Raw genomic sequence first — 57,671 nt, 5'->3', positions numbered from 1 at the left:
TTCCGAATGATGCCGGGGCCGCCATCGGCACAGCGTGTTGCGAGATGTGGGGCACCGGGCTGACAGCGCTCGACTGGTCCGTCTTCAGCGGTCCGCCCATTCGCACCGGAACGGTTCCGGAATCATGGACGGTCACGCCCTGCGATGAAGCCGGGGTAGCCAGAATTCTGCACGAATACGACGAGCCGGTCGTCGTCCTTTCCGGCCGCGCCGAACTCGGTCCACGGGCACTGGGTAATCGCAGCATTCTGGCACCCGCTCGGGACACAGCAATGAAGCAGCGACTCAACCTGATCAAGGACCGAGCCGACTATCGACCGGTTGCGCCCATATGCCTCGCCGACCGGGCCACCGAAATCTTCACGCCGGGGGGTAGCGATCCCTACATGCTGTTCGAGCACGAAATTCGCCCCGATTGGGTCGATCGCATCCCGGCGGTCATCCATCTCGACGGCACCGCACGGCTGCAGACCGTCCAACGAACCGACGATATCGCCGCGGCCCGGATCCTGATCGCCTACGAGGCACTCACAGGCGTCCCCGTGCTCTGCAACACCAGCGCGAACCTCAACGGCAGTGGCTTCTTCCCGGATGTCGCGTCGGCCCTTCGGTGGGGTGGCACACGGTACGTGTGGTCCGACGGACTGCTCTACACCAACCCGGATCCGACCCGTTCTATTGCCTAAAACTGAAACACGTTCTATCTTGCTGATATGGCTTTGAACGTCGCTGATCTGCTCGAACATGCTGTGGACGCGGTGCCCGATCGCACCGCAATCATTTGTGGAGACCGGCAGGTCACCTACCGTGAGCTCGACGAGCGCGCCAACCGGTTGGCGCACCATCTCGCCTCGCGCGGCGTCGGCAAGGGTGACCATGTCGGCGTGTACTCGCGCAACTCGATCGAGGCGCTCGAGACGATGATCGCGACGTACAAGCTGCGCGCGATCTCGGTCAGCATCAACTACCGCTATACCGCCGAGGAGGTCCGCTACATCGTCGACAACGCGGACCTGGTGGCGCTGGTGCACGAACGTCGCTACGCCGACATCGTCGCCGAGGTGCTGCCGCAGACGCCGAAGCTCACCGACGTGGTGGTGGTAGACGACGCCTCGGACGCAGATTTCAGTCGCTACAACGGTGTCGAATACAACGAAGCCATCGCCGCGCAATCGCCCGAACGGGATTTCGACGAGCGCAGTTCTGACGACACCTACATCCTGTACACCGGTGGCACTACGGGTTTCCCCAAGGGCGTGATGTGGCGGCACGAAGATGTGTGGCGTGCGCTCGGTGGCGGTATCAACCATGTCACCGGTGAATACGTGAAGGACGAATGGGAACTGGCGAACAACGCCAAGCAGTCCCCGGTCGGTATCGTGATGGCGCCGCTGTCGCCGCTGATTCACGGTGCGGCGCAATGGGCGGCGTTCATCGCCCTGAACTCCGGTGGCACCGTCGTTTTCATTCCGCAGTTCGATGCCGATGTGGTGTGGCAGACGGTGGAAAAGCATCGCGTCAATGTGCTCACCGTTGTCGGCGACGCCATGGCCAAGCCGCTGCTCGACGCCTACAAGGCCGGTAGTTATGATTCGTCGTCGCTGTGGGCGTTCACGAGCCATGCCGCGCTGTTCTCGCAGTCACTGAAACAGGAATACCTCGAACTGTTCCCGAATGTGTTCATCACCGATGTCATCGGTTCGTCCGAGAGCGGCGGAACGGGCCTCGGTGTGGTGAGCAAGGATTCCGACCATTCGCAGGGTCCCCGGGTGAAGTTCAGTGCGCAGGCCGCGCTGATCGATGACGACGGCAACCTGGTCGAGCCGAAACCCGGTGCCACCGGCCGGATGGCGCGCACCGGTCACGTGCCGATCGGCTACTACAAGGACCCGGAGAAGACCAAGACGATCTTCGTCGAGACCGGTGGCAAGCGCTACGTCGTGCCGGGCGACTACGCCCGCTACGAGGAAGACGGCACCGTCACCCTGCTCGGTCGCGGTTCGGAATGCATCAACACCGGCGGCGAGAAGGTGTTCCCCGAGGAGGTCGAGGGCGCACTCAAGTCGCACCCGGACGTTTTCGACGCGCTGGTCATCGGACTGAAGGACGACCGGTACGGCCAGACCGTCGCCGCGATCATCCAGCCCCGCTCCGGCGCCACCATCGACCTGACCGAGCTGGATGCCCACGCCCGCACCAAGATCGCCGGTTACAAGGCGCCCCGTTCGTACTGGACCGTCGACGAGATGATGCGTCAGCCCAGTGGCAAGGCCAACTACCCGGCGGCCAAGAAGTACGCCGCCGAGCATGCCGACGAGGCCGCGTCGCCGCGCTGACCGAGAGCGATCAAAGGGCCCCTGACCATTAGGTCAGGGGCCCTTTGACGTGCAAGCGGGTCAGCCGTGCCGACCTCGGTCCGCCCGAAGCCGCTCGATGGCCCGATCGATCGCCGTCGCCCGATCGGCCGACGGATCCGCCCGCAGTTCGAAGCCGATGAGCCGGTTGGCGACCGCCGTATTGCCGAGGACCATGCCGAGCAGGGTGTTCATCTCGTCGGCGGGCTTGCTCGGGGTCTGCGGGACCGGCACCGCGCGCGGCACGGCACCGCCGCTCGACGTGCCCTGCCGCGACACTGCGAAAGCGGCGATACCGATCAACAAGATCACCGCCCCGATCGGCACCATGTCCCGCGCCGATTCGAGATTCTGGCGTTGTCTCTCGGCCAGCTCCTCGTAGCTGGTCACCCCGTGCGAGTCCCCGTACGTCCAGCACTCCGTACCGGGCGTCATGGCCTTCCCGTCACAGATCGGTGCGGCGTCGGGATCATTGACGTAGCCGAAGATTCCGACGCCGAGAAGAACCAACCCGATCGGTATCGCGATGAACGCGACCAGCTTCGCCAAGCCGTTGTGCGCACCGCGCTGTTCGCCGGTCATCGTCCACCCATCCGCGCGATCCTGTTCCCGCACAATGCCTTCGCCATCCTGTTGTATCAGATGGCGGCCCGCTCGGGCGGCGGACGATGCGGCCACTATCGGTTGGGGAAGGAACCGACGAGGCCGCCGCTCCTTCAATAGCGGCAGGGCCTTCTGCACGGTGAAGAACACGCCCTTGAAGTTCACGTCGAAGGATCGGTCCACGTCGGCTTCGGTCAATTCGGTGATCGTGGTGAAGATGGCGGTGCCCGCGTTGGTGAAGATCGCGTCGAGGTGGCCGCGCCAGGTGCTGATCGAACGCATCAGGGCGTCCAGGTCGTCGAGGTTCGCGGCGTCGGCCCGGACCGCGAGGACACGTGGTCCGGCGTCGAGTTCGGTTGCGGCGCAGTGCAATCGGTCTTCAACGCGGCCGGTGATGACAACGTAGGCGCCCTCGTCGAGCAGGCGCCGGGCCGTGGCCAGACCATGCCCGAGGTGCCGCCGGTGATGAGGACTGTTCTGTTCCCGCGGCCGGGCTGTGCACTATTAGGCGGTGGCCGGGCAGGTCGGGCAGTTACACAACACAGCAAACACCAGCGGTCCGGCGACTCGACAGACCGCTAGCGGCGTCACCACCGTGACAACCCCCCATATTCCGCAGGACATGCCCGGGGCCGCCACTGGTGCGTGCACCGGGCGGGTTCGATATCGCTTGACGCAACTGTCGTCCGTGTTCGTCGCCATCCGGCCGCGGGAACCGTTCCACGATCAAGAGATTCCTCGCGGCGCTACCTGGGATTGGCAGGCAGACGCTGCGGATCCTGGTCGCTGAGGGAGGCAGCGCTACACCCGCGCGCATCAAGGACCTCACCGGCGCGAAGAGCCCTTCGGGCGTGAAATCCGCACAGCGGCACGCGTTCCGGTCGATGCCGCTGCGGCCGTGGCAGCCTGGATGGCTCATCGAGAGGAAGCACCTCGACAACCGCCAAGAGGCCGCGATCGAGCGGTACTTTGTCCGTGTGAACCTGCTGTCCTCGGTTCGCGAGGTACTTGACCAGATCGACAGAGAGCACCGGTGACAGTTCGGCTCCGACACCGAGCCGACTTCACGGAATACCCAGGGGGAGAACAGAACAATGACGGCTGACCCGACACCTTTCGGAAGCGGCAGTGGCGGCGGGCCTACCGGCCCCGACTGGCCGAAGATCAGCGGGATAGCCGCGGTCGTCGCAATTCCGATCGCGATCCTCGCGATCGTCGTGCAGTGCGCCACCAACTCGACTCCCACCACTGCTGATACCAGCAGTGGTGGGACACCGGTCACCAACTCGCACCCCGCACCCCCGGTCTCGTCGACCACACCCCCTGGACAGGAGCTGTGTGACGGTCCGAATGATCTGCGGATCTGCGTGATGAAGGACCACTCCGGCAGTCTCAGTTATTGGGCCACCACGAATGTCTCGGACGACTGCACCATCACGATTGGTCTGTACGACGACGACAGCGACTACCTCGGGCCGGTCTTCGAGCCGACTAAGGAACCGTGTGAGCGGGCCCAGGCGTATCGCCCACCGGACCTGGGCGACCCGACCGCGGGCCGCAGGTACCACTCCGAGCTGGCGGTGGAATGGAGCGACGGCAGAGTCGAGGTCTACAAGAGTCCAACTCTCGTGTGGTGATCCGACCGGCGGTGACATCCCGGCACGCGACGGCGTGCGCTGCTTCCACCCGAACAGCGACGCGCCGCCGCCCAGCCATTCCTAACCGCTCGAAGCCGCACGGCCCGACCGACTCCAATCACCAGAGCAAACGGCTTCAATCACCAGTTCATAAGAGCAGATCCCAGGCTCGCCTGCGTTCCCATCGTCGACGTGCCACGCCGTGGGCCCAACGGAGACGGCAACGCGATAGGTTCGGAACCGGCGAATCGGGATCGCTAGATCGTGTAGGAATCCGCGATGACCAGGCGGTTGCCCCATTTTGTGTGTGTGTCCTGCCGCAATCGAACCTGCGATCTTCCAGTGGGCCACTGTGAACTGGCGAGACCGCTGCTCGGCATCCAGACGGGCTGTTGATCACTCGGTCGACTGAGCGAAGCGCACGTCGCAGGTTCTTGATCGCTGGAATCGAACCTGCGACACCTCACCTGGAGCTTGCGTCCGGCAGCGGCCTCGCGCGCGAGAATGCTGACCAGAAATCCTGCTGAGAGTAGCTGTCACAGGTTCGTGCGTTCCCGGGCAGATCCAAGAGGGGACGCGGGCGACGGGGAAACGAATTCGCGTGGCGAACTCCTCACGTCGGCGATCACAGCACGATTTCGGCCCACCAGATGCCGCAATTCGGTGGTTCCCGGCGTGGCGTTCGGGAATGATCGCGGCATGGTCTCTCGAGTGCAGCACGTGGCGATCGATTGTGCGGATGCCTATGCGCTGTCTCTGTTCTGGAGCGCTGTCACCGGCAGCCCGACGCATCCGGAGGACGGACCGGGTGCCGAGGAGACTCAAGTGTTGCTCGCCGAGGGCCCGGTACTCCATTTCAACCAGGTACCCGAGTCCAAGACGATCAAGAACCGGATCCACCTGTGTCTGCGCCCCGAGAACTCACGCGATGAGGAGGTGGACCGGCTGCGCGGCATCGGTGCTACTTTTGTCGCCGATCACCGGAACCCTGATGGCTCGGGCTGGGTGATCCTCGCTGATCCCGAAGGCAACGAGTTCTGCGTGCTGCGCAACAATTCCGGCTGTGAGTCGTAAACCGGGCCGACCAGCTGCGGCACAAGCGGTTTGCGCCCTCCTGCAATCGGTTGGGGGCACACCAGGAAGCCGCAGGCACAGCATCTAGCACCGACCCACATCCAGCGCGTAGCTACCTGACATCGCTACCAGCATCCGCTCCAGACCCCAGTCGGGATCGAGGATCGGGACGTACAGGGCACCAACGCAACTCGCCGACAGCTCGCACGGCTCGTCACAGTTTGCTGGTAAGCCGACGTGTCACTACATGTCGAATTTGCGAGGCTCAAGCCCTAGTTCGGCCAGACATCGGCATGTGCGGATGTCTGGAGCCGCATCGGATCTCAGCGGCCCACCGAGTGCTCAGCGGCAGAAGCGGACGTTGTCTGCCGCAGCGCGTCCGAGCCGCTCACATCCCTTCGGCGAAGACCAGCCGCACGGAAACGCCGGACTTCCGGATTTCACGAGCGGCGCGGTATTCCGGTGAGTCGTACCATGCCCTGACCTGATCGAGATCGGGAAACTCGAGCACAACCACACGCCCCGGCCAGTCGCCCTCCAGAACCTCGGGCACGGCGGCCACTAGATATCGGCCGCCGTACTGGCGAATCGAGGGCTCAGCCAGCTTCCAGTACGCCAAGCCAACCTGCTCGTCGTGTACCTCGGCCTCGACTACGACGTAGGCTGCCATCCGTAACTCCTGTCGCCGCGCAGACGGCTTCGATGTATCGATCTTGTTCTCGCCGAAGGTACTTCACGCGAGCAGACCCGGCCGCGCAGGTGACCCCTGTGCATCGGCAACACGGTCCAGCTGGCCTGTGACAACAGCGGCACCCTGAACCAGGGGCAGTCCAGCACTCGCCAGATCGCCCCGGGCTACGAGCCACAGTCCTCACCGATCTGCTCGCGAACCTCTCCGCGATCGGCTTGCCCGACGAGCAGGAGAGCGACGTCCGCGACATCATCGACTCGGTGATGGCCGAGGTCGTTCGTGAAGAACCCGACCCCGGGATGATCCGCCGCGGCAAGGCAGCGATCAAGGGGTACCTGAGCGAGTTCGCTTCCAGCATCGCTCAGGCCGCCACTACCGAAGGGGCAGCCTTCATCCGCGCTGACTACATCGCGTAAGTACACACCGACGAGAACTCCCCCACGACACCTTCCACCTCCTCGCAACCACGACCCTGACACCTGGTACATGGGATGGGCGAGGTCTCGCCGAAGGTGGCAATGCAGGTGTTCGGAAAACGAGACGCCTACCGGACAACTCGTTACAAGCGGCCGTTGGACGAAGCAACCCGGCGCACGCGCTTGTAGGCTCCACGCATAACCGATTCGATGTGGGGGTAGGCATTGGCAGGCAACGGATTACGCCGCGTCGCAGCAGCCCTGGCGATGGCACTGGTTGCAACGGGTAGCGGCGCGGGACTGGGCGTTGCGGCCCCGCAGGCGCCGACCGTGGTGAGCGTGGAGCTGCCCACCCCGACCGGCCTGTCCTCGGTCGGGGTCACCGAATGGCATCTGATCGACAGGAACCGCACCGATCCGTGGACCGGCGGGCCACGAGAAGTGCTGGCCCAGATCTGGTACCCCGCCGAGCACACCGCGGCCCAGGCCGCACCGTGGATGCCGTCGGGTGCTTCGACCGCGCAGGAGGAATTCCTCAGCGAGCTCGACGTTCCCGCCGGCACCTGGACCCTCGCCTCGAGCCACAGCCGCCGCGACGCACCGGTCCGCAAGCGCGATAGTGGGTTCCCGGTCCTGTTGAACTCTCCCGGAATGGGCGACGCCACCGGCTGGAGCACCGCCCAAGCCGAGGATCTCGCCAGCCACGGTTACGTGGTCGTCGCCCTCAATCACACCCACGAATCGTTCGCCGTCGAGTTCCCCGACGGTCGCACCGCTCTGACACAGGTACCGCTGGATTCCCCTCAGGAAGTTCTGCGTGACCTGTTGCTGCCCACCCGGGTGGCCGACACCCGCTTCGTCCTCGACGAACTGACCGCCGCCCACACCGACGAGCCGAGCGCGAAGGCGCTACCGGTCGGACTCATCGAGAACCTGGACTCGAGCCGGGTGGCGATGTTCGGGCACTCGCTCGGGGGGTCGACCACTATGCAAGCCCTACACGAGGACTCCCGGATCCGGGCGGGGGTGAACTTGGACGGTCCGGTGCTCGGATCCGTCGCCGAGAGCGGTCTCGACCAACCGCTGCTGATGTTGGCCGGTGAGTTCTCGCCGTGGTTCGGTGAGCCGGGCTGGGAGCCGTATTGGCAGAACAACACCGGACTGAAGGTCCCGCTGCGGGTACGGGGAACTCAGCACATGTCGTTCTGCGACCAGCAACTGATCCTTGCCCGTCTCGCCGACACCGGGCTCCTTCCCGGTGAGGTGCGACAGAAGGCGGTCGGTGTCATCGACCCGGCCCGCTCGATCGACCTGCAACGCACCTACCTGCGCACCTGGTTCGACAGCGTCTTCGGCCGCGCCGACCTCACCGCAACGGTCACCGGCCTGGCGCAGCCGGAAGTCATGCCTTACCCGTAGATCGACGTGATCGACGTGTTCTAGAAAGAATTCTTTTCGAATGGTCCAGTCGATCTTCGTGAGTCGCCTCTGTTATCGGCGGGGCAACAGCGTCTGTATTGCGCGCAGCTCAGGGATCCCGATGACGTAGGCGGCGATGGCGAAGGCGAGTATCGCTGCGGTGGCCCCGACGACGCGGGTGACCGTGGTGGCGACGGTGGAGAAGCCGAGCAGGCCGTGGCGGCGACGTAGCAGGATGTGACCGGCGATCGCGCCGACGACGTAGGCCAACGAGCTCGCGACGCTGAGCATGACGATCACGGTGCGGTCGGCCAGCAGGGTGGCGACCGCGACGAGAATACTGACCTTGGTGGTGACCATGATCAGGTTGAGCAGGGCGGGGGTGCGGGTGTCGTTGTAGGCGTAGAACACTCGCATCGGCAGCATGACGCGCCAGACCGATGGCGGAGCAGGCGACGGCGGTGCCGATCAGCGCGGCAGTCGGAGTCGACGCGGCCGGTGAACACCAGTGCCGTGACCTGGACCGAGTAGACCGGACCGCCCCGACGAGCCAGGCTCGAAGAGACCGCGACAAACCTCGAAGCCCGCATCATCGAGGCAAAACGCGAAGGCTGGCTAGACGAAGTCGAGGGCCTGCAGGTCAGCTGCAGCGGCGTCGACGACAAGCTCGCCCAGGTCGACGCCACGTCCAGCGAACCAGGCAGCGACCGAATTCGGCATCCTTGGATTCGATGACCCCAGGGACGCAATACCTTCGGGGAAGCAGCAGGGTCTCAGCGCTGAACGGCCTCCAGAACGAAGAACAGGAAGCTCAGGAACGCCCCAGAGGTGGACTTCGCCAGCGCGTCTGGAAAGAGTTCGCGGGCGCCTGGCGCCGGAGGCGGTTCGCTGATGACAGTGGTGCGGAAGCCCGCCATGGCGAAAGCGTCGGTCATCGCATGCAACGGCCGATGCCAGTAGGTGAGCACGGCCTTCTGACCGTTGAAAGTGTATTCGTCGGAGTGCTTGACGGTCGCAAAGTAGTCGGCGTCGCGATAGAGCAATTTGAAGACGAGTGGGTGATTGACGGACATGATCAGCCGGCCGCCGGGCTTCAGAACGCGCCGCAACTCGGCCAGCGGCGCAGTCCAGTCCTCCAGGTAGTGCAGCACCAGCGACGCGATGACATCGTCGAACGCACCGTCGGGAAACGGCAATGGGCTGCCGATATCGGCGACCTGCAGGGCCGCTTCGGCGCCGAGTCGCTGACGAGCCAGCTCCACCATCTTGGCGCTGGCGTCGAAGCCGGTCACAATGGCACCGCGGTCACGCAGAGCCGCGAAGATGGGACCGGAGCCGCAGCCGGCGTCGAGTATCTTCCTGCCGGTCACGTCTCCGGCAAGGTCCACGATCGCGGGCCGCGCGTAATAGCCGTTGATGAGGTTGGTTTCGGTTTCGGCCGCATACCCCTCAGCGAAGCTGTCGTAGTCGTTTTCCACAGCCACATCGGCTGCCCCGGCGGAACTCTCGGAAATGGCAGGCATGTTGACCATCCTGCCGATCAACCAAACATGACGCCAGGAGATCATCCCGACCGCCAATCGCCCACTCGGGCAATAGATTCCGCCAGGGCAGGTCAAATGCTCAGCAAAGAACCCTTGCTGCAACTCTCCATCACCCCGTCCGGGCGTGCCGCACTGCACGAATTCATCGCCTCGGCGGCCAAGCCGACCGCGATCCGCGACGAGGTGGTGGTCAAGGTCCAGGGCATGGACGTCGAGGACACCGCGGCGGCGCGGGCGGCGCTCGCCGAGCGGATGGAATGGGCGCGAGCGAAATTAGCTCGGTACGAACGCCTTCGGAACAGACTGCTCGACGGCCGCAGCGAACAGGCCTACCTCGCCGAGGCCGAGCGCATCGGACCTTATCTCACCCTGCTGCGCGGAATCTCCTTCGAACAGGAGAACATTCGCTGGGCCGAGTACGCCTTGGCGGCGATCGATCGACGCGTCACCTCGAACATCTAGCGTCGCGCACGCGCCCGGGGTCAGCGCACGGCTTCCCGTTGGCTCAAACCCGCGCAAGATTCCTCGCCGTGGCGTACGCCGGTATGGCGGGATAGCGGCAGCCGCCGCAAGAGCGATGCGTGTTCATGGACCGCGAGCAGGTCGAGGAATTGGACGGTCGGTGAGCGGGTGTGGTGGTGCTGGCACTACCGCCGCAGGACAGCAGGCGGGAACCCGTATTCGGGTGCGCGTGGCATGGGCGGGCGGGTTGTCGATTCCTAGGCTCGAAATCGTCGGGAACGCACCGATGATTTCCGGCTCGAACAGGAGAAAAGACACTGCTCATGAACCGATTTCGGTGGAACTCCGGTAAAGCGGGCCTTTCAGTTGTTGTGGTGGGTGCGGTGCTCGCGGTGGCCGCGTGCGGGAGTGGGGCGTCGGTGGGGGCATCGGACGAGGTGGTGACGATGCCGCCACCTGCGGTGGCTGCCGCGATGGACGCGGTGGTTCGCCAGGGGTTCCCGGGTGTGCAGGTGGTGGTCGACGGGCCCGGCGGACATCGGACGTTCAGTGCGGGCGTCGGTGACCTGGGTACCGGCGCACCGTTCCCGGCGGACGCGCGCGTCCGGATCGGGAGCAACACCAAGACCTACGTGACCACGGTGATCATGCAACTGGTCGCCGAGGGGAAGGTCGACCTGGACGCGTCGATCGAGCGCTACCTGCCCGGGGTGGTGCGCGGCAGCGGCAACGACGGCAACCGGATCACCGTGCGGCAGGTGTTGCAGCACACCAGTGGGGTGCCCGACTACCTCGGTCGTGGCTCCGGCGACGGCATCACAGCCCAGAACTCCGAACAGCTCGACCCGGACGAGGAGGCGCTGCGGTGGCAGCACTTCGAGATGACCGAGTTGGTTCGGCGGGCGATGACAACACCACCACAGTTCGAACCGGGCGCGAAATCGGTGTACACGAACACCAACTACCTGCTGGCCGGTCTGCTGATCGAACGGGTGACGGGCAATCCGGCCGCCGACGAGATCGGGCGCCGGATCCTCGAGCCGCTCGGTCTGCGCGACACCTATGTGCCCGCTTCCCGCGAAACCGGCATCCGTGGCCCGCATGCCCGTGGCTACCATCGGGTCGACGGTGAGCCGGTCGATTTCACCGACTTCGACCCGTCCTGGGCTGCCACCGCCGGTGACATGGTCGCCACCGCGACCGATCTGAACCGCTTCTTCATCGCGTTGCTGTCCGGAAAGCTTTTGCCGCCTGCGCAATTGGCGGAGATGCAGCGCACCGTGCCGTTCGACCGGATGCCGGGCGCGGACTACGGGCTCGCTCTGATCCATCGGACCGCGTCGTGCGGTGCGCAGGTGTGGGGGCACGGCGGCAGCATTCCTGGTTTCGAGACGCGCAACGGCGTCACGGCCGATGGCACTGCGGTGACCGTCACGGTCAACCAGTTGCCGACGACCGAGGAAGAGGCGGATGCGGTCAACGGCGTGTTGGACGCCGCCCTGTGCGCGTCGTGATCGCCTGCCCGACCGCTCCCCTATGCGGCCGAACAACTTTCGAGGAGAAACAGTGAAACGCGCCAAAGGGCTGCCTCTCGCCCTGACCGGCCTGATGGCCTGTGCCGCCCTGATCGGCTGTGCCGGTCCCGATGCCGAGGCGGAGTCCCACACCGCGGTGCCTGCCCGGTTCACCGGTCAGCATCTGGAGTGGAAAGACTGCGGGGTTCCGAAACTGGACGAGGCGGGGGCACAGTGCGCCGACGTCACCGTGCCGGTGGATTACGCCGACCCGCAGGGGCCGACTCTTACGGTGGCGATCTCCCGGATCGCCGGTACCGACCCGCAGCGCGGCGTCATGCTGTCGAATTCGGGCGGTCCCGGTGGTGAAGGTCTGGACTTCATGGTCGATGTCGGCAAGGCGATGACGCCCGAGGTGCGGGCTCGCTACGACCTCATCGGGATGGACCCTCGTGGTGTCGGTCGCTCGTCGGCCGTCGACTGCAAGTGGCCGGTCGGCTTCGGGTTGCATTCGGCGGGCCTCGACGCGGCCGGCTTCGCGGAATCCGTTGCGATGCAAGGTGATCTGGCCGCCCGTTGTGCCGCTACCGAAGGGGCGCGGCTGCCCCACATCACCACCCGCAACACCGCACGGGACATGGACGTCATCCGCGGCCTTCTCGGCGCGGAGAAGATCAGCTACTTCGGCACCTCGTACGGCACCTACCTCGGTGCGGTGTACATGCAGATGTTCCCCGACCGCAGCGACCGGATGGTGCTCGACAGCGCGGCCGACCCGGACGAGTACGGGCCGGTCGGCATGATGCAGGCCATGGGTCCGCTCAACGAGGCCGCGTTCGATCTGTGGGCGGAGTGGGTCGCGGCACGCGACGCGGAATACCACTTCGGTACCAGCCGCGCCCAGGTTCGCGAGGCCGTTCAAGAGTTGATCGGACGGGCCGCCGTCACGCCGATCCGGTTGGGCGAGTATGAGATCGACGAACACTGGCTGCCGGTGGTGTTGTTCGTCGGGCTGGACAGCCCCGACCAGTACGAGATGGTGGCCCGACAAATCCGGACCATCGCCGATGCCGCCGCGGGCAAACCGGCCCAGCCCGACGAGACATTGGATTCCACCCTCGGATTCGCCTTGAAGGCACGGCCGAAAGACAATTCGTCGCAGATGGCGATCATGTGCGGTGATGTGGCCACGCCGCGCGATCCCGAGTTCTACCGGCGCAATATCGAGGCCGCCCGCGCCACCCAGCCGCTGTTCGCCGGGTTCACCAACAACATCACCCCGTGCGCGTTCTGGGCACCGCCGGTCGAACCGACGACGGTGGTGCGCAACTCGGTGCCTGCCCTGATCGTGCAATCCACCGGTGACACCAGGACCACCTACGACGGAGCGGTCGCCCTGCACGAAGATCTGAGCGCTTCGCGCATGGTCACCCTCCAGGACGTGCCGATCCACTGGATCTTCGGGCGCTACCAGAACTCCTGCGTGTACTCGGCCGTGAACACCTACTTCCGCGACGGCACACTGCCCACCGACGACATGACCTGTCGAGCCGACTGACCGGAATCGGGCGAAGCCCTGAACCCTGCACGGGTTCAGGGCTTCACGCGTTCAAGTAGGCGAGCACGGCGAGTACCCGCCGATGGCCGACGTCCTCGGCAGACAGCCCGAGCTTCGCGAAAATGCTCCGAATGTGTTTGTGCACAGCGCCTTCGCTGACTACCAACCGCTCGGCGATGGTCGCGTTGTTGTGGCCCTCCGCCATCAGCGCGAGCACCTCGCGCTCGCGGGCGGTCAGCGCGGCCATCGGGTCGTCGGCTTTGCGCCGCACCAGCAGCTGCGAGATCACCTCGGGGTCCATCGCGGTGCCACCCGCCGCGACCCGGCGCAGCGAATCGAGGAAGCGATCGACCTTGCCGACGCGCTCCTTGAGCAGATAGCCGACACCACCCATCCCGTCGCCGAGCAGTTCCGCGGCGTAGCTGTCCTCCACCCAGGACGACAGCACCAGCACGGGCAGTCCGGGGTGCAGTTTGCGGGCGCTGACGGCCGCGCGTAAGCCGTCGTCGGTGAACGTCGGCGGCAGGCGCACATCGACGACCACCGCGTCCGGGCGATCAGCGGCCACCGCCGTGAGGAAGTCGTCGGCGTTGTCCACGGCGGCGACCACCTCGATACCCGCCGTGCTCAGCAGCAGCACCAGGCCCTCGCGCAGCAGGGCATTGTCCTCGGCGATCATGACCCGCACGGCAACTCCACCCGCACTACAGTAGGGCCACCTGGTGGACTGGTCAGCGCCATCCGGCCGTCGAGTGCCTCGGCCCTGCGCCGGATTCCGGCCAGCCCGCCGTCGTAGGTCTCCACGGCGCCGCCCACGCCGTCGTCGCGGATCTCGATCGTCAACAGCTCGGGAGCACCGCCCAGCACCAGCGAGATGCCCGAGGCGCCGGAATGCTTGGTGGCGTTGGTGAGTGCCTCGGTGATGACGAAGTACGCCGCCGCCTCCACCGCGGCGGGTCGCCTGCCCACCTCGTGGAGCTCGAGCGCACAGGGAATCGGGTTGCGGGCGGCCACGGCCGCGACCGCACTGGCCAGGCCACGATCGGTGAGCACCGGCGGATACACGTTGCGCACCACATCGCGCAGCTCGGCCAGCGCGGCCGTCGCGGTGTCCTGCGCCTTGCGCACGAGCTCGCGGGCGGTTTCCGGGTCCTGGTCGCGCAGCTGGTCGGCCAGTCCGAGCTGCATGATCACCGCCGCGAGCCGGGCCTGCGCCCCGTCGTGCAGGTCGCGCTCGATGCGGCGCAGTTCGGCGCCGTGCGCGTCGAGCGCGGCGGCGCGGGTGGCGGTGAGGGCCGCGACCCGGTCGGCCAGCAGGGCGCCTTCGGGTGGTTTCAGCAGGGCGCGGGTGGCCATCGCCTGCCAGCGCGCGGCGACCGGAAGTTGCAGGGTCACCAGGGCCACCGGTACTGCGAGGACGAAGCTCAGAATCGCCCTCGGCCACGAGTCGACCGTGAAGCCGAAACTGGCGAACTCCTCCCCCGGCGGCATCAGCTGCCAGAATGCGGGGATTGTCAGCTGAATGAGGGTGCTGAGCGGGAGCGCGAGAGCGAATACCGCGAGGTAGAGGCCGGTCAGCGCGTGGGCTGCCAACCAGCCGAAGTCTCGGCGGTTCGCCGGATCGGTGAACACCGTCGCGACCCGCTGCCGCAGTCCACCGGTGAACGGCTGATAGGCCTGCACCGCAGGCTCACCGAGGTACCGTGCCGCCCGGCGCCGATCGAACGACACCAACGGCCGGACCAGCCGAACAGCCTCGGGCAGTGCCGGTATGCCGACCCCGATCAAGCAGAAAGCGCCGACGATCAGCAGGCCGACCACCGCGAACAGCGCGAGCAGAGCGGTGACGCCACCGACCGCCAGGTACCAGACAGCGCCCGGCAACCGCCGTGCTTTGTCTCGCGCCGCGCGCAGGGCCTTCATCACCTCGCCATGCTGTCAGAACAGGACGCGACCGCGCCCGGCCGGTGCGCCGTCGGCACTGACCCAGAACTCCTTGACCCCAAGTCGAGTTGAGGTCTTAGCGTGGCGTTCGTCGATCACCACGCGAGAGGACATGCTCATGATTCTGGTTACCGGGGCCACCGGAAATATCGGCGGCCCGTTGCTGAAAGAGTTGCGGGCGTTCAGCTCCGAGCCGATCAGGGCACTCACTCGTGATCTTTCCGGCGCTGCCTTCCCGGCGGGGGTCGAGGCGGTCGAGGGCGACCTGGCCGACCCCGCCTCGGTGGCGACGGCGCTGGAGGGAGTGCGGTCGATGTTCCTCGTGCCGGGGATCGGGCCGGACGCCGAGATCATCGACCGCGCCCGCCGAGCCGGTGTCGACCATGTGGTTCTGGTGTCGTCGATCACCGTGGAGACCCACCCTCACCTCGGTCCCGCAGTCGACAAGGCGTCGGTGGAGAAGATTCTCGAGGCCAGTGGAATGGATTGGACGATTCTGCGGCCGACGCAGTTCGCGTCCAATGCGCTCATGTGGGCGCCGACCATCCAGGCGGGTCTGCCCGTCCAGCTGCCCTACGCCGACGTCGGGCTCCCCACGATTCACCCCGCCGATATCGCCTCGGTGGTCCGGGTCGCGCTGACCGAGCCCGGGCACCGAGGGCAACGGTATGCGCTCACCGGCCCCGCACCGGTGAGCGCGCGTCAGCAGGTGACGACCATCGCCGGGCTGCTGCACCGCGACGTCGAGGTCACCGAGATCACCCGCGAGCAAGCCCGGGCAAGGATGGTCGCGGTCTTCGGGGAGGACGCCGCCGACGCCGTCCTAGATGTGACGGGTGGCGATGTAAACGACGCGCTGCTGCGGGTGCGTGACACCGTCACGCGGGTGACGGGGTCGACGGCCAGGACCTTCGAGCAGTGGGCCGAGGAGAACATCGACTCCTTCCGGTGATGGTCACCGGTTGGGGAACGAACCGACGAGTCCGCCGTCGATGACGAGGTCCTGCCCGGTGATGTAGGAGGCGTCGTCGGAAGCCAGAAAAGTCACCGCCGCAGCGACTTCCGCGCCGTGACCGACGGCGCCCAGCGGTACCTGTGCGGCGTTGCGTGCGTCGGCCTCGGGGTCGGTGGTGGCGTCGCCGGTAGGCCGCGGTACAGCGTCCACGAGGCGTTGAGGACGACCGCGGAACCGTGAAGAACACGCCTTTGAAGTTGATGTCGACAGACTGGTCGACGTCGGCCTCGGTGAGTTCCGAGGCGGGTTTGAATATCCCGGACGGCGTCGAGGTGGCCACGCCAGCGCTGGGTGGAGTGCATCAGGGCATCGAGGTCGTCGGGTTCGCCACGTCGGCGCGAACGGTCAGCACCCGTTGGCTCGCATCGAGTTCGGCTGCGGCACTGCACCATCGGTCGTCGTCACGTCCCGTGACGACGACAAAGGCGCCTTCGTCGAGGAGGCGACGTGCGGTGGCCAGGCCCATGCCCGAGGTACCGCCGGTGATGAGAACGGTGCGGTTGGCAAAACGATACATACCGACGATCCTGTGGGTCGCTCCGGTGTTTCAGCGCAGGTAAAGATGTTTCCGCTCGACCGACTCCAACCGAAGCACTCGGGCGATCGCGTCCAGCGCCTCACCGGACACGTTGATGCCCCGCCCCTGCTTGAGCCAGGTGTAGCAGGACACGCCGACCCCGGTGAGTTGGGCCGACTCTGCGCTCCCAAGGCCCGGAGCAGCCTGCGCGATCAGCGGCATTTCCGTGCGTTCACGCCAGATGCGGAGCCAGGATCGCCGCGCCTGCACGTACGGCGGCCCAGTCGGTTTCGTCCTGCCGGACCAGCGCCTGCGGCAACCACGTCCGGCGCTGCACCTGTTCCCGAATCAGCGCAGGGATATCGAGCTCGATCCCCGGGACGACACCGGCCACAGCCAGGTGGTCCACACGCTCCTGCATGGCTTGCAGTAATCGGTGGTCGAAATCGATTACAGCAGACACGAATTCCTCCGTGCTCACCGTCCTCAGGCCCGACAGCGGCGCGGAGAACGTGATCTCACCATCGGGATCGGGTGTGAACTGCCACGCCACAGTGACCGTGTCCTCGGGGCCGAGGGTGCGCCACCACCGAAACGCGGGCCCGAATCGCAGATACGAGGTGTCAGTCCATCGCAGGCTGTACGCCTCGGAGGCGGCCTCGACCGCTGGATTGTCGAGGAGATCCGGATCGCCGGCGTCGACCCACTCCTCGGCGCCAGCGGCGAAAAACTTCGCCAAATCATCCGGCACCGGCTCGAGGGCCGAGGGCAGAACGGCGAGCAGGTCCTCCCACAGCCGCACCACGTAATAGTCCACCCACGACGTTACGGCAGCGCCGCCATCGCCAATCATGTTCGTGGTCCGCTCGGCATATCTCAGCAGCTCGACACCACCAACCTCCAGGCAGTACCACCCCTGGGTGAGCCCGAACCAATGCAGACGGCGATGCTCCCCCCACGGAACAACCTTCTCGAGGGGCGCCAGCTCGAACCGGACACGCATCATGCCCCCGATTCAACTGATCACCCCGCGCGCTGTCGACCACATTCGTGGGTCGGCGGGTAGATCGCCCTGCGGACGTACTGGGCGTTCATCGACCACTTGCACTGCGTGGAGGTCAAACACGACGCGATGTAATCGGCATTTCAGGATGCTTCTACCGGTCTGGTTGTAGCAATGTGGTCCAAGAGCGATCTGGGGAAGCCCGCCCGCGCCGAACCCCGTGTCCCGGGTCCGCGGACCGGTGGTGGCGGTTCCACCACCGCCTAACCGATCAACCACGATCCGCGCTCGTGCCGCGCCGAATCATGGGGCTGCTGTAGGGAGAGGTGACATCGCAATATCTCACCCCGGCGAGCACCGCGACCTTTTCGCGACGCAAGCCAGGAGTGCGTCGGATCCGAGTGTCGCCCACGGCCAAACCGGTATCCTCAAGGGTCTCCCTGGCACGCCGAGACCACAAGAATTCCTTCATCTCGGCGCTCCGTCTGACCCGTGCTTCGGTGGACAGCGTGGCTCAACTCATGGCGACGATGGAATGCACCGCGCGATCGCGGATTCGGTGCGGCGATGCTCCTACGATGAACCGCATGACAGTCACCATGAGCAATGTCGGGATCGTCGTCGAGGATCTCGGGGTGGCGATCGACTTCTTCCAGGAGCTCGGTTTGGAGCTCGAGGGGCGGGCCATGGTGGCGGGCGAGTGGGCCGGGCGGGTGACCGGGCTCGGGGACCAGCGGGTCGAGATCGCCATGATGCGCACGCCGGATGGGCACAGTCGACTCGAACTCTCGCGGTTTCTCGAGCCCGAGGTGGTCGCCGATCACCGCACCGCCCCGGTGAACGCGCTGGGGTATCTGCGGGTCATGTTCCAGGTGGACGACCTCGACGACACACTCGAACGCTTGCGCAAGCATGGTGCGCGGGTGGTCGACGAGGTGGTGCGGTACGAAGATGTCTATCGGCTCTGCTACGTGCGCGGTCCCGAAGGGTTGCTGATCGGGCTGGCCGAAGAATTGGGGTAGGCGTGCGCTGAGTTCCGCCGGATCTGTTCGCGAAGGATGTCGCCGTGACCTGCGTGTCTGGCGAACTCCTCGATCATGGCGAGCAGCGTCCAGCGCATGCTGACCTTCCCCTCGCCGGGGATGTCGAGGGTGTCGTCGAGGTCGAAGCGGGCGGCGATGTCGCGGGAGCGGCGACTCGCGCGTTCGAACTCGGCGATGACATCGGCCAGCGATTCGTCATCGGACACGGCGAACGTCCCTTCGTCGCGGCGCGAGTATCCGTCGCATTCCGATTCCGCGAGCCCGGCCCAGAACCGCTGAAACCAGATCCGCTCGGCACCGGCCGCGTGTTTGAGAAGCGATATCGGCGTGGTGAGCGATGGGACGAGACGTCTACGTGCGTCGGTTTCCGACAGCCCGCGGGCGGTGTCGATGAGCGCTTCGCGGTTGCGGTCGAGCATATTCTCGAGGAGCATCCGCTCCCCACCACTGGTAATTCGTTCGGTCTTCATCTCTTTCACTCCATTTCGGTTGTGCCAGAATGCGCGGATGGCCATCAAGTTCGATGCTGTCGACGCCGCGTTGCTCGCCGAGCTGGCGCGGGATCCCCGGGCGCCGATTCTCGAGCTGGCGCAGCGGCTCGGGATCGCGCGGAACACGGTGCAGGCGCGGATGAAGCGGCTCGAGTCCTCGGGGGCGGTGCGGGGGTATCCGCCGGATATCGATGTGGCGGCGATCGGGTTCGCGGTGCACGCGTTTCTCGGAATCGAGCTCGATCAGAACAAGATGGACCCGATCATCGAGCGGTTGCGCGACTTCCCGCATGTGCTCGAGGTGCACGCGACGACCGGTCGCGCCGATCTGCTGGTCCGGGTGGCCGCGCGCTCACAGCAGGATCTGCTGGAGATCATTCAGCGGGTGCACGCCATCGACGGGGTCAACCATACCGAGACGATGCTCGCGCTGGCTACACCGATCGGGTATCGGAGCCTGCCGCTGGTCGAGGATCTGACCGCACGTCGATCCGACGACGATGTGAGCTAGGTCTCTCGGCTCGAGCAGATTGACTCATCCGCATCAGTGTCCTAGATCACTTTTGAGCAGTCTGATCAACTTTTTGTGTGACTGTTGACACAGTTCACCCATTCACGGCACATTTCGCAGCACGGGTAGCAGTTTTCCTTCGTGCAGTGAGGTGTTCATGACCAGCGTCGTCTGTTCCACCGCCCGACCGCTGGCCGAACCGGCCGCGTCTTACGATCTGGCCGACCGGTATCGGTCCGGCGCGGGTCCGGTCCTGCTCACCGGGGTCCAGGCCATCGCCCGGCTGCTGGTGGAACAGCATGTGCGTGACATCCGGGCGGGGCGCCGGGTCGCGACCTTCGTCTCGGGCTACCAGGGCAGCCCGCTGGGTGGGGTCGACAAAATGCTGCTCGGCATGCCGGAGGTACTCACCGAACACGACATCACCTTCGTACCGGGACTCAACGAGGAACTGGCCGCCACCTCGGTGTGGGGCAGCCAGGCCGACCTGCCCGCCGGGCGCCCGACCCACGACGGCGTGGTGGGGGTCTGGTACGGCAAGGGCCCCGGTGTGGACCGGGCGACCGACGCCATCCGCCACGCCAACATGTACGGGGTGAACCCGCGCGGCGGGGTGTTGCTGCTGGTCGGTGACGATCCGTCGTCGAAGTCGTCGACCGTGCCCGCCGTGAGTGAACGTTCGCTGGCCGCGATGGGTGTGCCGGTGTTGTTCCCGCGCAATGCCGAGGAGATCATCACCCTCGGTATGCAGGGCATCGCGCTGTCGCGGGCCTCGGGGTGTGTGGTGGCGTTGAAGATCGTCGCCGATGTCGCCGACGGCGCGTGGACGGTCGATGCCGACGTGGCCGACCTCGCCGTGACGGTGCCCGAGGTGCAGTGGGAGGGAAGGCCTTTCACGTATCGGCAGCGTCCGATGGCCGCCCCGACCGACAGTCTGCTCGCCGAGGCGGACCTGTACGGCCCGCGCTGGGCGATGGTGCACGCCTACGGCGCGGCCAATGCCATCGACAGCATCGAGGTCGACCCGCCGGAGGCGAAGGTCGGCATCGCCGCCACCGGAACAACATTCGACGCCGTGCGCCAAGCACTGCTCGAGCTCGGCGTCGACGAGGCCGCGATGCACCGGGCCGGAATCCGGTTGCTGCGCATCGGGATGCCCTATCCGATCGGCCCGGCCAAGGTCGCCGAGTTCGCCCGCGGGCTCGAGGAACTGATCGTGGTCGAGGACAAGACCGCCTTCGTCGAGACCCAGATCCGCGAGATCCTCTACGGCACCGAGCACACGCCACGCATCCTCGGTAAGCACGACCAGCGCGGTGCCCGGCTGATGCCGGTCGACGGTGAACTCGACGCCGGACGGCTGCTCGCCCCGCTGCGCCGGGTGCTGCGCGAGCGCGTCGAGCTGAAAAGGGCTGCGCCGCCCGCGCTTCCGCTGGAGGTGCTCGGCACCAAGCGCACGCCGTACTTCTGCAGCGGCTGCCCGCACAACCGGTCAACCGCCCTGCCGGAGGGCTCGATCGGCGGCGGCGGCATCGGCTGTCACACGCTGGTCACCATGTCGGGCCGCGCCGACAGCGCCGTCACCGGGCTGACGCAGATGGGTGGCGAGGGCAGTCAGTGGATCGGGCAGGCGCCGTTCACCGATGTGCCGCATCTGTTCCAGAACATCGGCGACGGAACGTTCTTCCACTCCGGGCAGCTGGCTGTGCAGGCGTGCGTGGCGGCGGGCGTGAACATCACCTACAAGCTGCTCTACAACGAGGTCGTCGCGATGACCGGGGCGCAGGAGGTGGGCGGCATGCTCACCGTCGCGCAGCTCACCCACAAACTCACCGTGGAGGGCGTGAAGCAGATCATCGTCTGTGCCGACGAGCCGAAGCGGCACAGCAAGCGGGCGCTGGCCGAGGGGACGCTGCTGTGGCATCGTGACCGGCTCGACGAAGCCCAGCGGATGCTGCGCGAGATCGAGGGCGTCACCGTGCTGATCTACGACCAGCACTGCGCCGCCGATGCCCGCAGGCAGCGCAAGCGCGGCACACTGCCGGTGCGCAACACCCGCGTGGTGATCAACGAGGCCGTCTGCGAGGGCTGCGGTGATTGCGGCACCAAGTCGAACTGCCTGTCCGTGCAGCCCGTCGACACCGAATTCGGGCGCAAGACCCGCATCGATCAGACCTCCTGCAATACCGACTACAGCTGCCTGGACGGTGACTGCCCGTCGTTCGTGACGGTGGAGGTGTCACCGGACAAGCGCGCCGGCCGCAAGACCCTGGAGCCGCCCGCCGTTCCGGATCCGGCACCTGGCGTGCCGCAACGCACCCAGAACGTGCTGATCGCCGGCATCGGCGGCACCGGCATCGTCACGGTGAACCAGGTGCTGGCCACCGCCGCCCTGCGCGCCGGGTACGAGGTGGAGACGCTCGATCAGATCGGACTGAGCCAGAAGGCCGGGCCCGTGGTGTCGCACCTGCGGTTCTCGGGTTCGGAGCTGGAACCGGCCAACCGGCTCACCCCGGGTAGCGCGGACTGCCTGCTCGCCGTCGACCTGCTGACCGCCACCGATCCCCGATACCTGCGCTACGGCAACGCGGCGAGCACGGTGGCCGTGGCGTCGACGAGTAAGACACCGACCGGCGACATGGTGTACGACAAGTCGACGTCCTACCCCGAGACCGGCGCACTGCTGGATCGCCTTGCGGCGGTGACGCATTCGATCGACCACTTCGACGCGCTCGCGGCTGCGGAAACCCTGTTCGGCAACACCGCGGCCGCCAATTTCCTCATCGTCGGCGCTGCGGTGCAGGCGGGCGGGTTGCGGTTGCCCGTGGCGGCGATCGAGGAAGCGATCGGGATCAACGGGGTCGCCGTGTCGGCCACCCTGGCCGCGTTCCGCTGGGGCCGTGTCGCCGTCGCGGATCCGGCGGCCTTCGCCGCGGCTGTCGACGAGGGGCAGCCGCGGCGGGTGCCGCCGACCGTACCGGCGGAGCTGTTGGCCCACACCGGCTTCGAAGGCGAAGTGCGGCGGATTGTGGAACGGCGAGCCGGTGAGCTGGTCGGCTACCAGAACACGAAGGTGGCGCGGAGCTACATCGATACCGTCGAAACTATTTGGGCCGCAGAACGTTCCGTCACCGAACGGACCGAGTTCAGCGAGGCTGTCGCACGCGGGCTCTACAAGTTCACCGCCTACAAGGACGAGTACGAAGTGGCGCGGCTGCTGGTCGACCCGGCGTTCCTCGCCGACGTACAGGCCCAGGTGCCGGGTGGCGAGAAGCTCACCTACAAACTGCACCCGCCCGTCCTGCGCGCCATGGGCCGGAAGAAGAAGATCGGTCTGGCACCGAAATCCCATGTGGCGCTGAAGATTCTCGCCAAGGGCAAGTTCCTGCGCGGCACGAAGCTCGACCCCTTCGGTTACGCCCACGTGCGCAAGGTCGAACGCGAACTGCTGGCCCACTACACGGGCATGGTGACGCGGCTCGCCGCGGAACTGACCGAGGAGAACTACGAGACAGCCACTGCGGCAGCTGCTCTCGCCGACGTCGTGCGCGGCTACGAGGACATCAAACTCGCCAATGTCGAGCTGTACCGCGCCGGGCTGCGCGATCTCGGCATCGACTTCTGAATGATCACGGCGCCGAATTCATCGGCGCCCAACAGCACAACATCAGGCCGCAGACCCGCGGCACGAACGAACCACCCGGACACGACCCGTGGTGGAGGCAACCGGAAAGGATCGACAGTGACCGTCGCACACCCCGAAGCAGGAGTTTTCGGACGATCGCACGAGTTGAGTGCCCGCGCCCACGAGCAGGTGGTGTTCTGCGAGGACGACAGGTCCGGGCTGAAGGCGATCATCGCCATTCACTCGACGGCGCTCGGCCCCGCCCTCGGCGGCACCCGCTTCTACCCCTACGCCGACGAATCCGCGGCGTTGCAGGACGTGCTGCGACTGTCCTGGGGCATGACCTACAAGGCCGCCGCCGCTGGTGTCGACCTCGGCGGCGGCAAGGCCGTCATCATCGGTGACCCGGCGACGATGAAGAGCGAGGAACTGCTCGCCGCCTACGCGCGCTTCGTCGACACCCTCGGCGGCCGCTACATCACCGCGGGCGACGTGGGCACCACCACCGACGACCTCGACATCATCGGCAGGCACACCCGCTACGTCACCGGCCGCAGTGTCGCCGCGGGCGGCAGCGGTGACAGCGCCCGGCTCACCGCGCTCGGCGTGTTCCAGGCCATGCGCGCGGGTGCCGAATCCGTATGGGGCGCACCGACACTGGCAGGTCGCACCGTCGGCGTGGAAGGCGTCGGCAAGGTCGGCCGCGAGCTCACCGCCTTGCTGCTCGCCGACGGCGCCGAGGTGTGCGTGACGGATGTGAACGAGGCGGCCCTGCGCCGCATCGCCTCCGAGCACCCCGAGGTCCGGCTGCTGTCCACGGTGTCGACCGCACCGGTCGACGTATACGCCCCCTGCGCGCTCGGCGCCACCCTCACCGCGTCGACCGCCGCGACGATCGAGGCCAAACTCGTCTGCGGCGCGGCCAACAACCAGCTCGCCACCCCCGATGTGGAGCAGGCACTCACCGAACGCGGCATCACCTGGGTCCCGGACTTCGTCGCCAACAGCGGCGGACTCATCCAGGTGGCAGGCGAATTGCGCGCCGCCCCACCCGCCGAGGTGGAAGCCGAGGTCACCGACATCTTCCCGCGCTGCCGCGAGATCATCGCCGCGGCGAAAGCCGACGGTATCGCCACCGGTGCCGCTGCCAATCGGTTCGCCGAACGCCGTCTCGACGCCATCCCCCGCTCGCTCTGAGCGCGCCCGAGTTTCGAGGAGGAGACACAGTGGCGATCACGAGCGGGTTGTTCCGCACGAAATCTGTCGAGCAATCGATCCGGGACACCGACGATCCCGATGCCAAGCTGCGCAAAGATCTGACGGCGAAGGACCTCACGATCTTCGGTGTCGCGGTGGTGATCGGTGCGGGCATCTTCACCCTCACCGCCCGCACCGCGGGCACGGTGGCCGGGCCCGCGGTCTCGCTCGCGTTCGTCTTCGCGGCGATCGCGTGCGGGCTCACCGCCCTCTGCTACGCCGAGTTCGCCTCGACCGTTCCGGTGGCGGGCAGCGCGTACACCTTCGCCTACGCCACCTTCGGCGAGGTGATCGCCTGGATCATCGGCTGGGATCTGATCCTGGAATTCGCGCTCGCGGTCTCCGTGGTCGCCAAGGGCTGGTCGCAATATCTCGGTGAGGTGCTCGGGTCGTCGGCGCCGGTGGTGCACATCGGGTCGGTGAGTTTCGACTGGGGTGCGGTGGTGATCATCGCGGTGGTCGGCGTGCTGCTGGCCACCGGGACGAAGCTGTCGTCGCGGGTCTCGGCGATCGCCGTCGCGATCAAGCTCGGCGTGATCGCGCTGGTCCTGGTGGTCGGCGCGACCTACTTCAAGCCGTCGAACCTGTCGCCCTACATTCCGCCGGCCGAGCCGTCGGAGAAGGCCGAGGGGCTGCGGCAGTCGTTGTTCGCCTTCGTCACCGGGTCCGGCGGCACCAGCTACGGCTGGTACGGCCTGCTCGCCGCCGCCAGCCTGGTGTTCTTCGCCTTCATCGGATTCGATGTCGTCGCCACCACCGCCGAGGAGACCCGCAACCCGCAGCGCGACATCCCGCGCGGCATCCTCGGTTCGCTGGCCATCGTGACCGTGCTCTACATCGCGGTGTCGCTGGTCCTCACCGGCATGGTCTCCTACACTCAGCTCGCCGACGGAAATGCCACCCTCGCAACAGCTTTCGCCATCCACGGCGCCACCTGGGTGAAGAACATCATCGCCATCGGCGCGCTTGCCGGGTTGTCGACGGTGGTCATGGTGATGTTCCTCGGGCAGACACGCGTGCTGTTCGCCATGGCCCGCGACGGCCTGCTCCCCCGCAGCCTGGCCCAGACCGGCAAGAAGGGAACACCCGTCCGGTTGACCGTCATCGTCGGCGTGGTCTGCGCCCTGCTGGCAGGTTTCGTCGACTTCGGCACACTCGAGGAAATGGTCAATATCGGCACGCTGGTCGCCTTCGTGCTGGTGGCGGTGGGTGTGCTGGTGCTGCGCCGCACCCGCCCCGACCTGCCGCGCGGGTTTCGGGTGCCGTTCGTCCCGGTGGTCCCCGTCCTCGGCGCGCTGGCCTGCCTGTGGCTGATGGTCAACCTGTCCATCGAGACCTGGCTGCGCTTCGTTGTCTGGATGGCACTCGGTGTCGTCGTCTATTTCGCCTACGGCCGCAGACATTCCGTGCTTGGTCGCCGGCGACCGGATCCGGACACGCCGGAACTGACGCCAGTGGGATAGGCCACGTTCCGACGCCTGTGGCACTGAGTGCCAGTACGGATGAAATAATCGACGCGACAGCCAGGGAAACGCGATGTTGGGAGTTCTGCAGTGGAGTTGATCGGTGTAATCGGTGGCGGCACGATGGGTGCGGGTATCGCCGAGGTGTGTGCCAAGGCGGGCAGCTCGGTGCTCGTGCTCGAGACCAAGCAGGAGTTCGCCGATGCCGCACAGCAGCGCATCGCCACTTCCATCAGCAAGGGTGTGGCGCGCGGCAAGATCTCCCAGGAAGACGCCGACGCGGCCATCGCCCGCGTGCGGGTGACGCTGGACATCGACGAGTTCGCCGATCGCGACCTGGTGATCGAGGCCGCCCCGGAGATCGAGTCGCTGAAGTACGAGATCTTCGGCAAGCTGGACAAGATCGTCAAGCCCGAGGGCATCCTGGCCACCAACACCTCCTCGATCCCGGTGATCAAGGTGGCCGGTGCCACCGAGCGCCCCGAGCGTGTGGTCGGCGTGCACTTCTTCAACCCGGTGCCGGTGATGCCGCTGGTCGAGATCATCTCCACCCTGGTCACCGCACCGGAAGCAGCCGAGGCCGTCACCGATTACGCCAAGAACACCCTCGGCAAGCTCACCGTGCAGGCCGGTGACCGTTCCGGATTCATCGTCAACGCGCTGCTCATCCCGTACCTGTGCTCCGCGATCCGGATGCTCGAGTCGGGTTACGCCACCGCCGAGGACATCGATACCGCGATGAAGGGCGGCTGCGGTTACCCGATGGGCCCGCTGACGCTGCTCGACACCGTCGGCCTCGACATCGCACTCGCCGCCGCCGAGTCGCTGTACGCCGAGTTCGCCGAGCCGCACTACGCCCCGCCTGCCCTGCTGCGCCGCATGGTCGACGCAGGCCGCCTCGGCCGCAAGACCGGTCGCGGTTTCTACGACTACGCCAAGTGAGAACCTGGTCCCGCGCCCGCCCGGGCGCGGGACCGGCTCAGGCGACGCCCGCCGGGGCCGGGAAGAACCCGGTCTCGATGTAGTGGTCGAAATAGCGGGCGATGACGGCCGCGTCGACCGCCGGAATATCGATGGGCAGCGATTCGGCCGACTCGACGCTGCTCGACTCGACCGCCCCGAGCACCGAGCTCGCGCCCGCCGCCGCGACCGCCGCCACATAGTTGCCGCTCAGCGCCGACGCGCGCGCCAGGATCGGGTCGACCCCCGGCTGTTCGGCGGCCGTGGTGAGGATCTGCCCGAACTCCATCGGATCGATGAAGTCGAAACGGTAACCGCGACGCACGATCTCGTCGTAGACGATGCCGAGCGGCACCTCCGGACCCGCCGCCCGGAACACCCGCCCCAGCGCCGAATCGTCACGTGACCGCCGCACGATGCCCGCCGCGACATAGTCGACCGGTGCCATCCCGATCGCGACCGAGCGCACGTCGACGGCCGTGCCGAGCACCAGCATCGAGCGCAGCATCGTCCACCAGGCGTCCTCGGCCGGTGCGACACCGGTGCGGGAATCACCGGTGATGAGGCCGGGTCGGTACACCGCGATCGGCACACCGCGCTGGGCCGCCGTATGCATCAGCTGTTCGGCGACCCACTTGGTGAGCGCGTAGCCCGGCAGCCCGGCCGGCACGCCGTCGGCCTGCGGAATGCCCGCGAGCACCGACGTCGTCGACACGTAGTGCACCGCTTTGACGCGGGTGCTGGTGGCCAGCCGCAGCACCTCGGTGGTGCCACCGACATTGGCCTCGCGCATCCGCCCGTACGGCTCGAGATGATTCACCAGGGCGCCGTTGTGGTAGATCACGTCGATGCGGTCGGCCAGTTCGGCGAAGCGGCGTGGGTCGATGCCGAGCTGCGGCCGGGCGAGATCGCCTGGGACACCGGCCAATCGGGCCCGGTCCACCTCGATGCCGTAACCGGCCGCCGTGGCGACCACCCGGTCGAGTGCGGTGTCGGCGTCGGCGGCGCGCACCAGGCAGTGAACGGTCGCGGTGGTGTGTTCGAGCAGTTCGCGCAGCAGGAAGCTGCCGAGGAACCCGGTGGCGCCGGTGAGCAAGATGTTCGCCGGTTCGCCCGAGCGCGGTGGGGCGCACCCGTCGAGCGTGATCGACGGATCGAGCGCCCGGTCGAGCGCGGGGTCGGGGCCGGTCGAGGAGGCCGCCTTCTCGTCGCGCAGGGCCAGTGCCAGGTCGCTGACCAGCGGATAGCTGAACAGCAGTCGCAACGCGACCTCGATGCCGAGCCGTTCGGCCAAGCTCGCGCGCACCCGGATCGCCGACAGCGAGGTGCCGCCGAGGACGAAGAAGTCGTCGTCGCGGCCCACCCGCTCCAGCTCGAGCACGCTCGCGAACACCTCGGCGACGACTCGTTCGTCGTCGGTGACCGGCGCCTGGTACTCGCGGATCTCGCGCGCGGGGGCGGGCAGCGCCTTGCGATCGAGCTTGCCGGTCGCGCCGAGCGGGAACTCGTCGAGCGCTAGCACCCGGTGCGGGATCATGTACGGCGGCAACAGGGTTCGCGCGGTGGCCAGCACCTCGGCGACATCGACACCGGACGGCGTGACGTAACCGACGAGCTGTTCGTGGTGCACCGTCACCGCCGCACCGGCCACCGACGGATGCGCGCGCAGTGCCGCCTCGATCTCGCCGGGTTCGATGCGCAGGCCGTGCAGTTTGAGCTGTACGTCGGTGCGGCCGAGGTAGGTCAGTTCGCCGGTGGGCAGGCGTCGCACCAGGTCACCGGTGCGGTACATGCGTTCGCCGACGGGACCGTACGGGTCGGCGACGAACCGCTCCATCGTGCGACCGGGGCTCCCCAGGTATCCGCGTGCCAGCTGCGCACCGGCCAGGTACAGCTCTCCGGGCGTGCCGAGGGGCACCGGCCGCAGCCGGGCGTCGAGCACATAGGCGCGAGAGTTCCAGTGCGGCAGGCCGATCGGGACGATGCCGTCACCCACGTCGGTGACGTCGGCGGCGGTGATCGACACGGTCGCCTCGGTCGGCCCGTACAGGTTGTGCAACCGGCCGGAGGTGGCGGCGGCGAAGCGGGCGATGGTCGCGTTCGGCAGCGCCTCACCGCCCACCCAAACCGCACGCAGCGACCGCAGAGCGCCCGCGGGCGCGGCATCGAGGAGCATCTGTAGCACCGACGGCACGACGGTCGTGCCGGTGACACCGTGGCGCGCGACGATATCGGCCAGGTAGGCCGGGTCGGTGAGACCGTGCGCCGCGGCGACGACCAGGTGCGCGCCGGCGCGCAGCGGGGTCGCGAAACCGATCATCGAAGCGTCGAAGGTGAACGGAATCGACTGCAGCACAACATCGTCGGCGCCGACCGCGTACTCACCGACCATGAACGCGGCCTGGTTCATGATCGCCGAATGCGGTACCCCGACACCCTTGGGTTTGCCGGTGGAGCCCGAGGTGAAGATCACGTAGGCCAGGTCGAGGGTCCGCAGCGGACGCAGCCGGTCGGCGTCGGTGAGCCAGCCGTCCGAGAAGGCGTTCAGTGCGCCGGAATTCGCGACCAGGTCCACCGAGATCACGGGCAAGGAGTCGACCTCGACGGTGTCGGCGACCGTGGTGAGCACGCAGACCGGGTGCGCGGCGGCCAGGATGTCGGCGCGGCGTTCGGCGGGCGACTCCGGGTCGATCGGCACATACGCGCCGCCCGCCGCGAAGACCGCGTACATGGCCACCACCAGATCGAGCGACGGCCGGATCGCCACCCCGACGGTGCTGCCCGGCCCGACGCCGGTGGCCACGAGCAACCGGGCCAGCCGGTTGACCCGGCTCGCGAGCTCCCGGTAGGTCAAGGTGCGGTCGGCGAAGGTCACCGCGGGCGCCTCCGGCCTGCGCGACGCCTGCGTGCGGAACTCGTCCAGCAGCGTCGTGTCGGGAACCAGCCGCAGCTCACCGGCCGGTTCGGTCCGCTCGAACTCGGTGAGCAAGGGCAGATCACCCACGGCGCGGTCCGGGTGTGCGACAGCTGCCGCGAGCAGCGTGCCGAGGCGGGCGCCGAGTGCTGCCATGGTCGACTCGTCGAACAGCGCGGTGGCGTAACGCCAGGAACACCGCAACCCGGCGGGGCCGTCCACGTCCTCCTGGGGAACCACCGTCAGTTGAAGGTCGACCGGGGCCACCTCGTCGCCCAGATCGACTGCCGCCACACTCAACTCGGGCAGTTCCAGGCGCGCGGCGCCGAAGTTCTGGAACGACAACGCCACCTGGTACAGCGGATGATGCGCCTGGGTGCGCGGCGGATCCAGTTCGGCGACAAGACGTTCGAACGGCACGTCTGCGTGCCCGAAGGCCGCGAGATCGCTCTCCCGGACCCGGTCGAGCAGGGCGGCGAAGGGTTCCCCCGCCGCGATCCGGGTGCGCAGCACGACGGTGTTGACGAACATGCCGACCAGGTCGTCGAGTTCGGGCTCACCACGACCGGCGACCGGGGCGCCGAGGGTGACGTCGTCGGTGCCCGCCATCCGGGCCAGCAGTACCGCCAGCGCCGTGCGCACCACCATGAACAGCGAGGCATTGTGTTCGCGGGCAAGGGCTTCCAGCGCCCGATGCAGGCCCGCGTCGAGGGCGAAGTGGTGCGCGGCGCCCCTGGTGCTCGCGACCGGTGGGTGCGGACGGTCGGTCGGCAGCTCGAGCAGGGCAGGCGCGCCCGCCAGCGCGGTGCGCCAGAAGTCGAGCTGGCGGGCCAGCAGCGAGGCGGGATCGTCTGCGGCGCCGAGCAGTTCGTGCTGCCACAGGGTGTAGTCGGCGTACTGCACCGGCAGCGGTGACCAGGCTGGGGCGTGCCCCTCGGTGCGGGCGATGTAGGCCGTCATCAGGTCGCGGGTGAGCGGGCCGAGTGAGAAGCCGTCGGTGGCGATGTGGTGCACCACCACGGCCAGGACGTGTTCGGTCGCCGAGAGCTGGAAGACAGTGGCGCGCACGGGAACCCGCGCGCACACGTCGAACCCGCCGAAGGTGAGCCTGGCGAGCTCGCCGCGCAGGTCGGGCTCCTCGATCGCGGTCACCGCCACCTCGAGACCGGCCGCAGCCACCGGGAGGACCTGCTGGTAGCCCTGGCCGTCGTGTTCGGGGTACACGGTGCGCAGCACCTCGTGCCGTTCGAGCACATCGTCGAGGGCGGCGGTGAGGGCGGCGGTGTCGAGCGGACCGGACAGGCGAAGCGCGACCGGAATGTTGTAGGTGCTCGCGTCGGGATCGAGGCGGGCCATGAACCACATGCGCTGCTGGGCCAGCGACAGCGGAATCCGCGCACCGCGTTCGCGCCGGGTCAACGGCACGCGGGTCTCGGCAACCAGACCGGCCAGCGCGGTCGCCAACGCGGCGACACTCGCGTGCTCGAACACGGTGCGCGCGGGCACCCGCACCCCCGTGAGCGCACCGAGGCGCCCGGCCAGGCGGGTGGCGAGCAGGGAGTTACCGCCGAGGGCGAAGAAGTCGTCGTCGCGGCCGACCCGGTCGACACCGAGCAGCTCGGCGAAGACCTCGGCGACGGTGCGTTCGGCGTCGGTTCGCGGCTCGGCGAATTCGCGTGTGGTCAGTTCGGGGTCGGGCAGGGCGCGGTGGTCGAGTTTGCCGACCGGAGTCAGTGGCAGTTCGTCGAGCACCACGACGGCCGACGGCACCGCGTGCTGCGGCAACCGCTGCTCGGCGAGCAGGGTCAGTGCCGCCGGATCGACGGTCGCGCCGGGCGCGGGCACCACATAGGCGACGAGGGCGTCGACCCCGCTGGGCAGCGTCCTGATCAGCGTGGCGGCGAAGTGCACCGAGTCGTCGGCCGAGAGCACGGCGTCGATCTCACCCAGTTCGATGCGGAAACCCCGCAGCTTCACCTGCGCGTCGGTGCGGCCGAGGAACCTCAGGCCCATCCCACCGGGCACCGGCACCCATTGCACCAGGTCACCGGTGCGGTACAGCCTGTCGCCGGTCACCGGGTCGGCGACGAAACGGCTCGCGGTGAGCCCGGCGCGGTCGTGGTAGCAGCGGGCCAGCCCGGCACCCGCCAGGTACAGCTCGCCGGGGACGCGGTCGGGCACGGGGTGCAGCCGGGCGTCGAGGACCACCGCTTTCATGCCGGGGATGGTGTCGCCGATCGTCACCACATCGCCCGGGTCGAGCCGGTCGCTCATGGCGCACACGATGGTGGTTTCGGTCGGGCCGTAGACGTTGAAGAAGGAGCGACCCGGCGCCCACTGCGCGATCAGCTCCGGCGGGTACGCCTCACCGCCGACGGCGAGCGCACGCAGCTCGGGCAGCACGGTCGCATCGAGGCCCGCCAGCGCGGCGGGCGTGATGAAGGCGTGGGTCACCCGTTCGGTACGTAGCAGTTCGGTGAGTTCGGCGCCGCCGTACACATCCGGCGGTGCGATGACCATCGTGGCGCTCGCACCCACCGCGAGCAGCAGTTCGAGCATGCTCGCATCGAAGCTGGGCGAGGCGAAATGCACTGTGCGCGAATCGGTATCGATGCCGAAACGACGAATCTGCTCGGCGCACAGACCGGCGAGACCGGTGTGGGTGACCGAGACACCCTTGGGCACGCCGGTGGAACCGGAGGTGTAGATGATGTAGGCCAGCTCGTCGGGACGCAGCTTGGCGGTGCGCTCCCCCGCGCACACGGGTTCATCCGATGCGGCGGCGAGTTCGGCCTGGTAGGCCGTGGAGTCGATGGTGAGCCAGCGGATTCCGGTGTCGAGCCGGGCGGCATCGGCGGCCATGGCAAGGCCGAAGCCTGCGCCGGAGTCGCCGAGCATGTGGGCGACGCGTTCGGCCGGGTAGCGCGGGTCGACCGGCACGAAGGTGACGCCACACTTGGCCGCCGCCCACACCGCGACCACTGATTCGATCGAGCGGGTCAGCGCGAGGACGATGCGGTCGCCGGGGCCGAGGCCACGGGCGATGAGCAGACGGGCCAGCCGGGAGGACCACTGGTCCAGCTCGGTGTAGGTGAGCGAGCGCCCGGCGAACCGCAGCGCGGTGGCCTCGGGGGCACGCTCGACAGCTGCCATGAGCAGCCGGGGCAGGGTGGCGGACGTCGATACTCGTCCACGTCGAACGGGGCGGGGTCGACGAACGCCAGAAACTTGCTCGGTCACCGGAAACGCTTCCCTTCACCATGGATCAACCCATGCGTTCGCACTGCTCGCACGCCGCCGGGCGACGTCTACACCCGGCGTATCGGGAAAATCCTGCGTGACGGTACCGCAAATATCTCATTTAGTTCATGGCATAGCCAATTCACAGGTTTCACTTCACGGCGAAGTGGGTAAAGGGGACTCTTCGGTCAGCTGCGCAGGTCACGCGGCGGTCAGGGCAGCATGGCACGCGCACGCTGCGATAGCGCCCTTTTCACATTTGCGGGCAGCACCTGCTCGGCGGCAGGACGAATACCGGTAGCGGAGGCCGCGATCGCGACCTCCGCTACCGGAACAAGACCGGGAGGGTTACCAGGCAGTAGCTCCGGTGGACACCGGCTCCTGCTGCGCCACCGAGGGATCCTGCACGCGCGTATTGCCCGATTCGATCCATTCGGTGTCGAGCAGACCGTGGCGCGAGCGGTCGGCGCCGCGAATGGCGCGCTCACACCGGCGCGCCAGATCACGGCGGTCGGTACCGGCGTGCTCACGCGGTTCCAGCACGATCTCGACGGTCATGCCTTTGCTGCGCAGCACCCGCTTCGCCGAGTCGGCGAAGGTGTCGTCACCGACGAAACCCGGGACAGTGCACGGCATTCCGTCGCGGTCGAGGTAGCGCAACCGCACCGGCTGCACCGGGGTGCCGGTGTCGACGGCGGCCTGGAACATGGCCGGGCGCAGCGAACCGTAGGCCCGGCCGCACCACGTGGTGCCCTCGGGGAACACCACGATCCGGTTGCCCGCACTCAGCCGTTGCGCGACTTGCCCGACCACACCCGGCAGTTCGCGCAACCGGGCGCGCTCGATCGGGATCACGCGGGTGAGCTGGGCCAGCTTGCCGAGCAGCGGCCACTCGACCATGTCGGCACGTGCCACGAAACTCACCGGTTGGACAGCGGCCAGCGCGACCACGTCGGCCCAGCCGATGTGCCCGGCCACCACCATCATCGGCGTGCCCGGATCGGCGAACCCGGCCGCCGAGGCGTCGGCTCCGCGGTTGTCGATGACGCGCAGCCGCATCCCCAAGCAACGCAACGCCGCTCGGGCGTACCGGCGTTGCATGTCCTCGCGGCGCGCCTTCGGGGTGGCGATCGTGAGGACCGGGAAACCGAGCACCAGCCCGGCCACCCCGGCCAATCTGGTCAGCATTCTGGCGGTACCGACCTCGTCGATCGGTTCGATACAGCCGGAACCACAGGGGCTCGACGGCATCCACGAGTGCGAGTGGGGGGCGGGCGGCGCGTCGAACACCATGGCGGTTACTTCCCGTCGAAATTGGCGGCCGCGCTCTGCAGCCGCTCCAGGTACCGGGTGTTGATGGTTTCCATACCGAGCAGCGCGACGAAGTCGGCGACCGCGAAATCGGGGTCGTGCGCCGGTTCGCCGCAGATCTCGGCACCCAGGCGCAGGTAGCCGCGTAACAGCGGCGGTAGCTTCGGGCGGCTCGGCGGGGTCAGCTGGTCGAGGGACAGTCCGTCGACGACGACCGGGTTGTAGGGCTCCACGTAGCGTTCCGGGTCGCAGGAGTGGCGGCCCAGCAGCATGTCGCGCACGCCGCGCACGTTCACCCCGGCGGGGTCCTGTGGGCTGTCCTGCATCGGCACCGACACACAGCCCATCACCCAGTCGTAACCGGTGAGCTGGATGTAGTGCAGGATGCCCGCCCACATGAGGGTGAGCACCGAGCCGTTGCGGTGGTCGGGCACCACGCACGCCCGGCCCATCTCCACGATGCGGTGGCCCTCGGGATCGAGGCGGGTGAGGTCGAATTCGGTGGCGGTGTAGTACCCGCCCGCCGCGATCACCTTGTCCGGCGGCAACATCCGGTAGCAGCCGACGAACTGTTCGGTGAACTCGTCACGCACGAGCAGGTGGTCGCAGTGCTCGTCGAACCGGTCGGCGTCCAGACCGGTACCGTTGTCGGGCATCTGGAAACCGGGTTCGGCGGCGAAGACCTGGAAGCGCAGGCGCTGCGCGGCTTCCCGATGCTCGGCGTCGGAGGCGACGACGAGCGAGTAGCGAGACTTCCCCACCCCGGAGTCCGGCGCCGGCGCGGTCAACACGGACGAAATTGTCATGCACTTGATGAAGCCAGCCCGACTTGGCATCGGGGCGACGCGTCAGTGTCGTGTCGATGCCCGTTCGGTGAACGAGACACCCGTCACACCGGGCGTTCACCGACCCGCTGCCCATCGTTCGCCCACCTGCGGGTTTCTGGCCGAACACGGCGGATTTCGCGTGAGATCCGGAATGCGGGCACGCAGTACGTGGCTTGCGGAACGCGAACGGCCCGCCGGTTTCCCGGCGGGCCGTTCGGTGGTCGGATCAGGCCGCGACGCGATCCTTCTTGTCCTCACCGGAGGCGGGCGCGGGGAGCTCACGCACCTCGGCCTCGGCGAAACCGGGGCGGGCCGTACCGGCGAAGGCGACCAGCCAGGACGCCACCGCGGCGAAGCGGTTGCGGAAGCCGACCAGATACATCAGGTGCACGGCCAGCCACATCGCCCAGGCGATGGTGCCGCGGAAGGTGATGCGCTCGTTGAGCTTCACCACGGCGCTGAACCGGCTGATCACCGCCATGCTGCCCTTGTCCCAGTAGACGAACGGCGTGCCTGCGTCCTTCTTGCCGCGAATGATGTCGGCGGCGTGACGCCCCTCCTGCATGGCCACCGGCGACTGGCCGGGGTAGCCGTTGAGCGAGGTCATGTCGCCGATGGCGTAGATGTCGGCGTGCCCACCGACGGTCAGGTCGGGGTTGATCAGGATGCGGCCCGCGCGGTCGGTCTCGGCACCGGTGGCCTCGGCCAGCAGCGTCGCGAAGCCACCGGCCTGCACACCCGCCGACCACACGACGGTCTCGGCGGCGATACCGCGCTCGATGCCCTCCTTGTCGCGGACGGTCACCTTGCCCTCAGCGATGTCGGTGACGAAGGTGCCGAGCAGCACCTGCACGCCGCTACCCTCGAGCGAACGCTTGGCGTACTCCGAGAGGCCACCGCCGAACGGCGGGAGCACCGCGTCGGCACCCTCCACCAGGGTGACCGAAACCTTCTGGTGGAAGTGCCTCTTCGCGAGTTCCTTGATCTGGCCCGCCACCTCGACGCCGGTCGCGCCCGCACCGACCACCACGAAGCTGAGCAGCTTGCGCTTGGTCGCCTCGTCGGCGTGCTCGGCCTTGGCGAAGACGGTGGCGATCTGGTCGCGCAGCCGTTCGGCGTCGTCGATGGTCTTGAGCGAGAAGGTCTTGTCGGCGAAGTCGTCGCGGCCGAAGTAGCTCTGGCTGGCGCCGGTGGCCGCGATCAGCGAGCCGTAGCGGATCTGGCGGGTGCCCTCGGCGGTCTCGTAGGTGAGCACGGCGGCGTCGGCGTCGATGCCGGTGACCTTACCCAGGCGGACGTCGGCCTCGGGGTGGCGGCGCAGTACGTTCTTGATCGGCGGGGCGATCTCGTCGGAGTCGAGTACGCCGGTCGCCACCTGATACAGCAGCGGCTGGAACAGGTGCTCCGGGGTGCTCGAGATCAACACGAAGTTGATTCGCGACTTGGCCAGCTGCTTGGCTGCGGCAAGTCCGCCGAAGCCCGAGCCGACGATGACGACATCGGTGTGTTCCATGATCGCGCGCTCTCCAAGATCGGTAATGAATCCTTTCCTATGAGTAAACGCGATGCGGAACGCAAACGTTTCCCCCGCGTGGGCGCATAATGAAGATGACTCTTATCTGCATAACTAATATATGGGAGGTCAGCAGGTGGAACTACGTCAACTTTCGTACTTCGTGGCGGTGTGCGAGGAGCTCAGTTTCAGCCGCGCGGCCAGCCGCTGCTTCATCTCCCAGTCGGCCATCAGCCACCAGATCGCGCGCCTGGAACGCGACCTCGGCGCCCAGCTTTTCGAACGGACGACCCGGGCCGTGGTGCCCACGGAAGCGACGCTGCGGCTGCTCCCCCTGGCCAAGCAGATGCTGAGTCTCGAGTCGGCGATCCGGGCGGCCGTGCGCACCACCGGGCCGCGAATTCGGTTGGCCGCCAACATGTCTTTCGCGGCGCCGTCGCTGTCCGCGATCGCCACCGCGCGGGCCGCGCACCCCGACGCCGAGATCGAGTACGTCATCAAACCGTTCCGTCAGCGGATCACCGCCGTCGCCGACGGTGACTGTGATCTGGCGTTGATCCGCGGGAGCGTGGAGCAGCCCGGTCTGGCCGTGGAACAGCTGTGGGTGGAGGACCTCGTGATCGCCATCTCGAGCAGTCACCCGCTCGCCGAGCGCGGTGCTGTCACCCTGGCCGAACTCAGCCCCTACCCCCTGCTGCTCCCCCCGGAACAGGAGCAGGTGTTGTTGCACACACTCATCCGCTCGGCCTTCGCCGACCTCCCCACCGGGCCCACCTTCGGCCCTCCGATCCCTCCCGACCACACAGCGACCATGGAGCTACTCAACCGGCCCGAGTCCTGGACGATCCTCTACGAAGGACCCACCAAGGGCCTGCTCACCCTCGACCTCACCGACCACCGGCTGCGCATTCCGGTGTCGGCGGTGCTGCGGGAGGATGCCCGCGAGAATCCGATCGTCAAGACGCTGCTGGATGCGCTGCACCACTGAGGAGGTAGGTGGCGTGCCGGGTAGTCGATCAGGTTCGCCGGATACGCCTGGGCGGTCGGTCTTGTCGCGGCGGCGTCGCGCCTCCGTTGCCATCGGGGAGCCGACGTCCGCGCAGCACGTGTTGGGCCGCAATTACCACTGATTGGTAAGCATCCTTGCGGTAGGGGATCCAGCGGCTCCTGGCGGTAGCGGATCCAGTGGCCGAGAGGTCAGCAGACTGTCCCGCGACCGGGTGTTCGTCTGGGCGTGAGTTCCGCCAAGGCGTGGGCGACCGAGGTGTGTAGATCGCGCATTTCCGGATCGTCGTCCTCGACAGCCCAGGTGAGTTCCTCCACGGTGCGGACCAGGGCCCACCCGCGGGCGCGTTCGGGGTCCACGTCCAGTGCCGCTGCTGTGGCCGCTATTACCGTGTCGGCATGCTCGGAGGTCGGGTTGGACTGGGCCTGGATCATCAGCAGGAAACCCGCGTCGAAGGACGCTTCGCCCACGCACGGTTTCGGGTCGATCAGGAGCCACGGTTCACGTTCGGCGGCAACGATATTGCCGAGGTGGGTGTCGCGGTTGACGATCAACAGTGGACCGTCCGGCTCGCTCAGTGTGTCGCACCAGCGCTCCGCCAGCGTCCGTAGAGACGGTGAGATGTGTTGCGCCACAGCCGGGTCGGTGAGCCGGGTGCGGAGGCCGTCTATGAGGTCGGTCGCGGCGGGGAAGACCGGAAAGCCATCGGGGACGGCAGGCGCTGGTCGTCGCAGCCTGCGATACAGCTCGCATGCGGTCTTCACCTTCGGCGCGTTCTCCGGTCGTCCCTCGAGGCTCGGGAAGCCGGGCTGGGTGAGCAATTCTGTTCCAGGGAAGGCCCCTTCGAGCAACATCGCACCGCTGCCGAGGTCGAATTCGAGCAGCCGGACCGCACCGTCACCGTCGTAGGCGTACAAAGCGGTCGCTTCGGCGACGTTCTCCTCGTCGACCATCGGCACCTTCAGTACGGCCCGCCGTCCGTCCTCACGTCGGACTCCGGCCACGTAGGCGTGCGTTCCGCCGCCGAACGGTGCGGTGAACTCACTGAGCCCCCACCTCGCGGCCAACCCGGCCACGACATCCGGCAACTCGTCGATCCACCGCGCACCCGCCGCACCGAACACCGCACGGACCGTCTCCTCGACCGCCGACGGCAACTCCACAGACAATCCACCCGGCACCATCAGCCCACCCTGCCGACACCGACTCCTGCCGTCAATCGACTTCCTACGCCCTCGACAGACCACCGCCGAACCTGACAGCCTTCCGAATATGACGGATCCGCTCACGCCCGACTTCCCATCCGGCTACGAAGTCTCCACCGACTCCGCCCGCATCGACGCAGCACGCGTCCACGCCTGGCTGTCCACCGACTCGTACTGGGCGAAAGGCAGAACGCGGGAGAAGCAGGACAGCGCGATGGCCGGTTCTCTCAATTTCGGTGTCTACGACAACGTTTCGGGCGAGCAGGTGGCCTACGCCCGAGTCGTCACCGACCGTGCCACCTTCGCCTGGCTCTGCGACGTGTACGTCGACCGTTCGGTGCGTGGCAAGGGCCTCGGCACCGCCCTGGCGACCTCCGTCCGCGACCACCTCGCCCCCTACGGCCTGCGCCGCATCATGCTCGCCACCCACGACGCCCACGGCGTGTACGAGAAACTCGGCTTCGAGCCATTGAGCAACCCGGAGCACTGGATGGCCCTCGGCGCCCAGTGAGGTCAGAATTGCAGCGCGGACCAAGGGATCTCGATCGGAAAGGGATACGACATCGAGATCGGTTCGGTGCCACCGTTCACCCACTGCCCGACCAGCCGGTAGTCGACCGGACACAACGGGCGCACCCCGTCCGGCAGATGAGAATGTCCGGTATCGAGCCCATACGCAGCGACGACCGCGATCTCACCCACCTCCGGCTCCAAGGTGACTTCCCAATACCAGGGGATACCAGCCTGCGCATACGTCGCCCGCTTCGCCCGTTGTAGGGCGGGCGTATTCGATCTCACCGGCAACCTCATCGGGTAGCTCGGCCAGCTCCTCCCATGTCATGCGTTCAGGCAGGTCGGGGCGCTGCGTTCGGCAAAGGACATGTCGAAATAGTAGCGCTGAACGCCGAACGGCCCGGCTCTCCGCGAGAAGAAGCCGGGCCGTTCGGTTACGACGCGAAGCGAATCAGCCCTTGTGGGACTTGACGGCGTCGGTCAGCTGCGGGGCGACGTTGAACAGGTCGCCCACGATGCCGTAGTCGGCGATCTCGAAGATGGGAGCCTCTTCGTCCTTGTTGACCGCGACGATGGTCTTCGAGGTCTGCATGCCCGCGCGGTGCTGGATGGCACCGGAGATGCCGAGGGCGATGTAGAGCTGCGGGGAGACCGTCTTACCGGTCTGACCCACCTGGAACTGGCCCGGGTAGTAGCCCGAGTCGACGGCGGCACGCGAGGCACCGACGGCGGCACCGAGCGAGTCGGCCAGCGCCTCGACGACCGAGAAGTTGTCGGCGGAACCGACACCGCGACCACCGGAGACGACGATGCTCGCCTCGGTGAGCTCCGGACGGTCACCGGCGACGACCGGCTCACGGGAGACGACCTTGACGACGCCCTCTTCCTGGGCGGGCACGGCCACGGCGACCTGCTCACCGGCGCCGGCCTGCGGGGCGGCCTCGATGGAGCCGGGGCGCACCGAGATCACCGGCACATCGCCGGTGGCCTTGGCGTCGACGGTGAACGCGCCACCGAAGATGGAGTGCACGGCCGAACCGTCACCGTTGACGCCGATGACGTCGACGAGCAGACCGGAGCCGATGCGCGCGGCGAGGCGGCCCGACACCTCCTTGCCCTCGGCGGTGGCGGCGACGATCACGGCGGCGGGGGCGGCGGACTCGACCAGCGAGGCGAGCACGTCGACCTTCGGGGTGACCAGGAAGCTCTCGATCTCGTCGGACTCGGCGACGTAGATCTTCTCGGCGCCCGCGGCGGCCAGGGCGGCGGCCAGCTTGTCGGCGGTGCCGGGGGCACCGGTCACGACGGCGGCCGGGGTGCCCAGGGCGCGTGCGGCGGTGAGCAGTTCGGTGCTGACCTTCTTGACGGCACCGTCGGCGTGCTCGACGAGCACAAGTACTTCAGCCATTGTTCTTTCTCCTAGGGAAGTTCTCGGACGGTCCGGATCAGATGATCTTCTGGCCGATGAGGTAGGTGGCGATCTGCTTGCCGCCCTCGCCCTCGTCCGCGATCTTCTCGCCCGCGGTGCGAGCGGGCTTCGGGGTGGCGGCGGTGACCGCGGTGCCCGCGTTGGCAACACCGACGGTCGACGGGTCGATGCCCAGGTCGGCGAGGGTGAAGACCTGAACTTCCTTCTTCTTCGCGGCCATGATGCCCTTGAAGGACGGGAAGCGCGGCTCGTTGATCTTCTCGTTCACCGAGACGATCGCGGGCAGGGTGGCCTCGAGCTTGAACACACCCTCGTCGGTCTCGCGCTCGCCGGTGATCTTGTCGCCGTCGACGGTGAGCTTGCGCAGGTGGGTGAGCTGCGGGATGCCGAGGTACTCGGCGATGATCGCCGGGACCGCACCCGCGCGGCCGTCGGTGGACTCGTTGCCCGCGATGACCAGCTCGACGCCCTCGACCTGGCCGAGCGCACCGGCGAGCACCCAGGCGGTCTGCACCGCGTCGGAGCCGTGGATGGCCGGGTCGTTGATGTGGATGGCCTTGTCGGCACCCATGGACAGCGCCTTGCGGATGGCCTCGGTGGCGCGATCCGGACCGGCGGCCAGCACGGTGACCTCGCCGCCCTGGGCCTCCTTGATCAGCAGCGCTTCCTCGACGGCGCGCTCGTTGATCTCGTCGAGGACGGCGTCGGCGGCCTCACGGTCGAGGGTGTAGTCACCATCGGTCAGCTTGCGCTCGGACCAGGTGTCGGGGACCTGCTTGATGAGTACGACGATGTTCGGCATCGGTCTTCGTCGACCTCCTTCTGGGTTACACGTGAGTGGTGGGCCGCACGAGCTGGGCCGTACGTCCGTGTGGGTGCTCAGAGGGGAACAGTACCCTACGCTAAGTTACCGGTGGGTAACCTACTTGCGCAACAGGTCCCTGGCTCCGGAGCGGACCATCGGTACCAGTAACGTCGAGGCCATGAGCGAGGCTGTGATCCCTGCCGCACCGGTGGACGCAACACATGACCCACTGCCGCTGACCGGTGAGCGGACGGTGCCGGGTATCGCCGAGGAGAACTACTGGTTCCGTCGGCACGAGATCGCCTACGCCCGGCTGCTGGCGCACTGCACCGGCAAGACCGTGCTCGAGGCGGGCTCGGGCGAGGGCTACGGCGCGGACATGATCGCCGGGGTCGCCCAGCGGGTGATCGGCGTGGACTACGACGAGGGCGCCGTCGCGCACGTACGCGCGCGCTACCCGCGCGTGGAGATGATCCAGGGCAATCTCGCCGACCTCCCGCTCGACGACGAATCGGTCGATGTGGTGGTGAACTTCCAGGTCATCGAGCATCTGTGGGACCAGGCGCAGTTCCTGCGCGAATGCCTGCGCGTGCTGCGTCCGGGCGGTCGGCTGCTGATCAGCACCCCGAACCGCATCACCTTCTCCCCCGGTCGCGACACCCCGCTCAACCCGTTCCACACGCGCGAACTCAATGCGGCCGAGCTCACCGAACTGCTGGTCGAGGCCGGTTTCACGGTGTCGGCGATGCTCGGCGTGCACCACGGCGACGCCCTGAAGGCGTTGGACGCCAAGCACGGTGGGTCGTTCATCGACGCCCAGATCGAGCGTGCCCTCGCCGGTGAGCCGTGGCCCGCCGACCTCACCGCCGACGTCGCGGCCGTCACCATCGACGATTTCGACCTGCGTGAAGGCGATATCGATGCCAGCCTCGACCTGGTCGCGATCGCCGAGAAGGCAAGGCGTTGACCGACTCTCGCTCCGTGCCGGGCCAGTTCACGCTCGTCCTGCACTCGCATCTGCCCTGGCTGGCCCATCACGGGCGCTGGCCGGTGGGTGAGGAATGGCTGTACCAGTCCTGGGCCGCGTCCTACCTTCCCCTGGTCCGGGTGCTGAAGAACCTTGCCGCCGAAGGACGTTCACACCTGCTGAGCCTGGGGATCACCCCGGTGCTCGCCGCCCAGCTCGACGACCCGCACTGCCTGGCGGGCATGCATCACTGGCTCGGCAACTGGCAGTTGCGTGCCGACGAAGCATCCATGGCGGGCAATGTGGCGCTCGGCAGGCACGAACATCGGCTCGCCGCAACGGCTCTCGCCGATTTCGAGCAGGACTGGCGCCACGGCAGCGCGCCGGTCTGGCGTTCGCTGATCGACGCCGACGCCATCGAACTGCTCGGCGGTCCGCTCGCCCACCCCTTCCAGCCGCTGCTCGACCCGCGCCTGCGCCAGTACCAGCTCACCGAGGGACTGGCCGACGCGCGGTTGCGCTGGGGCACCACCCCCACCGGGATCTGGGCCCCGGAGTGCGGTTACACGCCGGGCATGGAACTCGGTTACGACGCCGCCGGTGTGACGCATTTCATGGTCGACGGCCCGTCGCTGCGCGGCGACACCAGCCTCGGCAGGCCGGTGCGCGACGCCGACGTGGTCGCCTTCGGTCGTGATCTGCAGGTGAGTTACCGCGTGTGGTCGCCCAAACAGGGTTATCCGGGGCAGAGCGCGTATCGCGATTTCCACCACTACGACCACGCGACGGGACTCAAGCCGTCGCGGGTCACCGGCAAAACGGTGGCCGGTCCTGACAAGGCCCCTTACGATCCCGAACTCGCCGCCGAAGCCGTCACCCGCGATGTCGCCGACTTCGTCGAGACCGTGCGCGCGCGGCTGATCGAGGAGTCCGATCGGATCGGCAGGCCCGCGCTCGTGGTCGCCGCGTTCGACACCGAACTGTTCGGCCACTGGTGGCACGAGGGACCGCAGTGGCTCGAGCAGGTGCTGCGCGCGCTGCCCGAAGCCGGGGTCACCGTCGGCACGCTCGCCGATGCCCGGGCGAACGGGTTCGTCGGTGAACCCGTGCAGCTCAACGACTCGTCATGGGGTTCCGGCAAGGACTGGCGGGTGTGGGCGGGCGATCAGGTGGCCGACCTCGTCGAGCTCAATGCCGACGTGGTTCGGCTGACCCTGGACACCCTCGACAAGCTGCGCCGCGACGGTGCGCTGCGCGATCCGGTGGCCGATCAATTGCTGCGTGAAGCGATCCTCACGGTGTCCAGCGACTGGGCGTTCATGGTCAGCAAGGACTCCGCCGCGGGCTACGCGCGCGACCGCGCCCACGAACACGCACACGCAGTGCGGGAACTGGCCGAGGCGATCGGTGCCGGTCAGTTCGCCAAAGCGACCCGTCTCGCGGCAGGATGGAGCGCGGCCGACGGACTCTTCCCAGGTCTGGACGCACGGCGGTTGCCGACCGCCGTCCCGTCGGTCGCCGAAGGATCGTCATGAAGATTTTGATGGTGTCGTGGGAGTACCCGCCGGTCGTGGTCGGTGGGCTCGGTCGGCATGTGCATCACCTTGCCGTCGAACTGGCCGCGGCCGGGCACGAAGTGGTCGTGCTCGCGCGCAGGCCGACCGGCACCGATTCGCTCACCCATCCGACCCACTCCTATATCGCCGACGGTGTGCTCGTCGTCGCGGTCGCCGAGGACCCGCCGTGCTTCGACTTCGGCGAGGACATGCTCGCCTGGACGCTGGCCATGGGGCACGCGATGGTGCGCGCCGGCGTCGCCCTCGGCAAACCCGGCGTCGGTGACGGCTGGACACCCGATGTGGTGCACGCCCACGACTGGCTCGTCGCCCACCCGGCGATCGCGCTGGCCGAGTTCTACGACGTGCCGCTGGTGTCGACCATTCACGCCACCGAGGCCGGGCGCCACAGCGGCTGGGTGTCGGGGCGGGTGAACCGGCAGGTGCACTCCGTGGAGTGGTGGCTCGCCAACGAATCCGATCAGCTCATCACCTGTTCGACGTCCATGCAGGACGAAGTGGAGCGGCTCTACGGACCCGAACTTCCCCCGATCACGGTGATCCGCAACGGCATCGACGTCACGTCGTGGACGTTCCGGCCGCGCGCACCCCGCTCCGGACCGCCCCGACTGCTGTATGTGGGCAGGCTCGAGTACGAGAAAGGTGTGCAGGACGCGATCGCCGCGCTGCCGCGCATCCGCCGCGCGCACCCGGGCACCACGCTCACTGTCGCCGGTGTCGGCACCCAGTTCGATTGGCTGCGGGAACGTGCGAGAGTGCACCGGGTGGCACGCGCGGTGAACTTCGTCGGCAATCTCGGCCACACCGAGCTGCTCGGCTGGTTGCACGGCGCCGACGCGATCGTCCTGCCCAGCCGCTACGAACCGTTCGGCATCGTCGCCCTGGAAGCGGCCGCCGCGGGCGTGCCCCTGATCGCCTCCACCGCAGGCGGACTCGGCGAAGCGGTGATCGACGGCGTCACCGGCGCCTCCTTCGCCCCCGCCGACATCGACGGCCTGGTCGACGCCACCCGCGCCGTCCTCGACGACCCGCTCACCGCCCAGGACCGCGCCTACACCGCCCGCGAACGCCTCACCGCCGACTTCGCCTGGGACGTGGTTGCCGCCGAAACCACCCAGGTCTACACCACGGCCAAGCGCCGGGTCCGCACACCTCTCGGCCGGCCCACCATCCCCGAACGTCCTCTCCCGGAACGGGATCCGAAGTAGCACCTCGCTTCGACGCACAGGTACGCCCACCGGCATTCAATGCGTTGACAATCTAAACGTGAGCTGTGTAACAGTTCCGGGTTCGCGGCCGACACCCTTCGGCCACCGCTGAATCGCGGTGTGCGGCAAGGGGGTCGGCGGCCGGTCGGCCGTATTCGCCTTGCGGTGATCGTCGTGCCGAGCCTCGAAGGGTGAGCTGCTGTGTCGTCTCCGCTGTTGTCCAAGGGCCAGAACATCGCATTGCCGACGGATGTCGAACGCGTCGACATCGTCATCGGCTGGCCCGAGCCGACTGTCGAGCTCGATGCCTCGGCGCTCTTACTCGGCGCCGACCGCCGCGTCGCCTCCGACGCCGATTTCGTCTTCTACAACCAGCCCGAATCGCCCGACGGGTCGGTCGGATTCCTCGGAACGAGCGTGACGGACGAAGGTCGGCAGGCCAGGATTTCGATCGATCTCTCCGCACTTCCCGCAGGCATCCACACCGTCGCGCTGGCGGGCAGTGTCGGCACCGGCACCTTCGGAGCACTCGGCAAACTCGCCCTGCACGTGATCGATGCGGCGGGCCGCTCCCTCGCCGAATACGTGACCGCTGATGCCGACACCGAGTCGGCCTTCGTCTTCGGCGAGATCTACCGCCGGGAAGGCGTCTGGAAGGTGCGCGCGGTCGGGCAAGGCTGGGAATCCGGACTTGCCGGTCTGGCAACGGATTTCGGGGTGTCGATCGACGACGGCGAACCAGCGGCAGAACCGGTTCACGACCTGCCCGCGACCACTGTCACCGAGCCCGCGCCCACCGCCGCGCCCGCACGCGGTGTCCGCACTGCCAAGCGACCGGTGCGCAAGTCGAAGCCCATCGAGTTCCGCCAGGCCGAATCCGACGCCTGGCAACCCGCCCGGCTGTTCTCCGTCTTCGGTATCGGCGCAGGCGAGGAACAGGAACGACGCACCACCTCGGCGCTCGTCGCGACGATGCAGGCCGTGCGACCCTTCGCCCGGGCAGTCTGCGCGAGGATGGGAGCGCCGGTCGGTGCCTTCGAGGGCTATATCGAGGTGCAGTACGAGGCAGGCGATTCGACGGTGGTGCCTGATGCCGTGCTGCGGGTGAGCCGGGGCAGCAAGCAGTGGACCGGGCTGCTCGAGGTGAAGACCGGGAACGGCAAGCTCAGGAAAGAGCAGCTCGAGAGCTATCTCGATGTCGCACGGCGCCGCAAGTACGACGTCGTGGTCAGCCTGTCCAACGACATCCCCGCCGGTCCGGGCGAACTGCCGGTCCAGGTCGACCGCCGCAAACTGACGAAGGTGGCCCTGCGGCACCTGTCGTGGGCGGAGGTGGCGCACGAGGCACGCATGTTGCTCTCGCACGGCAGTATCGACGACCCGCTGCAGACCTGGATCCTCGGCGAGTTCCTGCGTTACCTCGACCATCCCCGTTCCGGTGCGGCGGAATTCGTCGACATGGGCAGGCACTGGGTCGTCGTGCGGGACGCGGTCATGGCGGGCACATTGCGCGCGGGCGATCAGAAGGCGCTGACCGTCGCCGATACCTGGGTCTCGCTGTGCAGGCATCTCGCGCTGCGGCTCACCGCCGAACTCGGGGTCGAGGTCAAACACATTCTGCCGCGCAAGTTCCACACCGATCCGCTCGCTCGGGCCGCGGCCGTCGCCGAACGGTTGGCCGCCGACGGCTGCTTCGAGGCGGTGCTGCGCATCCCCGACACCGTCGGCGATCTCACGGTGGTTGCCGACGTGCGCACCAACAAGGTGCGCTGCCGCATCGCGATGGCCGCCCCCGACGAAGGCACCTCGGCGCGCCGGGTGTCCTGGTTGATCAAGCAGCTCGCCGAGGCACCGGGCCGGGTGCAGGTGGAGGCCGTGTTCTCCGAACGCGGCACCGAGAGCTGCGAACTGCTCGACGTCGTGCGGGCGAACCCGAAGTCGCTCACCGAGGGACGAACCGGCTCGATCGTGTCGTTCACACTCGAACAGAGCTTCCCGATGGGCAACCGACGCGCCGGAACCGCGGCGAGCTTCATCTCGAGCGTCACCTCCGCGACGGACACCTTCTACGGCACGGTGGTTCAGCCGCTGCGCGAATGGGTTCCCGCCGCGCCACGGCAAGCCGATATCGGCCAGTCCGAGGCTTGACCCGACGTCGTCGAACCCGCTGTCACGCCGGGTGTATTCCACCCCCGTGGTAGCGGGTCGCGGCGTTCCAGAGGAAGAAGCCGTCTATGCCTGCGGCTCGGGTGGCATCGATTTGGGCCTGGACCTCGGCGTCGTTGTAGGTGACGCCGAGGGAGAAGTCCTGGAGCCACGGGATCACGCCTGCGTTGGTGCCCTTGGTCTGGGTGATGAAGTCCTGGAGGGAGCGGTAGACGATGTCGTAGGGCTGGGCGTTGGGATTGGCGACGCCGTATTCGCCGGGGTTCCAGTGGGAGGGGTAGATCATGGGGGCGACGAAGTCGACGTGGCGGGCGATGAGGGGGATGTCCTGGGCGATCTGGTCGGGGCGGGTGGAGGCGATGCCGTAGACGGCGGCGCTCTGGTGGGCACCCGCGCTGTTCACCGGGTGCCTGCTCTCGGCGAGGAAGGCCGCGATCGCCACCGACGGCGTGTCGGTGAGACCGGTGAAAGTCATGCTCGTGAGGCTGCCGTCGGGGCGGCGCACGTAGTCGTACATGATGCCGTCGAACCCGAGCCGCGCGCCTTCCACGGCCAGATCGATGTTGTAGCGGCGCACGTCGGGATGGGCGAAATTGGTGAAGGCGATCGGCCCGTAATGGCTGGAATACGGCTGGCCGGAGGGGTTCTGGACCACCCAGTCGTGGCGTCCGCTGTGCCACGCCCACGACGCGAGAGTCGGGTCACGGAACGCGACGATGCGCCCGACCACCTGCACACCCATGTCGTGCAACTGCCGAAGCGCGGCGGGCGCGTCGTAGATCGTCGTGGCGGCGCCGGACTCACGGGCGAGCGGCACCTGCGAGTCGTAGCCCACGACTCCGTCCTCGTCCTTGATGTCGAGCTGCACGGTATCGATGCGTCCCTGGCGTGCCAGGTCGAGGACCGATTCACGCAGCCCGTCGTGCGACCAGGCGTGCGCGGTGACGTGCACCGCCCGCATCCTCGGCAGGGTCCGCGCGGTGACGACGGTGCTGCTGGCCGCGTTGCCCTCGTCGTCGGCCGCGACCACTTCGAAGGCGGGCGCCCACGGCACCGCGAACTCGAAGGAACCGTCTTCGGCGGGTGTCACCGATTCCGCGCCGATGGATACCCGCACGGCGTCGACGGCGGTGCCGCGCACCACCACCGGTGACCGGTAGGACTTCACCGGTTCGGCGGGGTTCACGGTCAGGGTCGGTGGTGTGGTGTCGGCGAGCGGCACCACGGCCGATCTACTCAAGGCGAATCCGGCCACGAGAGCGACGACGACAATCGCGAGACCGACTCCGACGACGGTGCTCGTCCACCGCCACCGGACGGCCGAACGGAATGAGAACCCCAACGCCAACACCGCCTTCCAATACTGTTGACACGCCAACTATTTCGCGGTTCCGACACGGATGTGGCGGGTATCGGTAGATCAACTGTAAACCGAGGCCGCCGCGTAATATCGCATTGATGACAGGTGGTTCTCCTGCTCTTTCGCGACTTCTGCCGATCCTCGCGCTGACCGCCGCACTCGCGGCGTGTACGGACACGAGCACCGAGGCGGCCTCGGTCGATCCACCCGCCGCCCACAGCACCACGGCGGCACCGCCTGACCCGGCCGAAGTCGGCGCCAACGAGCTCGGTCTCGTGCCGGTGTTGATGTATCACCAGATCTCGGCGAACCCGGCGGGCGAATACGACCAGACCCCAGCCGAATTCCGCGACGAACTCGAGCGCCTCTACCGCGAGGGCTACCGCCCGGTGACCGCCGCCGACTACGTGTCCGGCCGCCTCGACCTCCCCGCGGGCACCCACCCGGTGATCCTCACCTTCGACGACTCGACCACCAGTCAGCTCGCCTTCACCGACTCCGGTGCCGTGACCCCGGACAGCGCGGCGGGCATCCTCGCCGAATTCGGCGCCCGCTACCCGGATTTCCGGCCGGTCGCCACCTTCTACGTGAACAACGAACCGTTCCAGGGCGATCCGCGCGCCCTGCCCTGGCTGGCGGCCAACGGCCACGAGATCGGCGCCCACACGGCCACGCACCCCAATCTGTCGACGCTGGACGACAACAGCGTGCAACGCGAGTTCGCCGAGAACGTGCGCGCGGTGACGGCCGCCGCGCCCGGCACCACCGTGCGGACGATGGCACTACCCCTCGGCATCCACCCCGACCGCCGATCCCTGACCACAGCGGGCAGCTGGGACGGCACCACCTACACCTTCGACGCCGTGATGCTCGTCGGCTCGAATCCGGCCCCGGCGCCCTACGCCGGGCTCGATCCGGCCGGTGTGCCACGCATCCGGTCCGGCCGCGGTGCGGTGCCCTTCGATTCGGCCCATTGGCTCGATCACCTCGCCGCCAACCCCGGCCAGCGCTACACCGCCGACGGCGACCCCGCGCGCGTCTCGTTCCCCCGCGCTCTCGCGGGCGAGCTGAACCCCCGCTTCGCCGCGCAGGCGAACCCGTACTGAGCTACGCGTCCGGGGTGAAGGTGAAGATCTCGCCGAGACGGGTGGCGACGACGACCTGGCCCTCGGGTCCGATCGACGTGCCGGTGGTGGTCCCGGTGGCGTTCGGCAGCGGATCGGAGTCGATCGTGGTGCCGGTGGCGGTGTCGAAGGTGATGAGGTTCAGGCCCGCGCCGATGGCGGCGACCGTGTAGCCGATCTCGCCCGAGGTCAGGGCCGGGGTGCCGCGCTGGGCCAGGTCCTTGCGTTCCCAGGCGCGGTCGGCGCGGTCGCCGTGATCGCGGATGGCGGCCAGGTAGCCGTCGTCGCCGGACGGGAGGATCAGGTCGTCGACCAGGGCGATGCGGCCGCGCGGGGTCCAGCCGAGCGCGTGGGTCCAGCGGGTGCTGCCGTCCTCGGTGTTCACCGCGATCAAACGGCCGCTGTTGTCGCCGACGTACACGGTGGCGCCGTCGGCCGACAGGGCCGGGCTGGTCGCGCTGCCCTCGGTGAGCATGTCGGCGCTCCACAGCTGCGTGACGGTGCCGTCGGCGTAGGACATCGCCCGCAGCGAGGCCATCGGCTTGCCCGGTTCCCAGACGGTGACGAAGAAGCGGCCGGTCTCGGGGTCGACGGCGGTGGTGTTGGCGACCGCGCAGCGCGGGCCGCCGATCTGGCAGTCGTCGAGGCCGTCGCCGGAGGCTGGGCGGGTCAGGCCGGGGTACTTCAGGAAGTCGGGTTCGCCGAGCAGCTGCAGGGTGGGCACCTCGCGTTCGCCGGTCTGGCGGCTGAGCACGTCGACCTGGCCGGACTGGGTCACCGTGAGCACGCGGCCGTCACCGGTGAACTGGATCGCCACCGGCACCCCGGCCACGGGGGTGCGCCAGCGCGGCTGACCCAGGTAGTTGAACGAATTCACCGCGCCGTCGTCGCCGACGTAGACGTTGTTGATGCCGTCGACCACGGTGGGCGCCTCGATCGTCGACGGGCCGAGTGGGTTGCAGAAGCGTTTGCGCCCTGTCTGCATCTGATATGAGAACACCGCGCAGTTGCCGGTGCTGGTGGTGACGAACAACTGACCCTCGCCGCCGATCGTCACGGGCTGGGCGATCGGCCCACCCACCGGCCGCGACCAGCTCAACGTCATCGCCGACGCACCGCTCACCGGGCTCGCGGCGCTGTTGCGGCCGTCGTGATGGGCTGCGGGCCAACCCTTTCCGGAGCCGACGGTGATGTCGTCCACATCGGTGCCGCAACCGGCCAGCGCCACCACACCGGCGGCAGCGAGCGAGGCGGCGACGCGAGTCCGAGTTCGCACCTGCTGATCTCCTGGGTAATCGGGCCGAGGATCGGGGTATGGCACGGTAAGTGTGCCCTGCGAAAGTACTCTGTGTACCCGATGACCGAATCCCCGGGGCTCACCCGGTGGACGCCGTCGAGGTCGGAAGAGGGAGAGTAGTTCGTGACGAGCATGTGGGGCGCACCGCTGAGCGCGCGCTGGCGTGGATCACGCCGCCGCGATCCGCAGCAGGCGCGTTTTCTGACCAGGGATTCGTTGCGCTGGGTGCTCGCCAATCGCGCCTACACCCCCTGGTACCTGGTGCGTTATTACCGCCTGCTCAAATTCCGGCTCACCAATCCGCACATCGTGCTGCGCGGAATGGTATTTCTCGGGCGGAATGTGGAAATCCACGCCACCCCTGAATTGGCGCGCATGGAAATCGGGCGCTGGGTGCATATCGGCGACGGCAACGCCATCCGCTGCCACGAGGGTTCGCTGCGGATCGGCGACAAGGTGGTGTTCGGCAAGGACAACGTGGTCAACACCTACCTCGACATCGAGATCGGTGAGTCGACGCTGGTCGCCGACTGGTGCTACATCTGCGACTTCGACCACAAGATGGACGACATCACCCTGCCCATCAAGGACCAGGGCATCGTGAAGAGCCCCGTGCGGATCGGCCCCGACACCTGGATCGCCGCGAAGGTGACCGTGCTGCGCGACACCCGGGTGGGCCGCGGCTGCGTGCTCGGCGCGCACGCGGTGGTGCGCGGCGACGTTCCGGACTACAGCATCGCCGTCGGGGCGCCCGCCAAGGTCGTGAAGAACCGCAAGGTGGCCTGGGACGCCGGCGCCGCCGAACGAGAGGCCTACCTGGCGGCGCTGGCCGATATCGAACGGAAGAAGAACGCGGGCGCACAAGCCTGAACGACACTCCGCCGACAGGCCCGTTCCTGTCGGTGGCGGTCGGTACCGTCGCGACGTGGACAGTTATGCGGCGCTGCTGCGCGGGATCATGCCGACCAATCCAAACATGCGCAACGAGAAGCTGCGCGGGGTGTTCGAAGGGCTCGGTTTCGAGGGCGTCGCGACGGTGCTGAGCAGCGGCAACGTGGTGTTCCGCACCGACGACGCCCGCGACGATCTCGAGGACCGCATCCAGCAGGCGCTCGCGACCGAACTCGGCATCCCCGGCGGCACCATCGTGCGCAGCCACCCCGAACTGCGTGCGCTGCTCGATCGCGACCCGTTCGAGGGCCTCACCCACGAACGCGGTTCCTATCTCACCGTCACCTTCTTCAAACACACCATGCGGGAAGCCGATACGTCAGCCTTCGCCGACGACCCGCTCACCCGCGTCATCGGCTACGACCCCGCCGCACGCGCGTTCCTCACCGTGATAGACAACAGCACCGGCAAGACACCAGATTTCATGGCCCGGCTGGAGAAGACCTACGGCAAGGACATCACCACCCGCACCTGGCTCACCGTGCAGCGCGTGGTGAAGAAGATGGAAGCCTGAACTCGGGCGTCAGGAAACCTGAGCGGCCTGCGCGGTGCAGAGGAAAACTGTTGCGTTGCGGCCTATTCGCGTGACGACCAAGGTGAAGGGCCGGTTGCCGCGCAGTTTGAGCTTCTTACGCAAGGCATCCGGGTCGATGTCGACGCCTCGGACCAGGATCTCGAGGGCACCGCAGTCGCGGCGGGCCAGTTCCTGACGGAGCGTCTTCTCGCGTAGGTCGAAGCGGTCTTCGATGCGGAAGCCGCGCATTCCGGTGGGTACCGTGTCACCGGTCAGGTAGGCGATCTGCGGATCCAGTTGCCAGAGACCGTGTTTCGCGGCGTAGTGGCGGACGAGGCCCGCGCGGACGACGGCGCCGTCGGGGTCGATGACCCACTCGCCGGGTGCGCGTTCGGGGATTTCGTCGGGGTCGGTGTCGGTGAGAGTTGTTGCGCCACCACGAGAATCGAGGACAGTGGCGCGGCGGGTGATGCCGGGGGCGGTGAGGCCGGGTGACCAGAGGCAGGCTTCACGGACGGCACCGTCGAGGGACACGATCTCGACCTCGCCGTCCCAGCCGAGCCGGTCGAAGTCCAGACCGGGCGCCGACTTCACGGCGATGTCGCGGCCCGCGTAGGCGGCGAGCAGGTCGGGCAGCGGGGGTTGGAGTTTAGCGGGGTCGTAGGTTCGGCGGCCGTCGGCGCGGCGGGCCGGGTCGGCGATGATCACGGAGTCGCGGGTGGTGGGGGTCAGCGCATCAGCCTTGGCCAGCAAGATGTTTCGGGTCGCAGAGGCCACCGCAGTGCCGCCGACAGCCTGTCGCCCGTCTCCCACACCGGAACCCGTTCCGGCTGCAGCTCCCGAACACGACGGCGTGATCGCGCCGGAGAACCCGGCCGACAGCGGCGCGACACCGAGATTGTGGGCGGCCATCGCCAGTCGCACGTCATCGAGATCGCTCCCGACAACCGCCGGGCACACCGCCGCGAGTTCGGCCAGCTCGGCACCGATCGAGCACGTCACGTCGTGCACGGCACGACCGGCCAACCGCGCGGCCCGATGCCGGGCGACGAGTGCGGGGGTGGCTTGTTGCAGCGCGTCGTCGGTGAACAGCCACTCCCCCGCCGCGGGCAGCTTCGTGAGAGCCTTGCGCCGCAACCGCACGGTCTCGATCAAGGCCGCACCGTGCTCGGGAAACGAGCGACGCACCTGCTCGATATCGCGCAGGTGCGTCGCCGCCGTCAGCTCCAGCCGGTCGACCTCGGCGAGCGCGGCACGTCCCGCCGCGCTGCCGAGGAAGGCGACATCGTCGCGGCCGAAGCGGTATCCCACCTACTTCTGCGCCGCGCCCGGCTTCACGCCGGTGATCATCGCGTTGTAGAAGAACTCGCGCGGAACCACCTTGCGCAGCACGTTCTCGTCGAGCCAGCTCAGGCCGAGCCAGGCACGGTACTGGGCCATGCGGTACCCGACGGTCAGCTTCTCGTCGGGGACGGCCGCCTCGAAGGTACGCACGGGCCAGCCCCACAGGGCGGCGGCGAATTCCTCGGTGGTGGCCTTCACGTCGACGGCACCGGCCGACTTCGCCATCTTCTCCAGGTCGCTGGGGTCGAAGGTGTGCAGGTCGACGACGGCCTCGAGCGCGGCGGCGCGCGACGACTCGTCCAGCTCGGTCTGCGGGCGACGCCACCCGGACAGGAACGGCAGCTTGGTGATCTCGGTGGTCACCTTCCAGGTCACCTGGCCGAGCTTGCGGGCGTAGAAGTTGCCGACGGTGGTCGGTTCACCGGCGAACACGAAGCGCCCGCCCGGCTTGAGCACGCGCAGGCATTCCTTCAGCGCCAGCTCCACATCCGGGATGTGGTGCAGCACCGCGTGCCCGCACACCAGGTCGAAGGTGTCGTCCTCGTAGGGGATGGTCTCGGCGTCGGCGACGCGGCCGTCCACGTCCAGGCCGAGGTGCTCGGCGTTGCGCAGCGCCACCTTCACCATGCCCGGCGAGAGGTCGGTGACCGAACCGGTCTTGGCCACCCCACCCTGCATCAGGTTGAGCAGGAAGAACCCCGTGCCACAACCGAGTTCGAGCGCCCGCTCGTACGGCAGCGGGGCTGGGCCGACCGCCAGGTCGAACCGGCCGCGGGCATAGTCGATACAGCGCTCGTCGTAGGAGATCGACCACTTGTCGTCGTAGGTCTCGGCTTCCCAGTCGTGGTACAGAACCTGGGCGAGCTTGGTGTCCTTCAGCGCTGCTTCGACCTCGGCCTCGGTGGCGTGCGGGTTCGGCGCCGGATCATCGGGGTGAACCGTCATAACACGCAAGAGTAATAGGAGACCCTCAGCACGCAATCGCCGGTCTTGTTTCGCGCCATTCCTGCTGGTCGACTGACCGGTCCAGAGTCAGCGTCCGGTGAAAACGGCGCTGTTCGGGCCGTCGGCGGCGAAGGATCGGGTGCCGGTTCGGGTGTCGTCGGTGTCGAAGAGGGCCGACCACTCGGTGACGGCCGTGGAGTGGGCGTGCGGGCCCGCTTCGAAGACGGCTTTGGCGGCGGCGAGGGCGCGAGGGGCGGCGGTGACGAACTGGTCGGCCCAGCGGCGGGCGGCGGTGAGAACGTCGTCCGGGGGGACCACTTCGTCGACCAGGCCGAGTGTCGCGGCTTCCTCGGCGTCGACGAAACGGCCGGTGTAGACGAGGTCCTTGGCGCGGCTCTGGCCGATCAGCAGCGAGAGCCTGCGGATGCCGGACAGCGGGATCAGGCCCGCCTTGATCTGAGGGAAGCCGAGCTTCACGTTGTCGCCGACGATGCGGTGGTCGGCGCCGAGCGCCAGCTCGAGGCCCGCACCGAGGCAGTAACCGGCAATGGCGGCCACGGTCGGCTGTGGCACGCGGGTAAGGCAGCCGAGGGCGGCCTGCAGGTCGGCGGCCATGGCGGCGGCCTGGCCGGAGTCGAGCTCGGCGAGTTCACGCATCTCGTCGCCCGCGCTGAACACCCGCTCGTCGCCGTAGACGATCAGGGCGGCCACCCCCGGATGGTCGGCGACCGTCCGCGCGGCCGCCGCGACCTCGCGGGCCAGCTGGGCGTCGACGAGGTTCAGCGGCGGACGATCGATGCGCAGCAGCGCGACGCCGCGAGCGGAGGGCTCGGCGGGCAGCTCCAGGGTGACGAATTCGGCCATGTCGCCAAACCTACCGGCCGCGCAGGGCGTCCACGTCCGGGAGCTGGTCGAAATACCGTTCGTTGTCGGGGAAGTCCGACAGCGGGCGACCGTCGGCGCCCGGGGCGTACCTGGGCATGATCGGGGTGATGGCCCGGTCGGCCGCCAGCACGGCGGTGGTGTCGGCGAACTCGCACAGGGCGTCGAGTTGCGACCAGGTGGGCGGCATCAGCACGTGCTCGCCCGCACGCCAGCTCTCGAGCGCCTCGACCGGGGTCTGCCAGCGCACGTGCGCAGCTTCGGAGGTCGCACCGTCGGCGATCTGCCCCTCCGGCAGCACCGCCACGAAGAACCGGGTGTCGTAGCGGCGCGGTTCGGCCTCGGGCGTGATCCAGTTCGACCACGGCCGCAGCAGATCGGCGCGCAGCACCAGCCCCTCGGCTTCCAGGAATCCCGCGAGGGAGATCTCGCGACGTTCCAGCTTCCCGCGTGCCTCCCGGTAGACGGTCGAATCGCCGACCACGGTGTCGGCGGTCGGACCGGCGAGGAGCACACCGCACTCCTCGAACGTCTCGCGCACGGCGGCGGCGACCAAGGCCTGCGCGGACTGCTCGTTGGTGCCGAAACGCTGCGCCCACCAGGCGGGTTCAGGTCCGGTCCAGGCGATGTCGGCGGTGCCGTCGGCCGGATCCACCCCACCGCCCGGGAACACGGTGACCCCCGCCGCGAACGCCATCCCGCTCACCCGCTGCTGCAGGAAAACCTCGATGCCCCGCGCTCCGTCGCGCACCAGCATCACCGTCGACGCATCCCGCGCCCGCACCACGGACTCACTCATAGCCGTTCCTCTCCACGACCAGCACCATTGCCGATCGACACGCGTCAGACCCCGACCACACCGCACGGCCGGTCCCCGATCCTTACGCACCCTAACCGTTGCTTGGTTCGTGATGCGACCGACCGGTCCACCCACCGGTCCTCCCTGAGCAACCGACACGAAGCCACCCTCACCACCGGGTCCGCTCCCAACAACAGCCCAAACCCGCCCCCGGTGCGCCACCTACCAGGCTCCTCAGCCCCCGGCACCACTCGCTTCCGCCGCCTGCCGGTCTCCCAGCCCACAAGGCACCACCCGAGTCCGCCACCCACCGGTCTCCCAGCCCACAAGGCACCACCCGAGTCCGCCACCCACCGGTCTCCCAGCCCACAAAGCACCACCCGAGTCCGCCGCCTGCCGGTCTCCCAGCCAAAGCGGCATCACCCGAGTCCGCCGCCTACCGCACTCCCAGCCACACGGCATCACCCGAGTCCGCCACCTACCGCACTCCCAGCCAAAGCGGCACCACCCGAGTCCGCCGCCTGCCGCACTCCCAGCCAAAGCGGCACCACCCGAGTCCGCCACCTACCGCACACCCAGCCACACGGCACCACTCAAGTCCGCCATGACCGCACTCCCAGCCCCGCACGACCCGACCTCGAGGAGGGTCCGCCGCGAAGCGGCGCAGCGGCCC

The 57,671-nt window shown here is 67.8% G+C and carries 49 protein-coding genes and 1 pseudogene (1 of these 50 running past the window's edge); 25 read left to right on the top strand and 25 right to left on the bottom strand.

From position 1 onward, the window contains the following. Both HYG95_RS14735 and HYG95_RS14730 read left to right on the top strand, forming a co-directional pair. Positions 1-686, top strand: the 3' portion of a protein-coding gene (locus tag HYG95_RS14735; RefSeq protein WP_181698510.1) for a carbamoyltransferase N-terminal domain-containing protein. Its footprint begins 1,003 nt before the window's first position; the window shows 686 of its 1,689 coding nt (coding positions 1,004-1,689); its start codon lies off the left edge, out of view; the stop codon is at positions 684-686. A gap of 27 nt (positions 687-713) precedes the next feature. Next, entirely contained in the window at positions 714-2,336 is a 1,623-nt protein-coding gene (locus HYG95_RS14730; RefSeq protein ID WP_181698509.1) for an acyl-CoA synthetase, read from the top strand. A gap of 60 nt (positions 2,337-2,396) precedes the next feature. Here the strand turns inward: HYG95_RS14730 and HYG95_RS24525 are convergent, their stop codons facing one another. Then, positions 2,397-3,353 carry an SDR family NAD(P)-dependent oxidoreductase gene (locus HYG95_RS24525; RefSeq protein WP_370465803.1) on the bottom strand — a complete coding sequence of 319 codons (957 nt, stop codon included), beginning with the start codon at positions 3,351-3,353 and terminating at the stop codon, positions 2,397-2,399. A gap of 698 nt (positions 3,354-4,051) precedes the next feature. On the opposite strand from HYG95_RS24525, the gene HYG95_RS14720 reads away from it, so the two are divergent. Together HYG95_RS14720 and HYG95_RS14715 are read left to right on the top strand one after the other, a co-directional pair. Continuing rightward, entirely contained in the window at positions 4,052-4,594 is a 543-nt protein-coding gene (locus HYG95_RS14720) for a hypothetical protein (protein ID WP_181698508.1), read from the top strand. Positions 4,595-5,293: 699 nt separating this feature from the next. Next, complete coding sequence (locus HYG95_RS14715; RefSeq protein ID WP_181698507.1) at positions 5,294-5,668, top strand: VOC family protein; 375 nt, start codon at positions 5,294-5,296, stop codon at positions 5,666-5,668. Positions 5,669-6,056: 388 nt separating this feature from the next. Here HYG95_RS14715 and HYG95_RS14710 read toward each other — a convergent pair whose 3' ends face one another. Next, positions 6,057-6,338, bottom strand: a complete 282-nt coding sequence (locus HYG95_RS14710; protein WP_181698506.1) for a DUF1330 domain-containing protein — start codon at positions 6,336-6,338, stop codon at positions 6,057-6,059. A 236-nt stretch (positions 6,339-6,574) separates the two neighbouring features. On the opposite strand from HYG95_RS14710, the gene HYG95_RS14705 reads away from it, so the two are divergent. Then, positions 6,575-6,775, top strand: coding sequence for a hypothetical protein (locus HYG95_RS14705; RefSeq protein WP_181698505.1), 201 nt, complete (start codon positions 6,575-6,577; stop codon positions 6,773-6,775). Positions 6,776-7,042: 267 nt separating this feature from the next. After that, positions 7,043-8,194, top strand: a complete 1,152-nt coding sequence (locus HYG95_RS14700; protein WP_181698504.1) for a hypothetical protein — start codon at positions 7,043-7,045, stop codon at positions 8,192-8,194. A gap of 72 nt (positions 8,195-8,266) precedes the next feature. On the opposite strand, the gene HYG95_RS14695 is transcribed toward HYG95_RS14700, so the two are convergent. Continuing rightward, positions 8,267-8,620 (bottom strand): lipid II flippase MurJ, encoded by a 354-nt coding sequence (locus HYG95_RS14695; RefSeq protein WP_181698503.1) that lies wholly within the window; start codon positions 8,618-8,620, stop codon positions 8,267-8,269. A 347-nt stretch (positions 8,621-8,967) separates the two neighbouring features. Continuing rightward, complete coding sequence (locus tag HYG95_RS14690) at positions 8,968-9,762, bottom strand: class I SAM-dependent methyltransferase (protein ID WP_255495355.1); 795 nt, start codon at positions 9,760-9,762, stop codon at positions 8,968-8,970. Between the two features lie 81 nt (positions 9,763-9,843). Between HYG95_RS14690 and HYG95_RS14685 the strand changes: the two are divergent. The 3 genes and pseudogenes from HYG95_RS14685 to HYG95_RS14675 all read left to right on the top strand — a co-directional run. Continuing rightward, positions 9,844-10,200 (top strand): annotated as a pseudogene (locus HYG95_RS14685) (PadR family transcriptional regulator); the annotation flags it as partial. Between the two features lie 323 nt (positions 10,201-10,523). After that, on the top strand, positions 10,524-11,714 hold the full coding sequence (locus HYG95_RS14680) for a serine hydrolase (RefSeq protein ID WP_181698500.1): 1,191 nt from the start codon (positions 10,524-10,526) through the stop codon (positions 11,712-11,714). Between the two features lie 52 nt (positions 11,715-11,766). Continuing rightward, positions 11,767-13,272: an alpha/beta fold hydrolase gene (locus HYG95_RS14675; protein WP_370465799.1), complete on the top strand. Its 1,506-nt coding sequence runs from the start codon at positions 11,767-11,769 to the stop codon at positions 13,270-13,272. A 43-nt stretch (positions 13,273-13,315) separates the two neighbouring features. On the opposite strand, the gene HYG95_RS14670 is transcribed toward HYG95_RS14675, so the two are convergent. Both HYG95_RS14670 and HYG95_RS14665 read right to left on the bottom strand, forming a co-directional pair. Beyond that, positions 13,316-13,960 (bottom strand): response regulator transcription factor, encoded by a 645-nt coding sequence (locus HYG95_RS14670; RefSeq protein ID WP_067493207.1) that lies wholly within the window; start codon positions 13,958-13,960, stop codon positions 13,316-13,318. Beyond that, positions 13,948-15,195 carry a sensor histidine kinase gene (locus HYG95_RS14665; RefSeq protein ID WP_181698541.1) on the bottom strand — a complete coding sequence of 416 codons (1,248 nt, stop codon included), beginning with the start codon at positions 15,193-15,195 and terminating at the stop codon, positions 13,948-13,950. Before HYG95_RS14665 ends, HYG95_RS14670 begins: the two co-directional genes overlap by 13 nt. A gap of 139 nt (positions 15,196-15,334) precedes the next feature. On the opposite strand from HYG95_RS14665, the gene HYG95_RS14660 reads away from it, so the two are divergent. Further along, complete coding sequence (locus HYG95_RS14660; protein WP_181698498.1) at positions 15,335-16,168, top strand: SDR family oxidoreductase; 834 nt, start codon at positions 15,335-15,337, stop codon at positions 16,166-16,168. Positions 16,169-16,171: 3 nt separating this feature from the next. Here HYG95_RS14660 and HYG95_RS25165 read toward each other — a convergent pair whose 3' ends face one another. From HYG95_RS25165 to HYG95_RS14645, 4 genes are all read right to left on the bottom strand, one after another. Continuing rightward, the gene (locus HYG95_RS25165; protein ID WP_370465798.1) at positions 16,172-16,381 is read right to left on the bottom strand and encodes an SDR family oxidoreductase; all 210 of its coding nucleotides are present in this window, start codon (positions 16,379-16,381) and stop codon (positions 16,172-16,174) included. 151 nt (positions 16,382-16,532) lie between these two features. Continuing rightward, positions 16,533-16,748 (bottom strand): SDR family NAD(P)-dependent oxidoreductase, encoded by a 216-nt coding sequence (locus HYG95_RS24860; RefSeq protein WP_255495354.1) that lies wholly within the window; start codon positions 16,746-16,748, stop codon positions 16,533-16,535. A 30-nt stretch (positions 16,749-16,778) separates the two neighbouring features. Continuing rightward, a complete protein-coding gene (locus tag HYG95_RS14650) occupies positions 16,779-16,970 on the bottom strand; it encodes a helix-turn-helix domain-containing protein (protein WP_181698497.1) in 192 nt (63 codons plus the stop codon). A 10-nt stretch (positions 16,971-16,980) separates the two neighbouring features. Further along, positions 16,981-17,754, bottom strand: coding sequence for a DUF5984 family protein (locus tag HYG95_RS14645; RefSeq protein WP_181698496.1), 774 nt, complete (start codon positions 17,752-17,754; stop codon positions 16,981-16,983). A gap of 584 nt (positions 17,755-18,338) precedes the next feature. Between HYG95_RS14645 and HYG95_RS14640 the strand changes: the two genes are divergently transcribed. Then, the gene (locus HYG95_RS14640; RefSeq protein ID WP_181698540.1) at positions 18,339-18,773 is read left to right on the top strand and encodes a VOC family protein; all 435 of its coding nucleotides are present in this window, start codon (positions 18,339-18,341) and stop codon (positions 18,771-18,773) included. On the opposite strand, the gene HYG95_RS14635 is transcribed toward HYG95_RS14640, so the two are convergent. Then, positions 18,719-19,264 carry a DinB family protein gene (locus HYG95_RS14635; protein WP_181698495.1) on the bottom strand — a complete coding sequence of 182 codons (546 nt, stop codon included), beginning with the start codon at positions 19,262-19,264 and terminating at the stop codon, positions 18,719-18,721. The genes HYG95_RS14640 and HYG95_RS14635 overlap by 55 nt on opposite strands. A gap of 37 nt (positions 19,265-19,301) precedes the next feature. Here HYG95_RS14635 and HYG95_RS14630 point away from each other — a divergent pair, with 37 nt between their 5' ends. From HYG95_RS14630 to HYG95_RS14610, 5 genes are all read left to right on the top strand, one after another. Next, positions 19,302-19,796 (top strand): Lrp/AsnC family transcriptional regulator, encoded by a 495-nt coding sequence (locus HYG95_RS14630; RefSeq protein ID WP_067493199.1) that lies wholly within the window; start codon positions 19,302-19,304, stop codon positions 19,794-19,796. A 157-nt stretch (positions 19,797-19,953) separates the two neighbouring features. Beyond that, entirely contained in the window at positions 19,954-23,421 is a 3,468-nt protein-coding gene (locus HYG95_RS14625) for an indolepyruvate ferredoxin oxidoreductase family protein (RefSeq protein ID WP_181698494.1), read from the top strand. A gap of 117 nt (positions 23,422-23,538) precedes the next feature. Then, positions 23,539-24,618, top strand: a complete 1,080-nt coding sequence (locus HYG95_RS14620; protein ID WP_067636966.1) for a Glu/Leu/Phe/Val dehydrogenase dimerization domain-containing protein — start codon at positions 23,539-23,541, stop codon at positions 24,616-24,618. A gap of 29 nt (positions 24,619-24,647) precedes the next feature. Continuing rightward, positions 24,648-26,141 carry an amino acid permease gene (locus HYG95_RS14615; RefSeq protein WP_181698493.1) on the top strand — a complete coding sequence of 498 codons (1,494 nt, stop codon included), beginning with the start codon at positions 24,648-24,650 and terminating at the stop codon, positions 26,139-26,141. A gap of 90 nt (positions 26,142-26,231) precedes the next feature. Next, positions 26,232-27,083 (top strand): 3-hydroxybutyryl-CoA dehydrogenase, encoded by an 852-nt coding sequence (locus HYG95_RS14610; RefSeq protein ID WP_181698492.1) that lies wholly within the window; start codon positions 26,232-26,234, stop codon positions 27,081-27,083. A gap of 37 nt (positions 27,084-27,120) precedes the next feature. Here the strand turns inward: HYG95_RS14610 and HYG95_RS14605 are convergent, their stop codons facing one another. The 4 genes from HYG95_RS14605 to HYG95_RS14590 all read right to left on the bottom strand — a co-directional run bounded on the left by HYG95_RS14605 (position 27,121) and on the right by HYG95_RS14590 (position 36,906). Continuing rightward, complete coding sequence (locus tag HYG95_RS14605) at positions 27,121-33,168, bottom strand: non-ribosomal peptide synthetase (protein WP_181698491.1); 6,048 nt, start codon at positions 33,166-33,168, stop codon at positions 27,121-27,123. 435 nt (positions 33,169-33,603) lie between these two features. Continuing rightward, positions 33,604-34,443: a 1-acyl-sn-glycerol-3-phosphate acyltransferase gene (locus tag HYG95_RS14600; RefSeq protein ID WP_255495353.1), complete on the bottom strand. Its 840-nt coding sequence runs from the start codon at positions 34,441-34,443 to the stop codon at positions 33,604-33,606. Between the two features lie 110 nt (positions 34,444-34,553). Further along, entirely contained in the window at positions 34,554-35,372 is an 819-nt protein-coding gene (locus HYG95_RS14595; protein ID WP_067636974.1) for a GNAT family N-acetyltransferase, read from the bottom strand. 247 nt (positions 35,373-35,619) lie between these two features. Next, positions 35,620-36,906, bottom strand: coding sequence for an NAD(P)/FAD-dependent oxidoreductase (locus HYG95_RS14590; RefSeq protein WP_181698489.1), 1,287 nt, complete (start codon positions 36,904-36,906; stop codon positions 35,620-35,622). A 136-nt stretch (positions 36,907-37,042) separates the two neighbouring features. On the opposite strand from HYG95_RS14590, the gene HYG95_RS14585 reads away from it, so the two are divergent. Continuing rightward, a complete protein-coding gene (locus HYG95_RS14585; RefSeq protein WP_181698539.1) occupies positions 37,043-37,894 on the top strand; it encodes a LysR family transcriptional regulator in 852 nt (283 codons plus the stop codon). 209 nt (positions 37,895-38,103) lie between these two features. Here HYG95_RS14585 and HYG95_RS14580 read toward each other — a convergent pair whose 3' ends face one another. After that, positions 38,104-39,075, bottom strand: a complete 972-nt coding sequence (locus HYG95_RS14580; protein ID WP_370465797.1) for an aminoglycoside phosphotransferase family protein — start codon at positions 39,073-39,075, stop codon at positions 38,104-38,106. A 109-nt stretch (positions 39,076-39,184) separates the two neighbouring features. Here HYG95_RS14580 and HYG95_RS14575 point away from each other — a divergent pair, with 109 nt between their 5' ends. Continuing rightward, on the top strand, positions 39,185-39,628 hold the full coding sequence (locus tag HYG95_RS14575; RefSeq protein ID WP_181698488.1) for a GNAT family N-acetyltransferase: 444 nt from the start codon (positions 39,185-39,187) through the stop codon (positions 39,626-39,628). Between the two features lie 2 nt (positions 39,629-39,630). On the opposite strand, the gene HYG95_RS14570 is transcribed toward HYG95_RS14575, so the two are convergent. From HYG95_RS14570 to HYG95_RS14560, 3 genes are all read right to left on the bottom strand, one after another. Continuing rightward, entirely contained in the window at positions 39,631-39,819 is a 189-nt protein-coding gene (locus tag HYG95_RS14570) for a hypothetical protein (RefSeq protein ID WP_181698487.1), read from the bottom strand. Positions 39,820-40,081: 262 nt separating this feature from the next. Next, positions 40,082-41,038 carry an electron transfer flavoprotein subunit alpha/FixB family protein gene (locus tag HYG95_RS14565; RefSeq protein WP_181698486.1) on the bottom strand — a complete coding sequence of 319 codons (957 nt, stop codon included), beginning with the start codon at positions 41,036-41,038 and terminating at the stop codon, positions 40,082-40,084. 37 nt (positions 41,039-41,075) lie between these two features. After that, on the bottom strand, positions 41,076-41,861 hold the full coding sequence (locus HYG95_RS14560; protein WP_181698485.1) for an electron transfer flavoprotein subunit beta/FixA family protein: 786 nt from the start codon (positions 41,859-41,861) through the stop codon (positions 41,076-41,078). 181 nt (positions 41,862-42,042) lie between these two features. Here HYG95_RS14560 and HYG95_RS14555 point away from each other — a divergent pair, with 181 nt between their 5' ends. The 4 genes from HYG95_RS14555 (at position 42,043) to HYG95_RS14540 (ending at position 47,764) form a co-directional block, all read left to right on the top strand. After that, positions 42,043-42,831: a bifunctional 2-polyprenyl-6-hydroxyphenol methylase/3-demethylubiquinol 3-O-methyltransferase UbiG gene (locus HYG95_RS14555; RefSeq protein WP_181698484.1), complete on the top strand. Its 789-nt coding sequence runs from the start codon at positions 42,043-42,045 to the stop codon at positions 42,829-42,831. After that, positions 42,828-44,366 (top strand): glycoside hydrolase family 57 protein, encoded by a 1,539-nt coding sequence (locus HYG95_RS14550; protein ID WP_181698483.1) that lies wholly within the window; start codon positions 42,828-42,830, stop codon positions 44,364-44,366. The genes HYG95_RS14555 and HYG95_RS14550 overlap by 4 nt, the downstream gene beginning before the upstream one ends. Further along, entirely contained in the window at positions 44,363-45,616 is a 1,254-nt protein-coding gene (locus HYG95_RS14545) for a glycosyltransferase family 4 protein (protein ID WP_181698482.1), read from the top strand. Before HYG95_RS14550 ends, HYG95_RS14545 begins: the two co-directional genes overlap by 4 nt. A 201-nt stretch (positions 45,617-45,817) precedes the next feature. Next, entirely contained in the window at positions 45,818-47,764 is a 1,947-nt protein-coding gene (locus tag HYG95_RS14540; protein WP_181698481.1) for a TerD family protein, read from the top strand. Positions 47,765-47,786: 22 nt separating this feature from the next. Here the strand turns inward: HYG95_RS14540 and HYG95_RS14535 are convergent, their stop codons facing one another. Further along, positions 47,787-49,022, bottom strand: coding sequence for a putative glycoside hydrolase (locus tag HYG95_RS14535; protein WP_255495347.1), 1,236 nt, complete (start codon positions 49,020-49,022; stop codon positions 47,787-47,789). Positions 49,023-49,240: 218 nt separating this feature from the next. Between HYG95_RS14535 and HYG95_RS14530 the strand changes: the two genes are divergently transcribed. After that, entirely contained in the window at positions 49,241-50,248 is a 1,008-nt protein-coding gene (locus HYG95_RS14530) for a polysaccharide deacetylase family protein (RefSeq protein WP_181698480.1), read from the top strand. Between the two features lies 1 nt (position 50,249). On the opposite strand, the gene HYG95_RS14525 is transcribed toward HYG95_RS14530, so the two are convergent. Continuing rightward, positions 50,250-51,542, bottom strand: coding sequence for a PQQ-binding-like beta-propeller repeat protein (locus tag HYG95_RS14525; protein WP_181698479.1), 1,293 nt, complete (start codon positions 51,540-51,542; stop codon positions 50,250-50,252). Positions 51,543-51,695: 153 nt separating this feature from the next. Here HYG95_RS14525 and HYG95_RS14520 point away from each other — a divergent pair, with 153 nt between their 5' ends. Both HYG95_RS14520 and HYG95_RS14515 read left to right on the top strand, forming a co-directional pair. Continuing rightward, positions 51,696-52,433 (top strand): acyltransferase, encoded by a 738-nt coding sequence (locus HYG95_RS14520; RefSeq protein WP_181698536.1) that lies wholly within the window; start codon positions 51,696-51,698, stop codon positions 52,431-52,433. A 55-nt stretch (positions 52,434-52,488) separates the two neighbouring features. Next, entirely contained in the window at positions 52,489-53,028 is a 540-nt protein-coding gene (locus tag HYG95_RS14515; RefSeq protein WP_181698478.1) for a DUF1697 domain-containing protein, read from the top strand. 9 nt (positions 53,029-53,037) lie between these two features. Here the strand turns inward: HYG95_RS14515 and HYG95_RS14510 are convergent, their stop codons facing one another. From HYG95_RS14510 to HYG95_RS14495, 4 genes are all read right to left on the bottom strand, one after another. Then, positions 53,038-54,339, bottom strand: a complete 1,302-nt coding sequence (locus HYG95_RS14510; RefSeq protein WP_181698477.1) for a class I SAM-dependent methyltransferase — start codon at positions 54,337-54,339, stop codon at positions 53,038-53,040. After that, entirely contained in the window at positions 54,340-55,317 is a 978-nt protein-coding gene (locus tag HYG95_RS14505) for a class I SAM-dependent methyltransferase (protein ID WP_181698476.1), read from the bottom strand. Between the two features lie 87 nt (positions 55,318-55,404). Next, positions 55,405-56,181, bottom strand: coding sequence for an enoyl-CoA hydratase-related protein (locus HYG95_RS14500; protein WP_181698475.1), 777 nt, complete (start codon positions 56,179-56,181; stop codon positions 55,405-55,407). 10 nt (positions 56,182-56,191) lie between these two features. Continuing rightward, a complete protein-coding gene (locus tag HYG95_RS14495) occupies positions 56,192-56,998 on the bottom strand; it encodes an NUDIX domain-containing protein (RefSeq protein ID WP_181698474.1) in 807 nt (268 codons plus the stop codon). Between the last annotated feature and the right edge of the window lie 673 nt (positions 56,999-57,671).

The organism is Nocardia sp. GTS18, assembly GCF_013839555.1.
Taxonomy (GTDB): Bacteria; Actinomycetota; Actinomycetes; order Mycobacteriales; family Mycobacteriaceae; genus Nocardia; species Nocardia rosealba.
Note: the sequence above shows the minus strand (reverse complement) of the source record. Positions and strands in the feature narration are given on the sequence as shown.

Bases quoted from the DNA above. Each gene is read 5' to 3' on its own strand.
- HYG95_RS14530 (WP_181698480.1), top strand. From the start codon at position 49,241: ATGACAGGTGGTTCTCCTGCTCTTTCGCGACTTCTGCCGATCCTCGCG.
- HYG95_RS14605 (WP_181698491.1), bottom strand. From the start codon at position 33,168: ATGGCAGCTGTCGAGCGTGCCCCCGAGGCCACCGCGCTGCGGTTCGCC.
- HYG95_RS14695 (WP_181698503.1), bottom strand. From the start codon at position 8,620: ATGCTGCCGATGCGAGTGTTCTACGCCTACAACGACACCCGCACCCCC.
- HYG95_RS14495 (WP_181698474.1), bottom strand. From the start codon at position 56,998: ATGAGTGAGTCCGTGGTGCGGGCGCGGGATGCGTCGACGGTGATGCTG.
- HYG95_RS14720 (WP_181698508.1), top strand. From the start codon at position 4,052: ATGACGGCTGACCCGACACCTTTCGGAAGCGGCAGTGGCGGCGGGCCT.
- HYG95_RS14505 (WP_181698476.1), bottom strand. From the start codon at position 55,317: ATGACGGTTCACCCCGATGATCCGGCGCCGAACCCGCACGCCACCGAG.
- HYG95_RS14650 (WP_181698497.1), bottom strand. From the start codon at position 16,970: ATGCCGCTGATCGCGCAGGCTGCTCCGGGCCTTGGGAGCGCAGAGTCG.
- HYG95_RS14645 (WP_181698496.1), bottom strand. From the start codon at position 17,754: ATGATGCGTGTCCGGTTCGAGCTGGCGCCCCTCGAGAAGGTTGTTCCG.
- HYG95_RS14700 (WP_181698504.1), top strand. From the start codon at position 7,043: ATGGCACTGGTTGCAACGGGTAGCGGCGCGGGACTGGGCGTTGCGGCC.
- HYG95_RS14730 (WP_181698509.1), top strand. From the start codon at position 714: ATGGCTTTGAACGTCGCTGATCTGCTCGAACATGCTGTGGACGCGGTG.
- HYG95_RS14665 (WP_181698541.1), bottom strand. From the start codon at position 15,195: ATGAAGGCCCTGCGCGCGGCGCGAGACAAAGCACGGCGGTTGCCGGGC.
- HYG95_RS14625 (WP_181698494.1), top strand. From the start codon at position 19,954: ATGACCAGCGTCGTCTGTTCCACCGCCCGACCGCTGGCCGAACCGGCC.
- HYG95_RS14640 (WP_181698540.1), top strand. From the start codon at position 18,339: ATGACAGTCACCATGAGCAATGTCGGGATCGTCGTCGAGGATCTCGGG.
- HYG95_RS14600 (WP_255495353.1), bottom strand. From the start codon at position 34,443: ATGCTGACCAGATTGGCCGGGGTGGCCGGGCTGGTGCTCGGTTTCCCG.
- HYG95_RS14590 (WP_181698489.1), bottom strand. From the start codon at position 36,906: ATGGAACACACCGATGTCGTCATCGTCGGCTCGGGCTTCGGCGGACTT.
- HYG95_RS14690 (WP_255495355.1), bottom strand. From the start codon at position 9,762: ATGATCTCCTGGCGTCATGTTTGGTTGATCGGCAGGATGGTCAACATG.
- HYG95_RS14575 (WP_181698488.1), top strand. From the start codon at position 39,185: ATGACGGATCCGCTCACGCCCGACTTCCCATCCGGCTACGAAGTCTCC.
- HYG95_RS14595 (WP_067636974.1), bottom strand. From the start codon at position 35,372: ATGACAATTTCGTCCGTGTTGACCGCGCCGGCGCCGGACTCCGGGGTG.
- HYG95_RS14565 (WP_181698486.1), bottom strand. From the start codon at position 41,038: ATGGCTGAAGTACTTGTGCTCGTCGAGCACGCCGACGGTGCCGTCAAG.
- HYG95_RS14630 (WP_067493199.1), top strand. From the start codon at position 19,302: ATGGCCATCAAGTTCGATGCTGTCGACGCCGCGTTGCTCGCCGAGCTG.
- HYG95_RS14555 (WP_181698484.1), top strand. From the start codon at position 42,043: ATGAGCGAGGCTGTGATCCCTGCCGCACCGGTGGACGCAACACATGAC.
- HYG95_RS14715 (WP_181698507.1), top strand. From the start codon at position 5,294: ATGGTCTCTCGAGTGCAGCACGTGGCGATCGATTGTGCGGATGCCTAT.
- HYG95_RS14560 (WP_181698485.1), bottom strand. From the start codon at position 41,861: ATGCCGAACATCGTCGTACTCATCAAGCAGGTCCCCGACACCTGGTCC.
- HYG95_RS14545 (WP_181698482.1), top strand. From the start codon at position 44,363: ATGAAGATTTTGATGGTGTCGTGGGAGTACCCGCCGGTCGTGGTCGGT.
- HYG95_RS14710 (WP_181698506.1), bottom strand. From the start codon at position 6,338: ATGGCAGCCTACGTCGTAGTCGAGGCCGAGGTACACGACGAGCAGGTT.
- HYG95_RS14660 (WP_181698498.1), top strand. From the start codon at position 15,335: ATGATTCTGGTTACCGGGGCCACCGGAAATATCGGCGGCCCGTTGCTG.
- HYG95_RS14680 (WP_181698500.1), top strand. From the start codon at position 10,524: ATGAACCGATTTCGGTGGAACTCCGGTAAAGCGGGCCTTTCAGTTGTT.
- HYG95_RS14635 (WP_181698495.1), bottom strand. From the start codon at position 19,264: ATGAAGACCGAACGAATTACCAGTGGTGGGGAGCGGATGCTCCTCGAG.
- HYG95_RS24860 (WP_255495354.1), bottom strand. From the start codon at position 16,748: ATGTATCGTTTTGCCAACCGCACCGTTCTCATCACCGGCGGTACCTCG.
- HYG95_RS14520 (WP_181698536.1), top strand. From the start codon at position 51,696: ATGTGGGGCGCACCGCTGAGCGCGCGCTGGCGTGGATCACGCCGCCGC.
- HYG95_RS14500 (WP_181698475.1), bottom strand. From the start codon at position 56,181: ATGGCCGAATTCGTCACCCTGGAGCTGCCCGCCGAGCCCTCCGCTCGC.